52 protein-coding genes and 1 pseudogene (2 of these 53 cut by a window edge) are annotated in these 55,961 nt (G+C 61.4%); 26 read left to right on the top strand and 27 right to left on the bottom strand.

Annotated elements, in window-relative coordinates:
- From pstB to AB3G88_RS28090, 5 genes are all read right to left on the bottom strand, one after another.
- On the bottom strand, positions 1 to 536 hold the 5' portion of the coding sequence (gene pstB / locus AB3G88_RS28070; RefSeq protein ID WP_027608247.1) for a phosphate ABC transporter ATP-binding protein PstB. The gene continues 298 nt to the left of window position 1, outside the view; only the first 536 of its 834 coding nucleotides appear in the window; it begins with the start codon at positions 534 to 536; its stop codon lies off the left edge, out of view.
- Positions 537 to 654: 118 nt separating this feature from the next.
- Positions 655 to 2,325: a phosphate ABC transporter permease PstA gene (gene pstA / locus AB3G88_RS28075; protein WP_099586058.1), complete on the bottom strand. Its 1,671-nt coding sequence runs from the start codon at positions 2,323 to 2,325 to the stop codon at positions 655 to 657.
- Positions 2,326 to 2,340: 15 nt separating this feature from the next.
- Positions 2,341 to 4,374 carry an ABC transporter permease subunit gene (locus AB3G88_RS28080; protein ID WP_178075390.1) on the bottom strand — a complete coding sequence of 678 codons (2,034 nt, stop codon included), beginning with the start codon at positions 4,372 to 4,374 and terminating at the stop codon, positions 2,341 to 2,343.
- 384 nt (positions 4,375 to 4,758) lie between these two features.
- A complete protein-coding gene (locus AB3G88_RS28085) occupies positions 4,759 to 5,745 on the bottom strand; it encodes a phosphate ABC transporter substrate-binding protein PstS (RefSeq protein WP_099586060.1) in 987 nt (328 codons plus the stop codon).
- Positions 5,746 to 5,991: 246 nt separating this feature from the next.
- Positions 5,992 to 7,281 carry an MFS transporter gene (locus tag AB3G88_RS28090; RefSeq protein ID WP_112192785.1) on the bottom strand — a complete coding sequence of 430 codons (1,290 nt, stop codon included), beginning with the start codon at positions 7,279 to 7,281 and terminating at the stop codon, positions 5,992 to 5,994.
- A 241-nt stretch (positions 7,282 to 7,522) separates the two neighbouring features.
- On the opposite strand from AB3G88_RS28090, the gene AB3G88_RS28095 reads away from it, so the two are divergent.
- Together AB3G88_RS28095 and AB3G88_RS28100 are read left to right on the top strand one after the other, a co-directional pair.
- Positions 7,523 to 7,927, top strand: coding sequence for an acyl-CoA thioesterase (locus AB3G88_RS28095; RefSeq protein ID WP_003176975.1), 405 nt, complete (start codon positions 7,523 to 7,525; stop codon positions 7,925 to 7,927).
- A 57-nt stretch (positions 7,928 to 7,984) separates the two neighbouring features.
- The gene (locus AB3G88_RS28100) at positions 7,985 to 8,887 is read left to right on the top strand and encodes a D-hexose-6-phosphate mutarotase (RefSeq protein WP_480452597.1); all 903 of its coding nucleotides are present in this window, start codon (positions 7,985 to 7,987) and stop codon (positions 8,885 to 8,887) included.
- 55 nt (positions 8,888 to 8,942) lie between these two features.
- Here AB3G88_RS28100 and AB3G88_RS28105 read toward each other — a convergent pair whose 3' ends face one another.
- From AB3G88_RS28105 to AB3G88_RS28125, 5 genes are all read right to left on the bottom strand, one after another.
- The gene (locus AB3G88_RS28105) at positions 8,943 to 9,479 is read right to left on the bottom strand and encodes a DUF3299 domain-containing protein (RefSeq protein WP_099586063.1); all 537 of its coding nucleotides are present in this window, start codon (positions 9,477 to 9,479) and stop codon (positions 8,943 to 8,945) included.
- 77 nt (positions 9,480 to 9,556) lie between these two features.
- Complete coding sequence (locus tag AB3G88_RS28110; protein ID WP_099586064.1) at positions 9,557 to 9,802, bottom strand: GlsB/YeaQ/YmgE family stress response membrane protein; 246 nt, start codon at positions 9,800 to 9,802, stop codon at positions 9,557 to 9,559.
- Between the two features lie 104 nt (positions 9,803 to 9,906).
- Positions 9,907 to 10,992, bottom strand: coding sequence for a 5-(carboxyamino)imidazole ribonucleotide synthase (locus tag AB3G88_RS28115; protein WP_099586065.1), 1,086 nt, complete (start codon positions 10,990 to 10,992; stop codon positions 9,907 to 9,909).
- A gap of 11 nt (positions 10,993 to 11,003) precedes the next feature.
- Entirely contained in the window at positions 11,004 to 11,495 is a 492-nt protein-coding gene (gene purE / locus AB3G88_RS28120) for a 5-(carboxyamino)imidazole ribonucleotide mutase (RefSeq protein WP_003176980.1), read from the bottom strand.
- 273 nt (positions 11,496 to 11,768) lie between these two features.
- Entirely contained in the window at positions 11,769 to 12,677 is a 909-nt protein-coding gene (locus AB3G88_RS28125; RefSeq protein ID WP_053127569.1) for a LysR substrate-binding domain-containing protein, read from the bottom strand.
- 182 nt (positions 12,678 to 12,859) lie between these two features.
- Between AB3G88_RS28125 and aspA the strand changes: the two genes are divergently transcribed.
- From aspA to AB3G88_RS28140, 3 genes are all read left to right on the top strand, one after another.
- A complete protein-coding gene (gene aspA / locus AB3G88_RS28130; RefSeq protein ID WP_032884466.1) occupies positions 12,860 to 14,284 on the top strand; it encodes an aspartate ammonia-lyase in 1,425 nt (474 codons plus the stop codon).
- A gap of 390 nt (positions 14,285 to 14,674) precedes the next feature.
- Positions 14,675 to 16,120 (top strand): alanine/glycine:cation symporter family protein, encoded by a 1,446-nt coding sequence (locus tag AB3G88_RS28135; protein ID WP_480452601.1) that lies wholly within the window; start codon positions 14,675 to 14,677, stop codon positions 16,118 to 16,120.
- A gap of 77 nt (positions 16,121 to 16,197) precedes the next feature.
- Positions 16,198 to 17,184, top strand: a complete 987-nt coding sequence (locus AB3G88_RS28140; RefSeq protein ID WP_480452603.1) for an asparaginase — start codon at positions 16,198 to 16,200, stop codon at positions 17,182 to 17,184.
- Between the two features lie 40 nt (positions 17,185 to 17,224).
- On the opposite strand, the gene pdxR is transcribed toward AB3G88_RS28140, so the two are convergent.
- Positions 17,225 to 18,772 (bottom strand): MocR-like pyridoxine biosynthesis transcription factor PdxR, encoded by a 1,548-nt coding sequence (pdxR, locus tag AB3G88_RS28145; RefSeq protein WP_480452605.1) that lies wholly within the window; start codon positions 18,770 to 18,772, stop codon positions 17,225 to 17,227.
- Between the two features lie 90 nt (positions 18,773 to 18,862).
- Here pdxR and AB3G88_RS28150 point away from each other — a divergent pair, with 90 nt between their 5' ends.
- From AB3G88_RS28150 to AB3G88_RS28160, 3 genes are read left to right on the top strand one after another with little or no spacing between them, the layout of a single operon-like run.
- Entirely contained in the window at positions 18,863 to 19,501 is a 639-nt protein-coding gene (locus tag AB3G88_RS28150; protein ID WP_480452607.1) for an FMN-binding negative transcriptional regulator, read from the top strand.
- The gene (locus AB3G88_RS28155; protein ID WP_099586070.1) at positions 19,498 to 19,944 is read left to right on the top strand and encodes a GNAT family N-acetyltransferase; all 447 of its coding nucleotides are present in this window, start codon (positions 19,498 to 19,500) and stop codon (positions 19,942 to 19,944) included. Before AB3G88_RS28150 ends, AB3G88_RS28155 begins: the two co-directional genes overlap by 4 nt.
- Positions 19,945 to 19,954: 10 nt before the next feature.
- A complete protein-coding gene (locus tag AB3G88_RS28160) occupies positions 19,955 to 20,629 on the top strand; it encodes a GNAT family N-acetyltransferase (RefSeq protein ID WP_480452610.1) in 675 nt (224 codons plus the stop codon).
- A 3-nt stretch (positions 20,630 to 20,632) separates the two neighbouring features.
- Here AB3G88_RS28160 and AB3G88_RS28165 read toward each other — a convergent pair whose 3' ends face one another.
- Positions 20,633 to 21,529 carry a homocysteine S-methyltransferase family protein gene (locus AB3G88_RS28165; RefSeq protein ID WP_480452612.1) on the bottom strand — a complete coding sequence of 299 codons (897 nt, stop codon included), beginning with the start codon at positions 21,527 to 21,529 and terminating at the stop codon, positions 20,633 to 20,635.
- A 112-nt stretch (positions 21,530 to 21,641) separates the two neighbouring features.
- On the opposite strand from AB3G88_RS28165, the gene AB3G88_RS28170 reads away from it, so the two are divergent.
- The 3 genes from AB3G88_RS28170 to AB3G88_RS28180 all read left to right on the top strand — a co-directional run bounded on the left by AB3G88_RS28170 (position 21,642) and on the right by AB3G88_RS28180 (position 24,686).
- Positions 21,642 to 22,463, top strand: a complete 822-nt coding sequence (locus AB3G88_RS28170; RefSeq protein ID WP_480452614.1) for an ABC transporter substrate-binding protein — start codon at positions 21,642 to 21,644, stop codon at positions 22,461 to 22,463.
- Positions 22,460 to 23,230 (top strand): amino acid ABC transporter permease, encoded by a 771-nt coding sequence (locus AB3G88_RS28175; protein WP_099586074.1) that lies wholly within the window; start codon positions 22,460 to 22,462, stop codon positions 23,228 to 23,230. The genes AB3G88_RS28170 and AB3G88_RS28175 overlap by 4 nt, the downstream gene beginning before the upstream one ends.
- Positions 23,231 to 23,375: 145 nt before the next feature.
- Positions 23,376 to 24,686 (top strand): autotransporter outer membrane beta-barrel domain-containing protein, encoded by a 1,311-nt coding sequence (locus AB3G88_RS28180; protein WP_480452617.1) that lies wholly within the window; start codon positions 23,376 to 23,378, stop codon positions 24,684 to 24,686.
- 84 nt (positions 24,687 to 24,770) lie between these two features.
- Here AB3G88_RS28180 and oadA read toward each other — a convergent pair whose 3' ends face one another.
- Complete coding sequence (gene oadA, locus AB3G88_RS28185; protein WP_099586076.1) at positions 24,771 to 26,579, bottom strand: sodium-extruding oxaloacetate decarboxylase subunit alpha; 1,809 nt, start codon at positions 26,577 to 26,579, stop codon at positions 24,771 to 24,773.
- A gap of 11 nt (positions 26,580 to 26,590) precedes the next feature.
- Positions 26,591 to 28,006: an acetyl-CoA carboxylase biotin carboxylase subunit gene (locus tag AB3G88_RS28190; protein WP_003213442.1), complete on the bottom strand. Its 1,416-nt coding sequence runs from the start codon at positions 28,004 to 28,006 to the stop codon at positions 26,591 to 26,593.
- Positions 28,007 to 28,201: 195 nt separating this feature from the next.
- On the opposite strand from AB3G88_RS28190, the gene AB3G88_RS28195 reads away from it, so the two are divergent.
- Positions 28,202 to 29,176, top strand: coding sequence for a LysR family transcriptional regulator (locus tag AB3G88_RS28195; RefSeq protein ID WP_099586077.1), 975 nt, complete (start codon positions 28,202 to 28,204; stop codon positions 29,174 to 29,176).
- Here AB3G88_RS28195 and AB3G88_RS28200 read toward each other — a convergent pair.
- From AB3G88_RS28200 to AB3G88_RS28210, 3 genes are all read right to left on the bottom strand, one after another.
- A complete protein-coding gene (locus AB3G88_RS28200; RefSeq protein WP_099586078.1) occupies positions 29,106 to 29,303 on the bottom strand; it encodes a PA3496 family putative envelope integrity protein in 198 nt (65 codons plus the stop codon). The genes AB3G88_RS28195 and AB3G88_RS28200 overlap by 71 nt on opposite strands.
- Before the next feature lie 148 nt (positions 29,304 to 29,451).
- Positions 29,452 to 30,318, bottom strand: a complete 867-nt coding sequence (gene hexR, locus AB3G88_RS28205; RefSeq protein WP_003177007.1) for a transcriptional regulator HexR — start codon at positions 30,316 to 30,318, stop codon at positions 29,452 to 29,454.
- A gap of 161 nt (positions 30,319 to 30,479) precedes the next feature.
- Positions 30,480 to 33,353, bottom strand: a complete 2,874-nt coding sequence (locus tag AB3G88_RS28210; protein WP_099586079.1) for an EAL domain-containing protein — start codon at positions 33,351 to 33,353, stop codon at positions 30,480 to 30,482.
- Positions 33,354 to 33,631: 278 nt separating this feature from the next.
- Between AB3G88_RS28210 and uvrD the strand changes: the two genes are divergently transcribed.
- The 3 genes from uvrD to AB3G88_RS28225 all read left to right on the top strand — a co-directional run bounded on the left by uvrD (position 33,632) and on the right by AB3G88_RS28225 (position 37,423).
- Positions 33,632 to 35,815, top strand: a complete 2,184-nt coding sequence (gene uvrD, locus AB3G88_RS28215) for a DNA helicase II (RefSeq protein WP_099586080.1) — start codon at positions 33,632 to 33,634, stop codon at positions 35,813 to 35,815.
- A gap of 189 nt (positions 35,816 to 36,004) precedes the next feature.
- On the top strand, positions 36,005 to 36,874 hold the full coding sequence (locus tag AB3G88_RS28220; RefSeq protein WP_099586081.1) for a Tim44 domain-containing protein: 870 nt from the start codon (positions 36,005 to 36,007) through the stop codon (positions 36,872 to 36,874).
- Positions 36,875 to 37,015: 141 nt separating this feature from the next.
- A complete protein-coding gene (locus tag AB3G88_RS28225) occupies positions 37,016 to 37,423 on the top strand; it encodes an SMI1/KNR4 family protein (protein ID WP_400525709.1) in 408 nt (135 codons plus the stop codon).
- A 57-nt stretch (positions 37,424 to 37,480) separates the two neighbouring features.
- Here AB3G88_RS28225 and AB3G88_RS28230 read toward each other — a convergent pair whose 3' ends face one another.
- Positions 37,481 to 39,244, bottom strand: a complete 1,764-nt coding sequence (locus AB3G88_RS28230) for a cation:proton antiporter (RefSeq protein ID WP_191946669.1) — start codon at positions 39,242 to 39,244, stop codon at positions 37,481 to 37,483.
- Between the two features lie 291 nt (positions 39,245 to 39,535).
- On the opposite strand from AB3G88_RS28230, the gene AB3G88_RS28235 reads away from it, so the two are divergent.
- A complete protein-coding gene (locus AB3G88_RS28235; RefSeq protein WP_028618540.1) occupies positions 39,536 to 40,012 on the top strand; it encodes an acyl-CoA thioesterase in 477 nt (158 codons plus the stop codon).
- Between the two features lie 79 nt (positions 40,013 to 40,091).
- On the opposite strand, the gene pdxY is transcribed toward AB3G88_RS28235, so the two are convergent.
- Positions 40,092 to 40,964, bottom strand: a complete 873-nt coding sequence (pdxY, locus tag AB3G88_RS28240) for a pyridoxal kinase PdxY (protein ID WP_099586084.1) — start codon at positions 40,962 to 40,964, stop codon at positions 40,092 to 40,094.
- A gap of 117 nt (positions 40,965 to 41,081) precedes the next feature.
- On the opposite strand from pdxY, the gene AB3G88_RS28245 reads away from it, so the two are divergent.
- Positions 41,082 to 41,477 carry a DUF3301 domain-containing protein gene (locus AB3G88_RS28245; protein ID WP_099586085.1) on the top strand — a complete coding sequence of 132 codons (396 nt, stop codon included), beginning with the start codon at positions 41,082 to 41,084 and terminating at the stop codon, positions 41,475 to 41,477.
- On the opposite strand, the gene AB3G88_RS28250 is transcribed toward AB3G88_RS28245, so the two are convergent.
- From AB3G88_RS28250 to AB3G88_RS28265, 4 genes and pseudogenes are all read right to left on the bottom strand, one after another.
- Positions 41,471 to 42,433 carry a CobW family GTP-binding protein gene (locus AB3G88_RS28250; protein WP_099586243.1) on the bottom strand — a complete coding sequence of 321 codons (963 nt, stop codon included), beginning with the start codon at positions 42,431 to 42,433 and terminating at the stop codon, positions 41,471 to 41,473. The genes AB3G88_RS28245 and AB3G88_RS28250 overlap by 7 nt on opposite strands.
- 44 nt (positions 42,434 to 42,477) lie before the next feature.
- Entirely contained in the window at positions 42,478 to 43,122 is a 645-nt protein-coding gene (locus AB3G88_RS28255) for a DUF1826 domain-containing protein (RefSeq protein ID WP_150674537.1), read from the bottom strand.
- Entirely contained in the window at positions 43,122 to 44,327 is a 1,206-nt protein-coding gene (gene zigA / locus AB3G88_RS28260) for a zinc metallochaperone GTPase ZigA (protein WP_099586087.1), read from the bottom strand. The genes AB3G88_RS28255 and zigA overlap by 1 nt, the downstream gene beginning before the upstream one ends.
- 27 nt (positions 44,328 to 44,354) lie before the next feature.
- Positions 44,355 to 44,432 (bottom strand): annotated as a pseudogene (locus AB3G88_RS28265) (RNA polymerase-binding protein DksA); the annotation flags it as partial.
- Between the two features lie 172 nt (positions 44,433 to 44,604).
- Here AB3G88_RS28265 and AB3G88_RS28270 point away from each other — a divergent pair.
- Positions 44,605 to 44,973, top strand: a complete 369-nt coding sequence (locus AB3G88_RS28270; protein WP_191946666.1) for a glutamine synthetase — start codon at positions 44,605 to 44,607, stop codon at positions 44,971 to 44,973.
- Here AB3G88_RS28270 and AB3G88_RS28275 read toward each other — a convergent pair.
- A complete protein-coding gene (locus tag AB3G88_RS28275) occupies positions 44,970 to 46,181 on the bottom strand; it encodes an N-acetylmuramoyl-L-alanine amidase (protein WP_112192803.1) in 1,212 nt (403 codons plus the stop codon). The genes AB3G88_RS28270 and AB3G88_RS28275 overlap by 4 nt on opposite strands.
- A 128-nt stretch (positions 46,182 to 46,309) precedes the next feature.
- Here AB3G88_RS28275 and folE2 point away from each other — a divergent pair, with 128 nt between their 5' ends.
- Genes folE2 through AB3G88_RS28310 form a run of 7 tightly spaced genes read left to right on the top strand, consistent with a single transcriptional unit; the run spans position 46,310 to position 51,929 of the window.
- Positions 46,310 to 47,200, top strand: coding sequence for a GTP cyclohydrolase FolE2 (folE2, locus tag AB3G88_RS28280; RefSeq protein WP_158879266.1), 891 nt, complete (start codon positions 46,310 to 46,312; stop codon positions 47,198 to 47,200).
- On the top strand, positions 47,197 to 47,865 hold the full coding sequence (locus AB3G88_RS28285) for a metal ABC transporter ATP-binding protein (RefSeq protein WP_099586091.1): 669 nt from the start codon (positions 47,197 to 47,199) through the stop codon (positions 47,863 to 47,865). Before folE2 ends, AB3G88_RS28285 begins: the two co-directional genes overlap by 4 nt.
- A complete protein-coding gene (locus tag AB3G88_RS28290) occupies positions 47,865 to 48,731 on the top strand; it encodes a metal ABC transporter permease (protein ID WP_099586092.1) in 867 nt (288 codons plus the stop codon). Before AB3G88_RS28285 ends, AB3G88_RS28290 begins: the two co-directional genes overlap by 1 nt.
- Before the next feature lie 11 nt (positions 48,732 to 48,742).
- Entirely contained in the window at positions 48,743 to 49,621 is an 879-nt protein-coding gene (locus AB3G88_RS28295) for a metal ABC transporter substrate-binding protein (RefSeq protein WP_480452625.1), read from the top strand.
- Entirely contained in the window at positions 49,618 to 50,031 is a 414-nt protein-coding gene (gene hisI, locus AB3G88_RS28300) for a phosphoribosyl-AMP cyclohydrolase (protein WP_099586094.1), read from the top strand. Before AB3G88_RS28295 ends, hisI begins: the two co-directional genes overlap by 4 nt.
- Complete coding sequence (locus AB3G88_RS28305) at positions 50,028 to 50,588, top strand: gamma carbonic anhydrase family protein (protein WP_048721911.1); 561 nt, start codon at positions 50,028 to 50,030, stop codon at positions 50,586 to 50,588. The genes hisI and AB3G88_RS28305 overlap by 4 nt, the downstream gene beginning before the upstream one ends.
- Before the next feature lie 3 nt (positions 50,589 to 50,591).
- Complete coding sequence (locus tag AB3G88_RS28310; RefSeq protein ID WP_480452628.1) at positions 50,592 to 51,929, top strand: dihydroorotase; 1,338 nt, start codon at positions 50,592 to 50,594, stop codon at positions 51,927 to 51,929.
- Here AB3G88_RS28310 and AB3G88_RS28315 read toward each other — a convergent pair.
- The gene (locus AB3G88_RS28315; protein ID WP_112192808.1) at positions 51,926 to 52,447 is read right to left on the bottom strand and encodes a DUF3617 domain-containing protein; all 522 of its coding nucleotides are present in this window, start codon (positions 52,445 to 52,447) and stop codon (positions 51,926 to 51,928) included. The genes AB3G88_RS28310 and AB3G88_RS28315 overlap by 4 nt on opposite strands.
- 130 nt (positions 52,448 to 52,577) lie before the next feature.
- On the opposite strand from AB3G88_RS28315, the gene cls reads away from it, so the two are divergent.
- Positions 52,578 to 54,017, top strand: coding sequence for a cardiolipin synthase (gene cls / locus AB3G88_RS28320; RefSeq protein ID WP_112192809.1), 1,440 nt, complete (start codon positions 52,578 to 52,580; stop codon positions 54,015 to 54,017).
- Between the two features lie 47 nt (positions 54,018 to 54,064).
- Here cls and cfaB read toward each other — a convergent pair whose 3' ends face one another.
- Entirely contained in the window at positions 54,065 to 55,249 is a 1,185-nt protein-coding gene (cfaB, locus tag AB3G88_RS28325) for a C17 cyclopropane fatty acid synthase CfaB (RefSeq protein ID WP_480452631.1), read from the bottom strand.
- A gap of 86 nt (positions 55,250 to 55,335) precedes the next feature.
- On the bottom strand, positions 55,336 to 55,961 hold the 3' portion of the coding sequence (locus tag AB3G88_RS28330; protein ID WP_480452633.1) for an HvfC/BufC family peptide modification chaperone. The gene runs 163 nt beyond the window's last position; 626 of the gene's 789 nt are visible here — the last part of the coding sequence; its start codon lies off the right edge, out of view — the gene reads right to left on this strand; it ends in the stop codon at positions 55,336 to 55,338.

Raw genomic sequence — 55,961 nt, forward strand, 5'->3', positions numbered from 1 at the left:
TGCTGGCCGCCGGACAAGCCCAGTGCCGACTCGTGCAGGCGGTCCTTGACCTCATCCCACAGCGCCGCGCCTTTCAAGGCCCACTCCACGGCTTCGTCGAGGATGCGCTTCTTGTTGATGCCCTGGATACGCAGGCCGTAGACCACGTTTTCGTAGATGGTCTTGGGGAACGGGTTGGGCTTCTGGAACACCATGCCCACGCGGCGACGCAACTCGGCCACGTCTTCGCCTTTGCGGTAGATGTTGGTGCCGTAGAGGTTGATCGCACCGTCCACACGGCAACCGTCGACCAGGTCGTTCATGCGGTTGAAGGTGCGCAACAGCGTGGACTTGCCGCAGCCCGACGGGCCGATGAAGGCAGTCACGCGCTGCTTGGGGATGTTCATGCTGACGTCGAACAGCGCCTGCTTGTCACCGTAGTACAGGCTCAGGCCTGGCACTTCGATGGCCACGGTTTCCTGGGCCAGGCTCAGGCTCTGCTTGTCGCGACCCAGGGCAGACATGTTGATGCCGTGGGAATGGGTGTCGTGTTGCATGGGATGCTCCCTGTGCTACCAATTCAGTTCGTTGAACCGCCGGAGCGGTTTACTCAAATTCTGTGTATGGCGCGGTCCAGTGTGGGAGGGGGCTTGCCCCCTCCCACATTGGATCGTGTCAGCTGTCCAACGCTTTGTATTTCTCGCGCAGGTGGTTACGTATCCACACCGCCGACAAGTTGAGCGTGGCGATCACCAGTACCAGCAGCAAGGCGGTGGCGTACACCAGTGGCCGTGCGGCTTCGACGTTGGGGCTCTGGAAGCCGACGTCATAAATGTGGAAGCCCAAGTGCATGATCTTCTGGTCCAGGTGCAGGTATGGGTAGTTGCCGTCCAGCGGCAGCGACGGGGCCAGTTTCACCACGCCTACCAGCATCAGCGGTGCCACTTCGCCAGCGGCACGGGCCACGGCGAGGATCATGCCGGTCATCATGGCCGGGCTGGCCATCGGCAGCACGATCTTCCACAGCGTTTCCGCCTTGGTCGCGCCCAGCGCCAGGGAACCCTCACGCACGGTGCGGGGAATCCGCGCCAGGCCTTCTTCGGTGGCCACGATCACCACCGGCACCGCCAGCAGCGCCAGGGTCAGCGAGGCCCACAGCAGGCCAGGCGTACCGAAGGTCGGTGCCGGCAGGGCTTCGGCGAAGAACAGCCGGTCAACCGAGCCACCCAGTACATACACGAAGAAACCCAGGCCGAACACGCCGTAGACGATGGCCGGTACGCCGGCCAGGTTGTTCACAGCGATGCGGATGATGCGGGTCAGGGTGTTCTGCTTGGCGTATTCACGCAGGTACACCGCCGCCAGTACGCCGAACGGGGTCACGATCATCGCCATGATCAGGGTCATCATCACGGTGCCGAAGATGGCCGGGAAAATCCCGCCTTCGGTGTTGGCTTCCCGTGGGTCATCGCTCAAAAATTCCCAGACCTTGCTGAAGTAGAAACCGATCTTGGTCAGCGTGCCCATGGCGTTCGGCTGGTAGGCGTGCACCACTTTGCCGATGCCGATTTCGATTTCCTTGCCATTGCCATCGCGAGCAGTCAGCGCATCGCGGTTGAACTGGGCGTGCAGGTCGGCCAGACGCGCTTCGATGTCCTGGTAACGGGCATTCAGCTCGGCGCGGTCAGCATCCATATCAGCCTGGGCGGTGGCATCGAGCTTGCCTTCCAGCTCCAGTTTACGACCGTGCAGGCGGATGCGTTCGAGGCCGGCGTTGATCGCGCCGATATCGGTTTTTTCCAGGCTCTTGAGCTGGGCGGCCAGCTTGTTGACGCGGTCGACGCGGGCTTGCAGTTCCGGCCACGCGGCCTCGCCTTCAGCGATGACCTTGCCATCCTGCTTGACGTTGACCAGGGTGCCGTAGAAGTTGCCCCACTCACGCCGCTCGATCGCCATCAGGTTTTTCGGCGTGGTCTGGTCCTTCAGCCATTCGCCAACGATCCAGGTGAAGTCGTTGCCATTCAAGTCCCGGTTGCCGACCTTGATCAGCTCGCGGGTCATGAATTCCGGGCCTTCATCGGGCACCGGCAGGCCAGCACTTTTCAGGCGCTCGCGGGGCACTTCTTCTTTCTGCACCACTTCGCCGATGACGATATGGTTTTCCTGGCCCGGCACGCTGTAGTTGGCCTGGATCAGGTCAGCCGGCCAGAAGTGGCCCAAACCACGCACCGCAATCACGGCCAGCAACCCAATGGTCATGATGACCGCGATGGACACCGCGCCACCGCTGATCCAGACGCCGGGGGCGCCGCTCTTGAACCATCCATTCAGGGAGTTCTGTTTCACAGACTTCTACCTTTCTTAAAGCGACGAGTATTTCTTGCGCAGACGCTGACGGATCAGCTCGGCGAGGGTGTTCATGATGAAGGTGAACAGCAGCAGCACCAGCGCAGAGAGGAACAGCACGCGGTAGTGACTGCCGCCCACTTCCGACTCCGGCATTTCCACCGCGACGTTGGCCGCGAGCGTTCGCAGGCCTTCGAACAGGTTCATCTCCATCACCGGCGTGTTGCCGGTGGCCATCAGCACGATCATGGTCTCGCCGACTGCACGGCCCATGCCGATCATCAGGGCGGAGAAGATGCCCGGGCTGGCGGTCAGGATCACCACCCGCGTCATGGTCTGCCACGGCGTGGCACCCAGGGCCAGCGAGCCCAGGGTCAGGCCGCGCGGCACGCTGAACACGGCGTCTTCGGCGATGGAGTAGATGTTCGGGATCACCGCGAACCCCATGGCCAGACCGACCACCAGGGCGTTGCGCTGGTCGTAGGTGATTCCCAGGTCGTGGGAGATCCACATGCGCATGTCGCCGCCGAAGAACCAGGTTTCCAGGTACGGGCTCATGTACAGCGAGAGCCAGCCCACAAACAGGATCACCGGGATCAGGATCGCGCTTTCCCAGCCATCGGGAACGCGCAGGCGAATCGACTCCGGCAAGCGGCTGAACACAAAGCCCGCCACCAGGATGCCAATCGGCAGCAGCATCAGCAGGCTGAAAATCCCCGGTAGATGCCCTTCCACGTATGGCGCCAGGAACAGGCCGGCGAAGAAGCCGAGGATCACGGTCGGCATCGCCTCCATCAACTCGATCACCGGCTTGACCTTGCGGCGCAGGCTCGGGGCCATGAAATAGGCGGTGTAGATCGCAGCGGCGACGGCCAGCGGTGCGGCCAGCAGCATGGCGTAGAACGCGGCCTTCAAGGTACCGAAGGTCAGCGGGGCCAGGCTCATCTTGGGTTCGAAGTCGGTGTTGGCAGCGGTCGATTGCCAGACGTATTTAGGCTCGTCGTAGTTTTCGTACCAGACCTTGCTCCACAACGCGCTCCAGGACACTTCCGGGTGCGGGTTGTCGAGCAGCAACGGTTGCAGCTTGCCGCCGGCTTCCACGATTACGCGGTTGGCCCGTGGCGACAGGCCGAACACGCCCTGGCCGTCGACCACCGGGTCGACCAGCAAAGTGCGATGGGCGGTGCTGTGGAACACACCGAACTGGCCGGAAGCGTCGAGGGCGGTGAAGCCCTTGCGGCGTTCTTCGGCGGTGATTTCAACGATGGGCGCCGTGCCCATCTGGAAGGTACGGATCTGCTTGAAGCGCTGCTCGCCATCCGGATCGCGGGCCATGAACCACTGGGCCAGGCCGCCTTTGGAGTTACCGATGATCAGCGAGATACCGCCGACCAGTTGGGTGCTGGCGGTGATTTCGGCGTTGCCATCTTCCAACAGTTTGTAGCGGCCGTTGAGGCTCTTGTCGCGCAGGCTGAACACATCGGCCAGGGCACGGCCGTTGATCACATACAGCCACTGCTGGCGCGGGTCGATGAAGATCGCCTTCACCGGCTCGGTCATTTGCGGCAGCTCGACACGCTTCTGCTCGCTGGTGACTTCGCCAGTCATCATGTTCTCTTCGCGGCTCAGGGTCAGCACGCTCAGGTGCGAACCGGCCGAACCTGCCACCACCAGGGAGGTGTCAGTGGCGTTGAGGGCTACATGTTCCAACGGGCGACCGGCGTCATCCAGCACGATCGGCGTTTCACCGTAAGGGTATTCAATCGCTGGCGTGATGGTTTTCTTGCCGTCCGGGTAGGACACTTTGTAGGTGTGGCGGAACACCAACGATTGGCCATTGGACAAACCAAGGATCACCAGCGGGCTGCCTGGCTGGTCTTCACCGATGGACGCGACGCTGGTCCCCACGGGAAGCGCCAGGTCGACGCGTTTGAGCTCGGCGCCAGTCTCTACATTAAAGAACAGCGCCTGGCCCTTGTCGGAAACCCGCATGCCGACCTGGTTCTGCTCTTCGAGGGAGATCATCAGCGGCTTGCCGGCGTCCTGGATCCAGGCCGGGGTGAGCGCCTCTTCCTTGGTCAACGAGGCACCCTGGAACAACGGCGCGACGACGTAGGCGAGGAAGAAGAAGATCAGGGTGATAGCACCGAGGACGGCGAGGCCGCCCACCAGCACGTACCAACGGGTCAGGCGATCTTTGAGCGCGCGAATGCGGCGCTTGCGTTGCAGCTCAGGCGTATTGAAATCAATGCGCTTGGGAGGAGAAGTCGTCGTCATGGTGGAATTGGCCAGATCATTCATGCGCACACCCTAGCGATCCTGTATGACAGAAAGATGACAGTGCAGTGACGCAACAAATCCGCCGCGAAGCATAGCTGGCAGCGGACTAGAAAATTCGGATGCGGGGCCGGTATGCCGGCCCCGCGAAGGCAATCAGTTGCCTTCTTTCAGACCCAGGTCAGCCAGGGCCTTGGCGGCCACTTTGGCTGGCAGTGGGATGTAGCCGTCTTTCACTACAACTTCCTGGCCCTGTTTGGACAGAACCAGTTTCACGAACTCAGCTTCCAGCGGAGCCAGAGGCTTGTTCGGGGCTTTGTTGACATACACGTAGAGGAAACGCGACAGCGGGTACTTGCCGTTCAGGGCGTTTTCTTCGGTGTCTTCGATGTAGTCAGTGCTGCCTTTCTTGGCCAGAGGCACGGTTTTCACGCTGGCGGTCTTGTAACCGATGCCCGAGTAACCGATGCCGTTCAGCGAGGAGCTGATCGACTGCACGACCGAAGCCGAGCCTGGTTGTTCATTCACGTTAGGCTTGTAATCGCCTTTGCACAGGGCTTCTTCCTTGAAGTAGCCGTAGGTGCCGGACACCGAGTTACGACCGAAGAGCTGCACTGGCTTGTTGGCCAGGTCGCCGGTCACGCCCAGCTCGCCCCAGGTTTTCACGTCGGCTTTGCCGCCGCACAGACGCGTCGAGGAGAAGATCGCGTCCACTTGCTCCATGGTCAGGTGCTGGATCGGGTTGTCCTTGTGCACGAACACGGCCAGGGCATCCACGGCCACCGGGATAGCGGTTGGCTTGTAGCCGTACTTCTGCTCGAAGGCAGCCAGTTCGGTGTCCTTCATCTTGCGGCTCATCGGGCCCAGGTTGGAGGTGCCTTCAGTCAGCGCAGGTGGCGCAGTAGCGGAGCCGGCAGCTTGAATCTGGATGTTGACGTTCGGGTATTCCTTTTTGTAACCCTCGGCCCACAGGGTCATCAGGTTAGCCAGGGTATCGGAACCGACGCTGGACAAGTTGCCCGACACACCAGTGGTCTTAACGTACGCCGGGATTGCCGGATCAACACCAGCGGCCACCGCGTTGGCGGTCGCAACGCCAGCAGCGACAAAAGTCATTGCCGCCATCAAACGTTTCAGTTTCATGCCTTGCTCCTAGCAGATAGGGATAGTTGGATCGGGGCCAAGTATCGGTAGGCCGTGTGAACACTCTATGTCTGCAATGTGACAGTTAGATGAAAGGCCACTATTTAAGAATTTCCTGACAGGAAGGGAGAAGGCCAATGAATAAGGGACTTGCGAGGAGGTTGGAGCGCTTGAAGCGGGGGGTTCGCAAACCCCTATAGAGCCTGTGGCGAGCGAGCTTGCTCGCCACAGGGGAACCGGGTGATTTTAACGCCCGCGTTTCCACAGATACACGCCTACTCCCATCCCCATCACACACAGGGCAGCCACGTAGTAAGACGGGCCCATCGGGCTTTCTTTCATCAGCAGCGAGACAGCCAGTGGCGTCAGACCGCCGAACACGGCATAGGCCACGTTGTAGGAAAACGACAAGCCGCTGAAACGCACCACGGGTGGGAAGGCTTTGACCATCACGTACGGCACCACGCCGATTGTGCCGACAAACAGACCGGTCAAGGCGTACAGCGGGAACAGCCAGTCCGGGTGAGCCAACAGGCTGTGGTAGAGCGTCCAAGAAGTGGCCAGCAGCAGCGCGCAACCGCTAATGAGCACGCGGCCCGCACCGAAGCGGTCAGCCAAGGCGCCGGAGGCGATGCAGCCCAGGCTCAGGGTCACGATGGCCAGGCTGTTGGCTTGCAGCGCTACGGTCGGGCTGAAGTGGTAGATGGTTTGCAGCACGGTCGGGGTCATGAGGATAACCACCACCACGCCGGCCGACAGCAACCAGGTCAGCAGCATCGACAGCACGATGGCGCCACGGTGGTCGCGCAGTACCGCGCGCAATGGCAGCTCGGCGGCCAACGTCTTGCGTTGCTGCATTTCGGCGAAGATCGGCGTTTCGTGCAGCCAGCGACGCAGGTACACCGACAGCAGGCCGAACACGCCACCCAGCAGGAACGGAATACGCCAGGCGTAATCCGAGACCTGCTCAGGGGTATAAAGCGTGTTGATTGCGGTGGCCACCAGCGAACCCAGCAGGATACCGGCCGTAAGGCCGCTGGTCAGGGTACCGCAGGCGTAGCCGATATGGCGTGGAGGTACGTGTTCGGAGACGAACACCCACGCGCCCGGCACTTCGCCGCCAATCGCCGCGCCCTGGATGACGCGCATCAGCAGCAACAGGATCGGCGCCCACAGGCCGATCTGCGCGTAGGTCGGCAGCAGGCCCATGATCAGGGTCGGTACGGCCATCATGAAGATGCTCAGGGTGAACATTTTCTTGCGGCCCAGCAGGTCGCCGAAGTGCGCCATGATGATGCCGCCCAGTGGGCGGGCCAGGTAACCGGCGGCGAAGATGCCGAAGGTTTGCATCATGCGCAGCCATTCAGGCATGTCGGCAGGGAAGAACAGTTTTCCGACCACGGTGGCGAAAAACACGAAAATGATGAAATCGTAGAACTCCAGCGCCCCGCCCAAGGCAGACAGCGACAGGGTTTTGTAGTCGTTGCGGGTCAGCGGGCGCGAAGGCTGCGCACTGCTTGCGGGCACGGAGGACATGGCAAGGCTTCTCTTATTAGTCAGGACGGCAGATCCGGTGTGCTGGCTGAGCCAGGACGGGTTGGGCAAGATAGCAAATCGCTTGCAAAAGCACATCACAAGCACAGTTGCCGCAAAAAGCCACGATACAGCGGCCAATTGCCGACCAAATCAGCCACAGAAGGTCGTCGCGGCGCAAGGGTGTCGATATACTCGGCCCACGCACGCGCAAGAACCCGCAGTCTTGAGAGGCATCTCCGGCATGATCGAACTCGAACAAGAAGACCCTATCCCGCAAGGCGACCTCGCCCTGCAAATCACCGCGCTTCCGCGCGAGACCAACGGCTTTGGCGATATCTTCGGCGGCTGGCTGGTCGCGCAGATGGACCTGGCCGGCACGGCAATGGCCAGCAAGGTCGCGGGCGGTCGCGTGGCCACCGTGGCGATTGATCGCATGGCGTTTCTGGTGCCGGTGGCAGTGGGCGCGCAGTTGTCCTTCTATACCCAGGCCCTGGAAATCGGCCGCAGTTCGATCCAGATGATGGTCGAAGTGTGGAGCGACGACCCGCTGTCCAGCGAATGGCGCAAGGTCACCGAGGCAGTGTTTGTGTTCGTCGCCATCGACGGCAGTGGCCGCACGCGTTCGGTGCCGTCGCGCGCACGTTAAACCTCGCCGGGTTTTGACGGTCCATTGCCCCATTGCCTGCCATGAAGAGTGCTGTGTATGCCTACGCCCCACGTTGAAACCCTGAAAATCGACGAGCTGGACTGCTGGCGTATCCGCCACAACGGCGCGCAATTGATGGTCGCCCAGCAGGGCGCGCATATCTTCAGTTACGGGCGTGAGGGCGAGCAGCCGCTGATCTGGCCTAACCCGGCGGCGGTGTTCAAGCAAGGCAAAGGCATCCGAACCGGTGTACCGGTGTGCTGGCCATGGTTTGGCGTGTTCGACCGCAACCCGCAAAGCGTAATAAAGGCGATGCGCCAGAGTGACCAACCTGCCGGCGCCCACGGTTTTGCGCGTACGGCACGCTGGGAATTGGCGGGGAGCGAACTGGAAGGCGAAGCACTGCGCGTGGACCTGACACTGCCCGTACCGGCAGGCGGCTTCCCCGGCTGGCCCCATCAGGTTGACCTGACACTGAGCCTGCGGCTGGACGACCAACTGCACATCCGCCTGACCAGCCACAACCGGGGCACCGACACCGTCACCCTGAGCCAGGCGCTGCACACCTACTTCGCCGTCAGCGATGTGCGCAACGTGCAGGTCGACGGCCTGGACGGCTCGGCGTACATCGACACCGCCGATGGCTGGAGCGAGAAGAAGCAATCCGGCCTGCTGCATTTCAGTGCCGAGACCGACCGCATCTATCTCGACACGCCTGCAAAGCTCAACATCGTCGACAAGGATTGGCAGCGCCGTATCCAGCTCATCAGCGAAGGCTCGAAATCCACCGTGATCTGGAACCCCTGGACCGAACGCGCCAAGGCCTTCGACGACATGGCCGACGATGGCTGGACAGGCATGCTGTGCATCGAGACGGCGAATGTGCTGGAGGATGTGGTGGCGCTGGCGCCGGGTGAACATCACACGTTGGGCGTGAGCATCTGCGGTATAGCTCTGTAAACCCAATCAAATGTGGGAGGGGCTTGCCCCCTCCCACATGGTTATGTGTCGGGTTCTAGAGGTCTGACTCCTTCACCACCCGCACCTTCCCCGCATCCAGCGCATACGCCGCATCCGCCAAGTCATTGTTGACCTTCTCCACCTTCAACGTGCCCGTCACCCACAGCGGCGTGTAGATATCATCCAGCTTCAGCCCCTTGGGATAACGCACCAGCACCAATTGATTAGGCGGCGGTGGCGGCACGTGGATGCACGCGCCTGGGTACGGCACCAGGAAGAACAGCGTGCTACGGCCCTTGGCATCGGTTTCCAACGGCACCGGGTAGCCACCGATACGGATGTTCTTGCCGTTCATGGCCGCCACGGTCTTGGTCGAATACATCACCGCGGGCAAGCCTTTGCTCTGCTTCAAACCACCCTTGTCGGTAAAGGTGCCTTGAGCTTCCGGGGAGTTGTGGTCGATCTCGGGCATGGCTTCGAGGGCCTTTTGGTCCGACATCGGCATCAGGTCGAGCCAGTCGGTTTCCGGCAATTCACTGGCGTGCGCCAGGCCAGAGCCCAGCAGGAGGAGAGTCAACAGAAGACGGCGCATGGAGAGGCTCGGCAATTACAAGTGCCGAGCATTCTAGCCCTCTGCGCCTGCGCAGCGCAGAGGACTTTGTCGGCTGATTACTTCTTTTTGATCAGGCCGTAGATCACCAGCAGGATGATCGCCCCGACCAGCGCGCCCAGAAAGCCTGCGCCCTGACCCGCTTGGTAGATACCCAGTGCCTGACCACCGTAGGTCGCGGCCAGGGAGCCGGCAATACCCAGCAGGATGGTCATGATCCAGCCCATGCTGTCGTCGCCTGGCTTGAGGAAACGCGCGAGCAGGCCGACGATCAAGCCGATAAAGATGGTTCCGATGATACCCATGGCATTTCCCTCTGAATGAAGTGAGCTATGCCAAAGCCTAGTCAGGCTTTGGCATCCTGCAATCAGAGAGACGACGGTCACCAATGGTTCCCGTCGGGCTTGGCTTATTGCTCGGCGATCAGCGCTTCAACCTTGAGGATCTGCGCTTGCAGCGTCGCGCGGTCCTTGCAGCGCAGGTTGGCGTGGCCGACCTTGCGCCCGGCCTTGAAGGCTTTGCCGTAGTGATGCACGTGGCAATCGTCAATCGCCATCACACGCTCAACCGGCGGCACCACACCGATGAAGTTGAGCATGGCGCTCTCGCCGATCTTGGCCGTGGAGCCCAGGGGCAAGCCCGCTACCGCCCGCAGGTGGTTTTCGAACTGGCTGCACTCGGCGCCTTCAGTAGTCCAGTGCCCGGAGTTGTGCACGCGCGGGGCGATTTCGTTGGCCTTGAGGCCGCCGTCGACTTCAAAGAATTCGAACGCCATCACGCCGACATAATCCAGTTGCTTGAGCACACGGCTGGAATAGTCTTCGGCCAGCGCCTGCAACGGGTGCTCGGTACTGGCCACGGACAGCTTGAGAATGCCGCTGTCGTGGGTGTTGTGCACCAATGGGTAAAAGCGGGTCTCGCCATCACGGGCCCGCACGGCAATCAGCGAGACTTCACCGGTGAACGGCACGAAGCCTTCCAGCAGGCAGGCGACGCTGCCCAGTTCGGCGAAGGTGCCGACCACATCGGCAGCGGTGCGCAGGACCTTCTGGCCCTTGCCGTCGTAGCCCAGGGTACGGGTTTTCAACACGGCTGGCAGGCCGATGCTGGCGACAGCGGCGTCCAGGTCCGCCTGGGACTGGATGTCGGCGAAGGCGGGAGTCGGAATGCCCAGGTCCTTGAACATGCTCTTTTCGAACCAGCGGTCGCGAGCAATGCGCAGGGCTTCGGCGCTCGGGTACACCGGCACGAACTGCGACAGGAAGGCCACGGTTTCGGCCGGGACGCTTTCGAACTCGAAGGTCACCAGGTCGACCTCATCGGCCAGTTGGCGCAGGTGGTCCGGGTCGCTGTAGTCAGCACGCAGGTGTTCACCCAGGGCCGCAGCGCAGGCGTCCGGCGCCGGGTCCAGGAAAGCGAAGTTCATCCCCAGCGGGGTACCCGCCAAAGCCAGCATGCGGCCCAGTTGGCCGCCACCGATTACACCGATTTTCATCGTCAACAACCTCAGGCGATACGTGGGTCTGGATTGTCCAGCACGCTGTCTGTCTGCTCAGCACGGAATTTTTTCAGCACCGCGTGGAACTGCGGATGCTTGGCGCCCAAGATGCTGGCGGACAGCAGGGCAGCGTTGATCGCACCAGCCTTGCCGATCGCCAGGGTAGCCACCGGGATACCGGCCGGCATCTGCACGATGGACAACAGCGAATCCACGCCCGAGAGCATTGCCGACTGCACCGGTACGCCCAGCACTGGCAGGTGAGTCTTGGCTGCACACATGCCCGGCAGGTGCGCTGCGCCGCCGGCACCGGCGATGATTACCTCGATGCCACGGGATTCTGCTTCATCGGCATACTGGAACAGCAAATCCGGGGTGCGGTGGGCAGAGACCACTTTCACTTCATACGGAATGCCGAGTTTTTCCAGCATATCGGCGGTGTGGCTAAGGGTGGACCAATCGGACTTGGAGCCCATGATCACGCCAACCAATGCACTCATCGTCGTGCCTCTTCTCTCTGGGCGCCCGCAGGCGCGTCAAAAAACAACAAGCCACGCGGGAAATCCGGCGTGGCTTGGTGTACGAATTAAGGCCGGTTGGACCGGCCGAAGGCCGCGCAGTATACCGTAATAATCCAGATAAACAGCCCCTGGGATGACCATCTGTCTTACCGCCCAAACCGGCGGTTTTATTGACTCAAGAGTCAGTCAAAAACACTGCAAAACCCTGTGGGAGGGGGCAAGCCCCCCTCCCACATTTGATTCGTGTTTGGCTCAGGTACTTTGGGCAGCGCCACCTTCCAACTTGCGCCACAACAACCGCACATTCGCCTTGCGCACCAACGCACACCGATACAGGCGAATCTCCAGCGGCACATGCCATTGCGGCCCGCCGCACACCACCAGTTCGCCACGGGCCAATTCCGCCCGCACACTCAGTTGCGGCACCCAGGCGATGCCCAGGCCTTCCAGGGCCATGCTTTTGAGGCTGTCGGCCATGGCGGTTTCGTACACGGTGGTAAAACGCAGTGCGCGCTGGCGCAGCAGTAAATGCACCGAACGCCCGAGGAAGGCACCCGCGCTGTAGGCCAGCAACGGCACGCTGCCCTCGCCTTCCAGGTCAAACAGCGGTTTGCCGTCGGCATCGGCGGCGCACACCGGGAGCATTTCGGTGTTGCCCAAATGCAGCGACGGGAAGATTTCCGCGTCCATCTGCATCGCCGCGTCCGGGTCGTAGAACGCCAGCATCAGGTCGCAGCCACCTTCGCGCAGGGCGTGCACGGCATCGCCGACGTTGGTGGCGACCAGCCGCGTGGCGATGTTCAAACCCTCGTTGCGCAACTGCGCGATCCAGCGCGGGAAGAAACCCAGCGCCAGGGAGTGGGCGGCGGCCACTTGCATGACTTCGCCCTGCCCGCCTTCCAAATGATGCAAATGGCGCAGCACTTCACCAAGCTGCTCGACCACGGTGCGCGCGGTGACCAGAAACAGTTGCCCCGCCGCCGTCAGCTCCACCGGGGTGCGTGAGCGATTGACCAGGGTCAGCCCGAGCGCGGCCTCAAGGCTGCGGATACGTCGACTGAACGCCGGCTGGGTGACAAAGCGCCGCTCCGCCGCCTGGGAAAAGCTGCGCGTCGCCGCCAAGGCGCTGAAGTCTTCCAGCCATTTGCTCTCAAGGTTCATCACTGCCTCCCACGGGTACGCACCATTTTGGCACACACGCCCGCCATCATAGCCGGGTCACATCTGCATTATGCCGTTTATGCATAGGCCAGTGCTGAACAGCATTGGCCCAAATTTTCCTACAAGCCTAGCATTCGCGGTGTTCCGGCCTGTTCCGGGTCCCTATCGAGATGATTTCCGTCATGTCCTCCGCTGCATCATTCCGCACAGAAAAAGACCTGCTTGGCGTACTCGAAGTACCCGCCCAAGCGTATTACGGCATCCAGACCCTGCGAGCGGTGAATAACTTCCGCCTCTCGGGCGTTCCGATTTCGCATTACCCGAAATTGGTGGTCGGCCTGGCAATGGTCAAGCAAGCAGCCGCTGATGCCAACCGCGAGTTGGGCCAGCTCAGCGAAGCCAAGCACGCTGCCATCAGCGAAGCCTGTGCCCGTCTGATCCGCGGCGATTTCCACGAAGAGTTCGTGGTGGACATGATTCAAGGCGGCGCCGGCACTTCAACCAACATGAATGCCAACGAAGTCATCGCCAACATCGCGCTGGAGGCCATGGGTCACCAGAAGGGCGAATACCAATACCTGCACCCCAACAACGACGTGAACATGGCGCAGTCGACCAACGACGCCTACCCGACCGCGATCCGCCTGGGTCTGCTGCTGGGCCATGACGCACTGCTGGCCAGCCTCGACAGCCTGATCCAAGCCTTCGCCGCCAAAGGCGTCGAGTTCGGCCATGTGCTGAAAATGGGCCGCACCCAACTGCAAGACGCCGTGCCGATGACCCTCGGCCAGGAATTCCGCGCCTTCGCCACCACCCTCAGCGAAGACCTGGCCCGCCTGAAAACCCTGGCGCCAGAGTTGCTGACCGAAGTGAACCTGGGCGGCACCGCCATCGGCACCGGCATCAACGCCGACCCGCGTTACCAGGCCCTGGCCGTACAACGCCTGGCCACCATCAGCGGCCAGCCGCTGGTACCGGCTGCCGACTTGATCGAAGCCACCTCCGACATGGGCGCCTTCGTGCTGTTCTCCGGCATGCTCAAGCGTACCGCCGTGAAGCTGTCGAAGATCTGCAACGACCTGCGCCTGCTGTCCAGCGGCCCACGCACCGGGATCAACGAGATCAACCTGCCGGCGCGTCAGCCAGGCAGCTCGATCATGCCTGGCAAGGTCAACCCGGTGATCCCGGAAGCCGTGAACCAGGTTGCATTCCAAGTGATCGGCAACGACCTGGCCCTGACCATGGCGGCCGAAGGCGGCCAGTTGCAACTGAACGTGATGGAGCCGTTGATCGCTTTCAAGATCTTCGACTCGATCCGCCTGCTGCAACGCGCCATGGACATGCTGCGCGAACACTGCATCGTCGGCATCACCGCCAACGAAGCGCGCTGCCGCGAACTGGTGGAGCATTCCATCGGCCTGGTCACCGCGCTGAACCCGTACATTGGCTATGAAAACGCCACCCGCATCGCGCGTATCGCTCTCGAAAGCGGCCGCGGCGTGCTGGAACTGGTGCGCGAAGAAGGCTTGCTCGACGACGCCATGCTCGACGACATCCTGCGCCCCGAAAACATGATCGCTCCACGCTTGGTCCCGTTGAAGGCCTAAGCGTTTGTTGCACTGCTCACCAGGTTGAGGGACTAGACACCTCTCACCTTTTGAGGGCCCGAAGGCTCGTTCTTCAGGCCCTTTTTTTTGCCTCAAGGTTGTGAAATGACGCCCATAAAAAATCCAATATCGCCCTGCAAACCCACCTTGCCTGTAACAGCTTGGCTGAAACCTTTAATCAGCCCGAGCAGACGGATCACGTTCGCCTAGGTATAGTGCCGCCCCTCTCGCGTCTGCGGCCGTCGGTAACGAGGCCCGGTACAGCGCGAAACCGCATGAATAACAACCCGCAAAAGGATTGGGGTCGAACGGTCGTGCACTGCCTGGTGCTTAGCGATTGCGTCGAACCGTCCTGCGTTTGCCATTAGAAAAATCAGCGAGGAACACTCCATGCTCGAAGTCATCAACGACTTCCTCTCAGGGAAAGTACTGATCGTGCTCATTGTCGGGCTCGGCGGTTATTTCACGATCCGCTCGCGTTTCGTACAACTGCGTCACTTTTTCCATATGTTCTCGGTGTTCAAAGACAGCCTGAAGAGCAGCTCCGGCCAACTCAGCTCGTTCCAGGCGCTGATGCTCAGCCTGGCCGGCCGCGTAGGCGCCGGCAACATCGCCGGTGTCGGCATTGCCGTTACCCTTGGCGGCCCAGGTGCCGTGTTCTGGATGTGGGTCACCGCGTTGGTGGGCATGTCGTCGAGCTTTATCGAGTGCTCCCTCGGCCAGCTGTACAAGCGCACTGACGCAGAGGGCACCTACCGTGGCGGCCCGGCCTATTACATCCAGCACGGCCTGCAAAAACGCTGGCTGGGTATGGTGATGGCGTTCCTGCTGCTGGTGACCTTCGGCTTCGCGTTCAACGGCCTGCAAGCCCACGCCGTGACCCACTCGCTCAACAACGCCTTCGGCCTCGACACCACCTACACCGGCCTGGCCCTGGCGGCATTGCTGGGCCTGGTGTTCATCGGCGGGATCAAGCGCATCGCCTCGATCGCCGACCTGCTGGTGCCGGTCAAGACCCTGATCTATATCGCCGTGACCCTGTACGTGATCGTGCTGCAATTCGACCACGTACCGGCCATGCTCGCGACCATCGTCAAGAGCGCGTTCGGCCTCGACCAGGCCTTCGGTGGCCTGGTGGGCAGCGCAATCATCATGGGTGTGAAGCGCGGCGTGTTCGCCAACGAAGCCGGTTTGGGCAGTGCGCCTAACGTGGCAGCGGTGGCCTCCGTAGAACACCCGATCGCCCAGGGAGTGGTCCAGGCGTTCAGCGTGTTCCTCGACACCTTCGTGATCTGCACCTGCACCGCGCTGCTGATCCTGCTTTCCGGCTTCTATACCCCAGGTTTTGAAGGCGACGGCATTGCCCTGACCCAGAACTCCCTGGCGGCAGTGGTCGGTGACTGGGGCCGCATGTTCATCTCGGTGGCCCTGGCGTTGTTCGTGTTCACCTCGATCATGTACAACTACTACCTCGGCGAGAGCAACCTGCGCTTCCTGGTGGGCAATAACCGCAAGGTGCTGATGGGCTACCGCGCATTGGTACTGGCGCTGATTTTCTGGGGCTCCATCGAGAACCTGAGCACGGTGTTCGCGTTTGCCGACATCACCATGACCCTGCTGGCCTTCGTTAACCTGTTCGCCCTGGCGTTCCTGTTCAAGATCGCCATGCGCATCCTGAACGACTACGACAACCAGCGCGCCGCAGGCATCAAGACCCCGGTGTTCGACTCCAGCCAGTTCCCTGACCTGGACCTGGACCGCACGGCTTGGCCGGCAAACCCGGTGAAACCCGAAGCGGCCCCGGCGGCGGAACTGAGCGCTCAAGCGCAACGTTAATCGCAGCTAGATGACACGCCGCCCGGCCTTGGGCATGCTCTGGGCCCGGCGGCGTTTTTCGTTCAGGAGATTCTTCGATGCAACCAGCTTACAACGTGATGGTGCTCTACACCGGCGGCACCATCGGCATGCAGGCCAGCGCCAATGGCCTGGCCCCGGCATCCGGCTTTGAAGCGCGCATGCGCGAGCAGCTCGCCAACCAGCCAGTGCCCACGTGGCGCTTCCGGGAAATGGCGCCGCTGATCGACAGCGCCAACATGACGCCCGCTTATTGGCAGCGCCTGCACACCGCCGTGATCGACGCCGTGGACGCGGGTTGCGACGCGGTGTTGATCCTGCACGGCACCGACACCCTGGCCTACAGCGCAGCCGCCATGAGCTTCCAACTGCTGGGCCTGCCGGCGCCGGTGGTGTTTACCGGCTCGATGTTGCCGGCGGGCGTGCCGGACAGCGATGCCTGGGAAAACGTCAGCGGAGCACTGGCGGCGTTGGATCAAGGCCTGGCGCCCGGCGTGCATTTGTATTTCCACGGCGCGCTGATGGCCCCGACCCGTTGCGCGAAGATCCGCAGCTTTGGTCGCCATCCGTTTGCAGCACTGCAGCGCAGCAGCGGCGCGAGCAAGGCCGATACAACCCCGGCAGCCCTGGACTACCGTCAGCCCAAGGCGCTGGCCAACATCGGTGTGCTGCCGCTGGTGCCGGGCATGAGCGCCGTGCAATTGGATGCCATGATCGACAGCGGTATCCAGGCGTTGGTCCTGGAGTGTTATGGCAGCGGCACCGGCCCCAGCGACAACCCGACCTTCCTCGACAGCCTCAAACGGGCCCAGGAGCAGGGTGTGGTCGTGGTGGCAATCACGCAATGCCATGAAGGCGGTGTAGAACTGGATGTGTACGAAGCGGGCAGCCGCCTGCGTGGCGTAGGCGTGTTGTCGGGCGGTGGGATGACCCGTGAGGCGGCGTTCGGCAAGCTCAACGCGCTGATCGGCGCCGGCCTCGCCACCGCCGAGGTTCGCCGCCTGGTGGAGCTGGACCTGTGCGGTGAGCTGATCGCCTATACATAATCACCTCCGCCGCTGACCTGTCGGTCCCTTGCATGGACCCTCATGACCAGGCTTTACGCAAGCGCATAAGCGCCTGGGCAATTGCGACTTCGGGCACCGCTGCGAACCCCAGGACGAGGCCGGCACGTTGGTCGGGCGCGGTGACAGAGTTCGGCAGCCAATAAGTGCTCAGGCCATTGATCTCGACATCGGCGGAACGCGCCTGGGCCAGCAGCTCACGCTCCCGGGCGAGGCTGTCCACGCGTACGGTCAAGTGCAGGCCGGCGGCGACGCCGGGCAATTCGCCAACCCCCGGCAGTGCGTGCGGCCATCCTGCGAGCAAGGTGTTACGCCGACTCAACGCGGCGCGGCGCATGCGGCGAATGTGCCGCTGGAAATGCCCCGTCGCCATGAACTCGGCCATTACCGTCTGGGTGCTGATCTCCGAGTGCCGCACATCCACTGCCCGGCGCTGAGCGAATGCCTGCACCAAGCCTGGCGGCAGTACCAGATACCCGAGGCGCAGCGCCGGGAACGCAACCTTGCCAAAAGTGCCGACGTACAACACCCGTCCACTGCGATCCAGCGCCGCCAAAGGTGCCAGCGGCGCGCCGCTGTAGCGGTACTCGCCATCGTAGTCGTCCTCGATGATCCAACAGCCACGTCGTTCGGCCCAGGCCAACAGTTCCAGGCGCCGCGTCAGGCTCATCACCACGCCCAACGGGTACTGGTGGGATGGGGTGACGTACGCCAAATGACAGTCATCCAGCGCCGACAGCGCCCTGCAGTCGATGCCTTCCTGGTCTACGGCCACGCCATGCAAGGTTGCCCCGGCAACGGCGAAGGCATGGCCGGCGGCGCGGTAGCCTGGATTTTCAATGGCCACCCCCGTACCGGGCTCAACCAACAGCTGTGCACAAAGGCTGATTGCCTGCTGCGCGCCACTGGTGATCACTATTTGCTCAGCACTGCAATGCATACCCCGGGAACTGCGCAGATAAGCAGCGATCAAGCCACGCAAGCGGCCATCACCCGCCGGGTCGCCGTAACACAGCTGCTGAAAGTCCGGCTTGCGCCAGAATGCCGCGTTCAGCTTGGCCCACACGTCGAAAGGGAACAGATCAAAAGCCGGCACGCCCACGCGAAAAGCTCGTGGAGGACCCGTTGGCGGCAGCGGCAGATGGTTCTTTTCCATCCGCTCAATAGCCGGGCTGTGGATAACCTGCACCGGGAAATTTTCTGCTGATTCAGCGCAAATTGTGGATAAGGCTGGGGATAAGCCTGTTGAAAACCCTGTGGACAGTTTTGTGGATAATTTTTTTGTCGGACTCGGCGCAGGCGTCAATTGCGCCACATACGTGCCATCACCCACCCGCCCTTCGATAAACCCTTCGGCGTACAGCTGATCGTAGGCCCGCACCACGCTGTTGCGGGAGATCGCCAGCGCGGCCGCCAGATCGCGGCTGGCCGGCAAACGTGTGCCGCTGACCAATCGCCCGTCCAACACCCGTTGGCGCAACGCTTGATAAAGCTGACGGCTAAGGCCCTGGCGGCGATCCAGCTCAATACCGGCGGGGTTGAAGGACAGCGGAGGTTCGATGGCTGGCACGCAATTGGACCTATGAAATGAGCAGTAGATGGCTCTTACAACGAACCATTAGCCTGCCTAGGATGCAGGCATTCGCCAAGGAAAATATTTATGTACACACCTCGCGCCTTCGCCATCGACGACTTGCCTGAAATCCAGCAACTGATCCAGCACACACGCCTGGCGCAGGTGGTGACCTTTGGCGAGCAAGGCCTGCAGGCCAGTCACCTGCCGCTGTTGCTCAACCCCGATGAAGGCCCCAACGGCACGCTCTATGGACACCTGGCCAAGGCCAATCCGCAATGGCGCGACTTGCAAAATGGCAGCGACGCGCTAGTGATTTTCGCAGGCGCCGACGCCTACATCAGCCCGGCGTTCTACCCGGCCAAGGCCGAGCACGGCAAAGTGGTGCCGACCTGGAACTACATCGCCGTCCACGCTTACGGCAAAGCTGAAGTGTTCACCGACGCCGAGCGCCTGCTCGCGCTGGTCAGCGCCCTGACCGAACGCCACGAAACCGGCCGCGCCCAACCCTGGGCCGTCAGCGACGCTCCGGCCTACTACATTGACGGCATGCTCAAGGCCATCGTCGGCTTCGCCCTGCCGATCAAACGTGTGATCGGCAAACGCAAACTCGGCCAGAACCGCAGCGCGGCAGATATGGCCGGCATGCGCGAAGGCCTGGCCGCCAGCCCCGACGTGCGCGACCAGGCCCTCGCGCGCTTTATTCCCCAAGGAGTTTCAGAATGAGCCAGATCGACATCCGCCCCGTCACCGCCGCCGACCACGCCGCGTGGCTGCCGCTGTGGCAGGCCTATTTGACCTTCTACAACACCGAGCTGCCTGACGCAGTGAGCCAGAGCACCTGGCAACGCCTGATCAATCCCCAGGAACCGACCTACTCGGCCCTGGCCTGGCAGGACGGCAAAGCGGTGGGCATGGTTAACTTCATCTACCACCGCTCCAACTGGAGCATCGAGAACTCCTGCTACCTGCAGGACCTGTTTGTGGACCCGAGCCAGCGCGCTACCGGCGTGGGTCGCAAACTGATCGAATTCGTCTACACCACCGCCAAAGCGGACGGCTGCTGCAAGGTCCACTGGTTGACCCATGAGACCAACGCCACGGCGATTCAGCTGTACGAACGCATCGCCGAACGCCCTGGCTTTATCCAATTTCGCAAAGGCCTTTAAGGAGCGCAGCATGTCCATTTCCCCCGCCGACTGGAAAGGCGTCCAGGCACCCAGCACCCACCTGCTTGAAGGGCGCTTTATTCGCCTGGAAAAACTCGACCCGGCACGCCACGCCGATCAGCTGTGGCAAGCCCTTGATGGTCCGGGTGCCGATCCGAAGCTTTGGGATTACCTGCCTTACGGGCCGTTTACCGAGCGTGCCGCATTCGATGCCTGGCTGAACAACCACGCCGCCAACAGCGACCCGTATTTCTTCAGCGTGGTTGACCGCGCCAGCGGCGAAGTACAGGGCATCCTCAGCCTGATGTCCATCGTCCCGGCCCAGGGCCGCATCGAGATCGGCCACGTCACTTTTGGCGCACCGATGCAACGCTCGCCGAAAAGCACCGAAGCCGTTTACCTGCTGGCCAAGTACGCATTCGAACAGGGCTACCGCCGCCTGGAATGGAAGTGCAACAACGGCAATGCCCGCTCCAAATACGCGGCCGAGCGGTTGGGGTTCAGTTTCGAGGGAGTGTTCCGCCAGCACATGGTGGTCAAGGGGCAGAACCGCGATACCGCGTGGTATTCGATTCTGGATGGGGAGTGGCCGAAGGTAGGCGCAGGGTTTGAGGCGTGGTTGTCGGAGTCCAACCAGAGCGCTTCGGGTCAGTTGAAAGGCCTGGCGGAGTGCCGCCAGGCTTAAGCCTTACTTCAGCTTTTGGGCCAGCACCGCAATATGCTCCGGCCCGATCCCGCAGCAACCGCCCAAGTGGCTGGCACCGCGTTTCTGCCAGTCCGCGGCCCAATGCAGGTAGCCCGGCGGGTCGAGGTCGTCGCGCAATGGGTCCAGGCCATCATTGGCCGTGGCTTCCTTGGGTTGTGGCGGGAAGGCATTGGCGTAGGCGCCGATCTGGATCGCCACGCCAAGGCGCGCGAAGGTCTGATGCGCCGCGTCGATGGCCGCGCCAATCACTTCCGGCTGGCTGCAATTGAACAACAGCACCTGCACGCCCAACTGCGCCGCCGCTTCGGCGGCGCCTGTCACCGACTCGCCGGAGCGCAGGCGCGGCACGTCGTCGGTGTCTTCGTCTTTCAAGGTAAACGACAGCCAGAACGGCTTGCCATCCTGCGGCAGGCCGGCCTTGATCGCCTTCGCCTCAATGATCGAACTCTGGGTTTCCGCCAGCCACAGATCAACGTGGGGCGCCAGGCCCTGTACCAGAGGCGTCAGCAGTTCGGTCACCCGCTCAGCCTCGAACAGATCGGGGCGATACGAGCCAAACAGCGGCGGTAGCGAACCGGCCACCCGCACGTTTTTGCCCGAGGCCGTCACCGCACGACGCGCCAACTCACCCGCCAACGCCGCCAGGGCTTGGCCTTCAGCCGCAAACCGCGCTTCACCGATATGAAACGGCACCACCGCGTAGCTGTTGCTGGTGATCACGTTGGCACCGCTGTCGATATAGGCCGCGTGTACCGCCTCCACCGCCTGCGGCGCTTCGCTCAAGGCCAACGCCGACCACTCCGGCTGGCGGAACGGCGCGCCACGGCGTTGCAGTTCACGGCCCATGCCACCATCGAGGATTACTGTTTCTGCGCCCATATGCTTTTTACTCATAAGCTTATGAAAATAACTCACTATGAGAGTCGTTCTTATAACTATTTAATACGTTCAATCCGGTTCGTACCAACTCTTTTTTCTAAAGGTGTCCTTCGTGAAACTTAAACCCCTGCTGGCCCTGGGCCTGATGATACTGGCTGCCTCGACCCAAGCCTTCGGCGGGGCCACGCTGGAGCGGATTGAACAGAAAAAAGAGCTGGTGGGCGTGCTGATGGAAAGCTATCCACCGTTCTCGTTCCTCAATGACCAGAACCAACTCGACGGCTTCGACGTCGATGTGGCCAAGGCCGTGGCACAAAAGTTGGGCGTAAAGCTGCGCCTGGAAACGCCGTCCTGGGACGTTATCGCCGCCGGTCGCTGGAGCGGGCGCTACGATATCTGCGTCTGCTCGATGACCCCGAGCAAGGCCCGCGCCGAAGTGTTTGATTTCCCGGTGGAGTACTACGCTTCCCCGGCCGTGATCGTGGTCAATGCCAAGGATGACCGCATCCACGCTGCCAAGGATCTGAGCGGCAAGAAAGTCGGCCTCACCAGCGCCTCCAGCTATGAGAGCTACCTGAACAAGAACCTGGTGATCGAAGGCGCCGAAGACACGCAGTTGCAGTACCCATTCGAGAACGTGCAGATCGCCCCGTACGACACCGATAACGTCGCCTTCCAGGACCTCGGCCTGGGTGCCGGCGTGCGCCTGGATGCGATCCTCACCAACCTGGTCACCGCCCAACCGCGCCTGACCCAGGACAAGCGCTTCAAGCTGGCTGGCGAACCGCTGTACTCGGAGCCCAACTCTGTGGCCATCGAAAAAGGCGACGCCGCGTGGGACAGCAAAGTGCGTGAGGTGTTTGCCCAGCTCAAGCAGGACGGCACCTTGAGCAAGCTGTCGCAAAAATGGATCGGCGCTGATATCAGCCGATGAGTTTTCGCACGCGGCTTTACCTGACCTGGGCGGCGCTGTTCGCCCTGTTTGCCAGTTTCTTCCTGAGCTTTGACCTGAAGTTCTCGATCATTCTCGACAAGCTGCCGAACCTGGTCGGCCTGCATCTGGCGCCCAATGGCTTCCTGCAGGGCGCGGCGTTGACGCTGTTCCTGTGCCTGTGTTCGATTCTGGTGTCGTCGGCGCTGGGTTTCGTCACGGCGCTGGGGCGCCTGTCCCGCAGTGCGGTGGCGTTCGGCATCGCGACCTTCTACGCCTCATTTTTTCGCGGTACGCCGCTGCTGATCCAAATCCTGCTGATCTACCTGGGCCTGCCGCAACTGGGCTTGGTACCTGGGGCGATCACGGCCGGGATCATTGCGCTGTCGCTGAACTATGGCGCCTACCTGAGCGAAATCTTCCGCGCCGGCATCCTCGGCGTGCCCCACGGCCAACGCGAAGCCGCCCTCGCGCTGGGCATGCGCGACAACGCGATCTTTTGGCACGTCACCCTGCCCCAAGCCATGCGCACCATCGTTCCACCGGCCACCAACCAGTTCATCTCGATGCTCAAGGACTCGTCCCTGATCTCGGTGATGGGCGTGTGGGAGGTGATGTTCCTGGCGCAATCCTATGGCCGTTCGAGCTATCGCTACATCGAGATGCTCACCACCGCGGCGATCATCTATTGGGTGATGTCCCTAGGGCTGGAGCTGATCCAGGCGCGGATGGAGCGTCACTATGGCAAGGGTTACGTTCGGCGTCGGTAAACCGCCGCCATTCGCCCTATCGCCCAGCGTTTCAAATCGCAGCAGACGAGAGACATCTCCCGCAAACCAGTGGCTGCGAGCCTGACATTTATCCTCCCTGTACCTCGCTAAATTCCCCGCCTCATATATCAAGAGGTGGGTTTACATGCGGTTCTTACAGAAACAATTCGCGCTGGCCATGACCCTGGTGCTGGGGGCCGTCGGCGCTCAAAACGCACAGGCACGCGGCGACATGGAGCCCGACAGCGAATGGCTCGACCAGCTCGTGGCAGGCAACGAAAAAGCTTATCCAGAGCCTGCCATTCCAGCGCCCGAAGACGTCTACCTCGCCGACCACGCCACCAGTCGAAACGGCCTGAGTGTCGCCCGCATGCTGGACTCCGCAGTCCACGACCTGCTGGCGTCGGACGAACTGGGTTATTGGACGAAATACGAACTGGAGGATTACCTCCAGTACTTGGGCAGCCTGGAGCCGGGCCGGCTAGGTGCCGTGCTGGAACAAGTGGCCGGTAGCCAAAACGCCAACCTGGGCACCGCCACCCAAAACAGCATGAAACAGCTGAATGCCAGCCTGCATTCGGCAATACGCCAGTTGGATAACGACACTGGCGAGACGGGCCGCGTTTGGGTCCAAGGCCTGGGCAACAGCGGCAGGCTCGATGGGCAACACGGCAGCGCCGGTTTGAAACAACGCAACCAAGGTCTGTTGCTGGGGGCCGACTGGTCAATCGACCCGGCGTGGCGGATCGGCGTGGTGGGTGGCAAGTCTGGCAGTGAACTGAGCGCCAAGCGTTTCAAGGGCGAATTGGACAGCTGGCACATGGGCGCCTATGCGGTGCGCCAGGACGGGCCGCTGGCGTTGCGCCTGGGTGCGCTTTACAGCAGCCATGCCGGTCGAAACAAACGCGGTGTCGACTTTGACTTCATCGATTATAGCGAGCACCTCACGGGCAAGTACAAAGCCCAGAGCCAAAACGCGTTCGCCGAAATGGGCTACCAGTGGGACACGGGCGGCTTGCGCGTCGAGCCCTTTGCCGGTTTGGGTTTCCAGCGTTATCAGCGCGACCGGTTCCAGGAGAAAGGTGGCTACAGTGCCCTGAACGTCGGAACACAAACCCAGCAAAACCTCAGCAGCACCTTCGGCCTGCGCCTGGCCCGCGACTTCAGGCTGGACAACCAGATGACCCTCAAACCGCACCTGAGCACCCACTGGAAACACCTGTATGGCAACGTCGACAGCCGTGTGCGCCAGTCCTTCGCCGGAGAAAGACGCGAAGACTTCAGCAGCGACTTCACCATCGACGGCACCTCCCTGGACCGCAACAGCCTGGCGATGCGTACTGGCCTGGACATGGCGCTGTCAGCCGAACATAGCGTGGGCCTCACCTATTCCGCCGAGTTCGGCAGCAACAGCCGCAACCAGGGGCTGATGGGCCAATGGGCGATGACGTTCTAAGACGCACAATCGCCTGATCATCAGGCGAAAAAAAAGGGGGGCACATGCCCCCCCGAGGATTAAGCGGTAGTGTCGAAGGCTGTATCAGCCTTCGATTTCAATCAGGATTTCGCCAGGGTTCACCCGGTCGCCCTTGGCCACATGAACGGCGGTTACCTTGCCGGCAATCGATGCCTGCACTTCGGTTTCCATCTTCATGGCTTCGGTGATCAGCACAGCCTGACCGGCCTTGACCACGTCGCCTTCCTTGACCAGCACGTCGACGATATTGCCCGGCATCGCCGTGCTGACATGGCCCGGCTCGCTGGCCTGCTTGCGCTTGCTGCTGCCGCCGCCGACAAATTCGTTGAGCGGTTCGAACACCACTTCTTCCGGCATGCCGTCGATGGACAGGTAGAAGTGACGCTTGCCTTCGGCTTTCACGCCGACACCGGTAATGTCCACGCGGTAGCTTTCGCCGTGCACATCAATGACGAACTCGGTCGGCACACCTTCACCACCGGCACGGGCTACGCCGCCGGCTTCAGGGATCGGCAGCAGCACTTCGGGGGCCAAGGTGCCGGCATCGCGCTCTTCGAGGAACTTGCGCCCGATATCCGGGAACATCGCGTAGGTCAGCACGTCTTCTTCGGACTTGGCCAGTGCGCCGATTTCACCGCGCAGCTTGGTCATTTCCGGCTTGAGCAGGTCGGCCGGGCGCACGTCGATCACTTCTTCGCTGCCGATGGCCTGGCGACGCAGCTTCTCGTTAACGGTGCCCGGCGCTTTGCCGTAGCCGCCTTGCAGGTAGAGCTTCACTTCGTTGGTGATGGTCTTGTAGCGCTCACCGGCCAGCACGTTGAAGAACGCCTGGGTGCCGACGATCTGCGACGTTGGCGTCACCAGCGGCGGGAACCCGAGGTCTTCACGCACACGCGGGATTTCGGCCAGCACTTCGCTCATACGGTTGAGGGCGCCCTGCTCTTTCAACTGGTTGGCCAGGTTGGAGATCATCCCGCCCGGTACCTGGTTGACTTGAACACGGGTGTCGACCGCGGTGAATTCACTTTCGAACTGGTGGTACTTTTTGCGCACGGCATAGAAGTACAGGCCGATCTCTTGCAGCAGCTCCAGGTCGAGGCCGGTGTCGAATTCGCTGCCTTTAAGGGCGGCGACCATCGACTCGGTACCCGGGTGGCTGGTGCCCCAGGCGAAGCTGGAGATGGCGGTGTCGATATGGTCGGCACCGTTTTCGATGGCCTTGAGTTGGCACATCGCAGCCAGGCCGGCGGTGTCGTGGGAGTGGATGAAGATCGGCAGGTTCTGCTCGGCCTTCAGCGCCTTGACCAGTTCGCCGGTGGCGTACGGCGTCAGCAGGCCGGCCATGTCCTTGATCGCGATCGAGTCGCACCCCATGGATTCCAACTGCTTGGCCTGGGCCACAAACGCATCGATGGTGTGCACCGGGCTGGTGGTGTAGGCGATGGTGCCCTGGGCATGTTTGCCGGCGGCTTTCACCGCTTCGATGGCCACGCGCAGGTTCCGCACGTCGTTCATCGCATCGAAGATGCGGAACACGTCGATGCCATTCACGGCGGCTTTGGCGACGAAGGCCTTGACCACATCGTCGCTGTAGTGGCGGTAGCCCAGCAGGTTCTGGCCACGCAGCAGCATTTGCAGGCGGGTGTTAGGCAACGCGGCGCGCAGTTGGCGCAGGCGCTCCCACGGGTCTTCTTTCAAAAAGCGTACGCAGGCGTCGAAGGTCGCGCCGCCCCAGACTTCCAGGGACCAGTAGCCGACTTTGTCGAGCTTGTCGCAGATCGGCAGCATGTCGTCAGTGCGCATGCGGGTCGCCAGCAACGATTGGTGGGCGTCGCGCAGGATGGTGTCGGTGACAAAGATTTTCTTGGACATTGTTGTATTCCTCACAGGCCTGCGTGGGCGGCGATGGCGGCGGCGATGGCCAGGGCCAGCTCTTCGGGTTTGCGCTTGATCGAGTAGTTGGTCAGCTCAGGGTGGCTTTCCACAAAGCTGGTGTTGAACTGGCCGCTGCGGAATTCCGGATTGCGCAGGATTTCCTGGTAGTAGGCGGCGGTGGTCTTCACGCCTTGCAGGCGCATGTCGTCCAGGGCACGCAGGCCGCGGTCCATGGCTTCTTCCCAAGTCAACGCCCACACCACCAATTTGAGGCACATGGAATCGTAGAACGGCGGGATGGTGTAGCCGGTGTAGATCGCCGTGTCGGTGCGCACGCCGGGGCCGCCGGGCGCGTAATAACGGGTGATCTTGCCGAAGCTGGGGAGGAAGTTGTTCTTCGGGTCTTCGGCGTTGATACGGAACTGCAACGCAAAGCCACGGTGCTGGATGTCTTCCTGTTTCACCGACAGCGGCAGGCCCGAGGCAATGCGGATCTGCTCACGAACGATGTCGATCCCAGTGATTTCCTCGGTGATGGTGTGTTCCACCTGCACCCGGGTGTTCATCTCCATGAAGTACACCTCGCCCTCGGCGAGCAGGAACTCCACGGTACCGGCGTTCTCGTAGCCCACGGCCTTGGCGGCACGCACCGACAGGTCGCCGATGTAGGCGCGCTGTTCAGGGGTCAACTGTGGGCTTGGGGCAATTTCGATAAGCTTCTGGTTGCGGCGCTGGATCGAGCAATCACGCTCGAACAGGTGCACCACGTTGCCAAAGCTGTCACCGAGGATCTGCGCCTCGATGTGCTTGGGATTGACGATGCATTTTTCCAGGAACACTTCCGCCGAACCAAAGGCCTTGGTGGCTTCGGAGATAACGCGGGGGAAGGCTTGTTCAAGTTCTTCGCGACTGTTGCAACGCCGAATCCCGCGACCGCCACCACCGGAAGTGGCCTTGAGCATCACCGGGTAACCAATGCGGTCGCCTTCGGTGAGGGCTTCGGCGATGTCGGCGACGTTGCCTTCGGTACCCGGAGTCACCGGTACACCGGCCTTGATCATGCTGCGGCGCGCTTCGGTCTTGTCGCCCATGCGGCGGATCACTTCCGCGGACGGGCCGATGAATTTGATCCCACGTTCGGCGCAGATGTCTGCCAGTTCGGCGTTTTCCGACAGGAAGCCGTAGCCGGGGTGCAGCGCATCACAACCGGTTTCCACGGCCAGGTTCACCAGCTTGCGCGGGTTCAGGTAACCGGCTAGAGGCTCGGCACCGATGCTGTGGGCTTCGTCGGCACGTTTAACGTGCAACGCGTGGCGGTCGGCGTCGGAATAGACCGCAACCGAGCGAATGCCCATCTCGGCGCAGGCACGCACGATGCGTACGGCAATTTCACCACGGTTGGCGATCAGGATCTTTTTTATCACTTGGAAATTCCCTTGAGCCGATTGCTGCGTTCTTCGACCCGCTGGAGCCGGGTCGGCGCGTGACTAAATGTTTCATGACAGTCGCGAGACACACACTAAGCCCCAACAGGGATTAACAAAAATCAATAATTATTGGGTTGTGTATAAGTAAAGACTTATAGTCAGCGCATCATGGCCGGGATGGGTATTTGAATTATGCGTAAGTCATTGATGCGTATGACATTGCGTCAATTGCAGGTTTTCAATGAAGTGTGCGATTTGCGTTCATACAGCCGCGCCGCCGAGGAAATGTCCCTCACGCAACCGGCCGTGAGCCTGCAAATTCGGCAGCTGGAGGAACTGATCGGCCAGCCGTTGTTCGATTATGTCGGCAAAAAACTCTACATGACCGAGGCTGCTGAAGCGCTGCAACGGGCCAGCCGCGACATTTTCGGGCGCCTGGAAAACCTCGATATGCAGCTGTCGGACATGCAAGGTTCACTGCAAGGCCAACTGAAGCTCGCGATTGAGTCCAGCGCCAAGTACTTCGTGCCGCATCTGTTTGCCGCGTTCAAGCGCCAGCATCCAGAAGTACAACTGCACCTGACGGTGGTCAACCGCGCCCAGGTGATCCGGCGGCTTTCCGACAACCGCGACGACCTGGTGATCATGTCCATGGTGCCCCAGGACATGGGCCTGGAATTCCTGCCGTTTCTCAACAACCCGATTGTCGCGGTGGCACTGCCGGATCATCCCTTGAGCCTGCAAGGACCGCTGCGTCTGCAAGACCTGGAACCCTACACCCTGCTCATCCGTGAACCGGGCTCCGGCACGCGAATGGCCTGCGAGGAATACTTCAAGGAGAAACGTGTGCACTTCACCCAGACGGTGGAAGTGGCCTCGGCCGAGGCTCAGCGCGAATGCGTCTGCGCAGGCCTGGGTGTGGCCTTGCTGACGCGGCATGCGGTGAATATGGAACTGGCCACCGGCGGGCTCAAGGAGCTGCCGGTGGAGGAGCTGCCGCTGTACCGCAGCTGGTGCCTGGTGCAGGCCAAGGCCAAGCGCCTGTCACCGGTGGCCCATGCGTTCCTGGGCTTTATCCGCAGCGAGCGGGTGCAGATCAGCGCGCTGGCTGAACGCTTCGCTGGGCAGCCGCGGGTGCCTGCCAGTGGAGTTCCGGGTAATCACTGATGCTCTGGAGCAGTTGGCGCTCCTGGCAACGGTCTTCAATTGCGCGACGGAACGCCATGCGGCGCTGGTCTTCCTGCTGACGACGGGTTTTTACGGCGCTGTTGCTGTCTTCGTAGGGACGGGCCATTTGGAATCTCCCAATGCGAGTACGGGAGTTCAGAATGGCGTTGGCGGATGACGTGGCGATGACAACCTGATGAAGATTCTGGATACACAGGAGATGCCAATGTGGGAGGGGGCAAACCCCCTCCCACATTTGGATCTGTGTACAGTTTTTAGTCGTCGAGGGCTTTGACGGACTTGGGCGACAACCGCAGGCTGCGCAAGCTGCGCTTCACACTCTTGAGGTGGTTGACCAGGCTCGGCCCGCGCGCCATGGCCACGCCCATCGCCAGCACGTCGATCACTACCAGGTGGGCAATGCGCGAGGTCAGCGGGGTGTAGATTTCGGTGTCTTCATGCACGTCAATCGCCAGGTTGACCGTGGACAGTTCGGCCAATGGTGTCTGGCTCGGACACAAGGTGATCAACGACGCGCCGCTTTCACGCACCAGGTTGGCGGTGATCAGCAGGTCTTTGGAACGGCCGGACTGGGAAATACAGATCGCTACGTCGGTCGGCTTCAAGGTCACCGCCGACATCGCCTGCATGTGCGGGTCGCTGTAGGCCGCCGCCGTCAGCAGCAAGCGAAAGAATTTGTGCTGGGCATCTGCCGCCACCGCGCCGGACGCACCAAAACCGTAGAACTCCACACGCTGGGCCTGGGACATGGCCGTCACGGCCTTTTGCAGCTCCACCGGGTCGAGTTTTTCACGCACTTCCATGAGGGTGTGCAAGGTGGTATCGAAGATCTTGAGGCTGTAGTCGGCGACGGAGTCGTCTTCGTGAATCGCAAACTGCCCGAAGCTGGCACCGGCGGCCAGGCTCTGGGCCAGCTTGAGTTTCAAGTCCTGGAACCCGGAGCAACCGATGGCTCGGCAGAAGCGCACGATGGTCGGTTCGCTGATACCCACGCTGTGGGCCAGGTCGGCCATGGAACTGTGCATCACAGCCGCAGGGTCAAGCAGCACGTGATCGGCAACCTTGAGTTCCGATTTGCGTAACAGGTGGCGCGACTGGGCGATATGTTGCAACAGGTTCAAAGGACGGACTCTTGTTATTGGCAGGGCCAGGGGATGTAGCAAGCTTGTAGTTATACTACAAGAATTGTCGTTTTGCCCGTCCGACGCATCACTAAATTGCCCTGACCCCCTGATATTCAAAGGCCAGGAGCTTTGTAGCCACTCGGGCGCCCTTGGCGTCGCTAAGGAAAATCTGCATTTTTCCGTAACAAATCCGCCAGCCCGTCAGCCTGCATGGGGCGGCTGATCAAATAGCCCTGCACTTCGTCACAACGCTCCGCCCGCAGGAAATCCAACTGCTGCTGATCTTCCACGCCTTCGGCCACGACCTTGAGTGCCAAGCCGTGGGCCATGGCGATGATGGCTCGGGTGATGGCTGCATCCTCGCGCCCTTGCCCCAGCCCACGAATAAAGGTCTGGTCGATCTTTACGTAGTCCACAGGGATGCGCTTGAGGTAGCTGAGGGACGAATAACCCGTGCCAAAGTCGTCGATGGCCAGCTTCACCCCCAGGTCCCGCAACTGCTGGAAGGTAGCGATGATGTGTTCGACGCTGTCGAGCAATTGGCTCTCGGTCAGTTCCAGCTCCAGGTATTGCGGGTCCAGGCCGGTTTCTTCCAGCACCTGACGCACCAGGCTGACCAGCTTGCCCTGGCGTAACTGGTGCACCGACAGGTTCACCGACACCCGAATCGGCGCCAACCCCTGGCGCTGCCATTCACAGGCTTGCCAACAAGCCTGGCGCAACACGAATTCGCCCAGCGGCACGATCAGGCCCGTTTCTTCGGCCAGGCCGATAAAGTCGCAGGGCGGCACCATCCCCCACTGCGGGTGCTCCCAACGAACCAACGCCTCGGCAGCGTTCAGCCTGCCCGTGACCAGGCACAGCTTCGGTTGGTAGAACACCGAGAGCTGGCGCTCATCAATGGCTTTACGCAGATGGTTTTCCAACTGCAGACGCTCTAGGGTGCTGGCTTGCAGGCTGTCGGTGTAGAACTGGAAGTTGTTGCCGCCCAAGTGCTTGGCGTGTTGCATGGCCATGTTTGATTGGCTGACCAGCTCGGAAATTTCCCGCGCATTGTCGGGCAGCAGGCTGACGCCCATTGAGGCACTGACCACCAGCTCATGCCCCTCCACCGTCACGGGTACCCGCAGCTTGGCCAGCAGCCGCGTGGCTACCCGCGCCAGGCTCGACAGGCTGCCGTAGGCGTCGAACAACACGGCAAATTCATCGCCGGACAGGCGTGCAATGGTGTCGGCTTCGGGCAAGGCATTGATCAGCCGGCGCGCCATTTTTTGCAGCAACTGGTCCGCCACTTCATGGCCCAGGCTGTCATTGAGCAGCTTGAAGCGATCCAGATTGATATGCAGCAACGCCAGGCTGCGCCCGCCCTGGCGCACGCGCTGGTGGGCTTCGCGCAAGCGTTCGCGGAACAGCGAGCGGTTCGCCAACCCGGTCAACTCGTCGTAATGGGTGAGGTAGCGCATGCGCTCCTCGGACTCGCGCCGCGCCGACAGATCAGCGAAGAAGCCCACGATATGACTGACGTTTCCGCGAACATCGCGCACCACATTCAGTTGCAGCCACTGCGGATAAAGCTCGCCGTTCTTGCGTGTTTCCACCAGTTCGCCCTGCCAGGTGCCGTGGCTGAGCAAGGCTTGGCGGATCACCGGGAAGTGACGCCGCGCATCGCGGCTGCTGGGTAGCTCTACCACGTTGCGACCGAGCATGTCGTCGATGTCAAAGCCGGTGACGCGACTGAAAGCCTGGTTGACCGCGATCAGCGCGTAATTCGGATCGAGGATCACGATGCCTTCGCTGGCGGCTTCAAATACGGTCGAGGCCAGCCGTTGTTGTTCTTCAAGGGCCTTGCCGGCGCTGATGTCACGCCGCGTGCCGAGCATTCGAATCACGCGCCCACTGGGCGCACGCTCCACCGCGCGGCCACGGTCTTCGATCCACACCCAGTGCCCATCGCCATGGCGCACGCGGTATTCCACCTGGTAATCCTCGGTGCGCCCCTTGAGGTGTTCCACCAGCGCACGCTTGAGCAGCGGCAAGTCATCCGGGTGCAGGCGCGGCTTGAGGTGGCCGAGCATGGCCGTGACGTACTCCGGCTCCAGGCCGAACAACTCTTTAAGCTGGGTGTGGTGGACTTCGTCGGTTTGCAGGTTCCAGTCCCACAGGCCGAGTTCGCTGGCTTGCAGGGCCATAGCCAGGCGCGCTTCGCTCTTATTCAGCGCAAGGCTGGCGACGTCCAGTTCCTGGCTGCGTTGCGCCACGCGGTCCTGCAGGCCGATCTGAGCTTCACGAAGCTCCTGCTCGACCTGACGACGCTGCTCGACTTCACGCACCAAGTCCTGATTCAACTGCTCGCTGCGCTGCTGCGCCTGCTGGAGATGCTCGATCAAGGCCTGGTTCTGGAAACGCCGCAGGAGTTCACGCTGGATCAGGCGGTTGACCTGCCAGGCCACCAGGTTCAGCGACACCAACAGGATCAGGCCGAGTACACCCCAACCTTGTTGCTGCGGGCTGCCATCCCATAACAAGTAGACAATGGACGGCACCAGGCAGGGCACGGCGAAGGATAGAAACGCCGGCAGGCTCACGGCGTAGGCCACGCTGGCCGACAACGTCGCAGCGCCGATCAGGCCGAACACCCAGGCTTGCTGCATGAAGCTGTTCACCGGTGCCAGGGCGATGGCGGCAGTTGCCAGCGTCAGGCCACTGACCGCCGAGCCGAGCATGAACATGCGCCGCCAGATTGGCTGGGCCTGACGGCTGGGCATGGCTGAATCAAAGGCCGCCACCTGGATAACGCGCATGGCCACCAGGGCCAGCAGCCAGACCAACCAGATGCTGTCCAACAGGTATTGCTTGGGATTCCACAGCAGCCAGGCGCAGACCAGGCCGTTCACCAACATTAATAGGGTCGGCAACAGCGAGCCCTGATACAGCAGGCGCGTGCGCTCAACCGCCATCTCAGTGGCGTAATGTTTGCGGATAACCTGCGCGGGCGCCATCGAGGGGCCAAGCAGGTCGGTGCTGAGGGTCATAGGCAATGTTCTTATAATGGTGAGCCCGAAACGTCGACGGAGCATACACAAGCAAGCGCCCGGGCCAAACTGCTCCATGTCATAAAACTGCGCGGTCACACGGCGCAAAGCTCGGCGCCAGACAGCTTCAGCGAGACCCTGCGCGGGCTGTGGCCATTGACCGACCGGTCATCACCCTGGGCAGAATGTTGAGCCGCCCTAGACTGCGCCGGATATTTTCCATCGACCACCCGGCATTGGGATTTGCCCGACTCCCCCCAGCACCCTAGAATGCGCCGATGCGCGATGATCTCTCTCTTTTGCTTAACTCCCTCAACGATGCCCAACGCCAGGCCGTAGCGGCCCCCGTTGGCCGTCAGTTGGTCCTGGCCGGTGCTGGCTCCGGTAAAACCCGAGTGCTGGTGCACCGTATCGCCTGGTTGATCCAGGTCGAAAACGCGTCCCCGCATTCCATCCTGTCGGTGACGTTCACCAACAAGGCCGCTGCCGAGATGCGTCACCGCATCGAACAGCTGATGGGCATCAGCCCGGCCGGCATGTGGGTGGGCACCTTCCACGGCCTGGCGCACCGCCTGCTGCGGGCCCATTGGCAGGAGGCAGGCCTCGCCCAGACCTTCCAGATCCTCGACAGCGATGACCAGCAACGCCTGGTCAAGCGCGTGATCCGCGAGCTGGGCCTCGACGAACAGCGTTGGCCCGTGCGCCAGGCGCAGTGGTTTATCAACGGGCAGAAAGACGAAGGCCTGCGCCCGCAGCATATCCAGGCCAGCGGCGACTTGTTCCTGGCGACCATGCGCAGCATCTATGAAGCCTACGAGGCTGCCTGCGCACGCGCTGGCGTGATCGACTTCTCCGAGCTGCTGCTGCGCGCCCTCGACCTGTGGCGCGACAACCCCGGTTTGCTGGCCCATTACCAGAAACGCTTCCGCCACATTCTGGTGGATGAGTTCCAGGACACCAACGCCGTGCAGTACGCCTGGTTGCGCCTGCTGGCCAAGGGCGGCGACAGCCTGATGGTGGTGGGTGACGACGACCAGTCGATCTATGGCTGGCGCGGCGCGAAAATCGAGAACATCTATCAGTATTCCGACGACTTCCCGGACGCGATCACCATCCGCCTGGAGCAGAACTACCGCTCTACCGCCGGTATCCTCAAGGCCGCCAACGCCTTGATCGCCAACAACACCGGGCGCATGGGTAAAGAACTGTGGACCGACGGCGGCGAAGGCGAAGCGATCAACCTGTACGCCGCCTTCAACGAGCATGATGAAGCGCGCTACGTGGTGGAAACCATCGAAAGCGCGTTGAAAACTGGCCTCTCACGCAGCGACATCGCCATCCTGTATCGCTCCAACGCCCAATCGCGGGTATTGGAAGAAGCCTTGTTGCGCGAACGTATCCCGTACCGCATCTATGGCGGCCAGCGCTTCTTCGAGCGCGCCGAAATCAAGAACGCCATGGCCTACCTGCGCTTGCTGGAAGGTCGCGGCAACGATGCGGCGCTGGAGCGGGTGATCAATATCCCGGCCCGTGGCATCGGCGAAAAAACCGTCGAAGCGATCCGCGACCATGCGCGCCACGCCGATGTGTCGATGTGGGAAGCGATGCGCTTGCTGATCGCCAACAAAGGCCTGACCGGCCGTGCCGCCGGTGCGCTGGGCGTATTTGTCGAGCTGATCGAGAACCTGGCCGCCAAGTGCATGGAAATGCCACTGCACTTGATGACTCAGACCGTGATCGAGCAGTCCGGGCTGATCGCCTATCACGAAGCGGAAAAAGGCGAAAAAGGCCAGGCTCGGGTAGAAAACCTTGAGGAACTGGTCAGCGCCGCCCGTGCGTTCGAAAACACCGAGGAAGACGAAGAGCTGACACCGCTCGCCGCTTTCCTCGGCCATGCCTCCCTGGAAGCCGGCGACACCCAGGCCGATGAGCATGAAGACAGCATCCAGCTGATGACCTTGCACAGCGCCAAGGGCCTGGAGTTCCCGTATGTATTCCTGGTGGGCATGGAAGAAGGCCTGTTCCCGCACAAGATGAGCCTGGAAGAGCCCGGCCGCCTTGAAGAAGAACGGCGCCTGGCCTACGTGGGCATCACCCGGGCGATGCAGAACCTGGTAATGACCTACGCCGAGACCCGACGCCTGTACGGCAGCGAGACCTACAACAAGGTGTCGCGCTTCGTACGTGAAGTGCCGAAGGGCCTGATCCAGGAAGTGCGCCTGTCCAACAGCGTCAGCCGCCCGTTCGGCGGTGGCCAGCAGCAGAACTCCAGCAGCATGTTTGCCGGTTCCGAAATTCCGGAAACCCAGTTCAGCCTTGGCCAGCAGGTCCGGCATTCCGTGTTCGGCGAAGGCGTCATCCTCAACTTCGAGGGTGCCGGCGCCCAGGCACGGGTGCAGGTGAACTTCGCCGAAGGCAGCAAGTGGCTGATGATGGGTTACGCGAAGCTCGAAGCCGTCTGAAACATTTGCCTACATGAAGCTTATTGGCCCGCCCTTGTTTTTAACGAGCGCGGGCCAATATCTTCCATTAGTCCTACAGACCTTTCGGAATCGGTCTTACGCAAAAGCCCGAAACATTATGCCGCTAGCCACTGTCACTACACCTGTGCAACATGGCGCGCGTGCAATCCACAAATGGGAATTCCCTTTATGAAACGTTTTCTTAGCATCGCCATGGCGTTGTGCATCGGCCTGACGATGAGCCTCGACGCCAACGCCAAACGCTTCGGTGGCGGCAAAAGCTCGGGCGCGGCGCCGACTCACCAGACCAGCCAAATGGCTCCATCCGCCGGTGCAGGCGGTGCTGCCGCTACTGCAGGCGCAGCCGGTGCTGCAGGCGCCGCGGCCAAGGCCGGCGGTGCGTCGCGCTGGTTGGGCCCTCTGGCCGGCATCGCGGCCGGTGGCCTGCTCGCTTCCATGTTCATGGGCGGCGGCTTCCAGGGCATGCAGATCTTCGACATCCTGATCATGGCCGTCATCGCCTTCCTGGTCTTCCGTTTTATCGCCGCCCGTCGTCGCAAGCAGCAGGAGCACATGGCTCCAGCCGGCGCGCCGATGCAGCGTGAAGTGTTCGAGCAGAAGCCAGCCATGGGTTCGATCTTCGGTGGTTCGGCAGCACCTGCTGCGGCCCGTCCGGTGATCAACGCACCGGCCTGGTTCAACGAAGAGCGTTTCGTCGAAGCGGCCCGTAGCCACTTCCAGTCCCTGCAGCAACACTGGGACGCCAACGAAATGGACAAGATCGCCGAGTTCGTGACCCCGCAACTGCTGGAGTTCCTCAAGCGCGAACGCGCCGAGATCGGCGACGCGTTCCAGTCGACCTACATCGACGACCTGCGCGTACAGCTGGACGGTGTGGATGATCGCGCCGACAAGACCATCGCCACCCTGACCTTCAGTGGTGTGTCGAAGACCTCGCGCTTCGACCAGGGCGAAGTGTTCAGCGAAAGCTGGAACATGGAACGCCCTCAAGGCGAAAACCAGCCTTGGCTGGTCGCCGGTATCCGCCAGAACGGCTGATACCCCCGCGCTTGCAAGCCGTAACAAAAAACCCCGGACATGTCTCATGTCCGGGGTTTTCTATTTCACGGTTGCACTTATAGCGAGCTACTGTATAAAACGCCCCTATAAACCGCGCCATCTAGCAAGAGGATCCCGGCCGTGGAAGAAATCATCGAACAATTGCGTGAAGCCAACGAACCGGTCCCGGTTCCTCTGGAACTGCCTGACGAAGATCAACTGGTGGAAATCGAAGAACAACTGTTCATCGACATCCCGTTTGTCTTCCGTGAATTCCTGCTGGCCGTCAGCGATGTTGTATACGGCAGCCTGGAGCCGGTGACCGTCACCGACCCGCAATCCCACACCTACCTGCCGGACGTGGCCGCTAACGCCTGGGATGCGGGCGTTGACCGCAGCCTGATCCCGATCTGCCAGGACGGCGACGACTACTACTGCGTCGAAGAAGACGGCACCGTGGTGCTGTGGTCCAGCGAAGAAGAGCTCGTCCAGGAAGAAACCTGGGAATCGGTCTGGCACTGGGCGCGGGACGTCTGGCTCGAAAGCTGAGACCTGATCCCTGTGGTGAGCGGGCTTGTCCCGCGCCAGGCCGCAGAGCGGCCCACATCAGTGCTCCGGCGTATCCTTGTGGTTATCCAGCGTCTCCAGCAAGGCCACCTGCATCCGCGTATGCACGCGGATGAACCAGCGCCAGAGCACAGCCGCCACCGCTGCCGTGACTACGGCAATCAGCACCAGCAACTTGTTGGTCGGCAGAATACTGGCCGACAAGGCTGCCAGTAGCAGGAAGATCACCAGCAGCGACAGAATCGGGATCAGCTCGGCAATCACCCGCCGCACCCGCTGGGTATGCCGCCCAGCCATTTCCGGCTTGACGCTCATCTCCGCCAGCAACATCGACAGCGCCTTGAGCTTGCGGTAAGCCGCAATCAAAAACGGCAGCGACAACAGCAACGCCCCGCCCCAGATCAATGCCTTCTGCCAGCTCGGATCATTGATCCAACCTTCCAGATACCCACCAATGCGCGCCGCAAAAAAACTGCCGGCGAAGAAAATCGCGATTACCAGCGCCAGGTTCACGCCGACTTGCAGGATGATTCTGCGGATCATCGACGCCAGCATCGCGCCCTCGCCCTGAGGCTGAATGCTGCGCAGCCACTCGCCGTACATACCGAATACCCGGCTCATGCGCTTGGGCATCACCGCCGCGATCTTCAGCGACAGCGGATCAGCACCGCGAATCAGGTAAGGCGTCAGCAGCGTGGTGATCGCCGAAACGGCGACCGCCACCGGATACAGGAAGTCACTGGTCACCTGCAAGGTCATGCCCAGCGCGGCGATGATGAAGGAAAACTCGCCAATCTGTGACAGCCCCATGCCTACGCGCAGTGAGGTGCGGCCGTCATTACCGGCGATAAATGCGCCGAGGCCGCAGGACAACATCTTGCCGAGCACCACTGCCACGGTGATCACCGCGATGGGCCAGGCGTATTGCAACAGGATCTGCGGGTCGATCATCAGGCCAATCGCAACAAAGAAGATCGCGCTGAACATGTCGCGAACCGGCTCGATCAGGCGCTCAATCTTAATCAATTGCTTGGACTCGGCCATGATCGCGCCAATCAAAAACGCGCCCAATACCATGCTGTATTCCAGCTTGACCACCAGCAGGCAGAAACCAAAGCATAGGCCCAGCACGGTGATCAGCAGCATCTCGTTGCTTTCGAACTTGGCCACATAAGCCAACAGACGCGGCACCAGCAAGATGCCGATCACCAAGGCAACGATCATGAACAGCGAGAGCTTGCCGACCGTGGAGAACACCTCGCCGGAGCTGACCGTACCGCTGACGGCGATGCTCGACAGCAAGGCAATGATGCCAATGCCAAGAATGTCCTCGACGATCAGCACACCGAAAATCAGCTGCGCGAAACGCTGGTTCTTCATCTTCAAATCATTGAGGGCTTTGACGATGATGGTGGTCGAAGAAATCGCCAGGATCGCGCCGAGGAACAGCGAGTCCATGGTGTTCCAGTCAAACCAGCGGCCGATCTCGTAGCCGATCCAGATCATCAGGATGATTTCCAGGAAGGCCGCGATAAACGCCGTGGCACCTACCTTGAACAACTTGCGCAGGCTGAACTCCAGGCCCAGGCAGAACATCAGGAAGATCACCCCGAGCTCGGCGAGGGTCTTGATGGTGTCTTCGTCGTGGATCAGGCCGAACGGTGGGGTGTGGGGGCCGATGATGAAGCCGGCAACGATGTAACCCAGCACTACCGGCTGCTTGAGGCGATGAAACAGGACAGTGACTACCCCTGCCACCAGCATGATCACGGCCAAGTCCTGGATAAAGCTGATGGCGTGCATGGCGAGGGGCTCCTTGAGGGTACCGGCGCTTTTCCCACTTCCGCCCGCGCACATGAAACGTCGCAAAGTGCGGAAGGAAAAGTCTGCCTTTATCGTAAGAAATGCCCTGGGATGGGCTTTTGAAGGTTAACACCGCGACTTCCAGCAGAAAGCCGGTGCAATATATGGAAACAGATCGGTGCAGGCGTGACGGCAAGCCGACCACCGGCGTCCCGTAAAGGATAGCGCTGCAAAGATTCCAGCACCCGCAGAGGTGCGCCCCCAACCAATGCCTACAACCGTGAGTGTGCTATGGAACCCGGAAACGCCCAGCTGTCGATGACGGTATTGATGACCCCTGACATGGCCAACTTCTCAGGCAATGTCCATGGCGGCACCCTGCTCAAGTACCTCGACGAAGTGGCCTACGCCTGCGCAAGCCGTTATGCCGGTCGCTATGTGGTGACGCTGTCGGTGGATCAGGTGATTTTTCGCGAGCCGATCCATGTCGGCGAACTGGTGACGTTCCTTGCGTCGGTCAACTACACCGGCAATACGTCGATGGAAGTGGGCATCAAAGTGGTGACCGAGAACATCCGTGAACGCTCTGTGCGCCACACCAACAGCTGCTTCTTCACCATGGTAGCCGTCGACGACCAACGCAAACCGGCCGCCGTGCCGCCGCTGCAACCGCAGAACAGCGAAGACAAGCGCCGGTTTGTACAGGCCCAACAGCGTCGGCAGATTCGTCAGGAGCTGGAAAAGCGCTACCAGGAAATCAAAGGCTGAGACACGGCAAAGCCCGACCTGTAAACCCAATCAAAATGTGGGAGCTGGCTTGCCTGCTCCCACATTGGGTTTTGTGTGTTTATAGATCTATCGGCGTGGCTTCAAAACGTACGCGTGGGTGGGCAATACGATCCTGGGCCCGCACCAGTTCCAACTCGTAACTGGCGCAGGCCTGGGTTTCCAGCAGCACTTCGTGCACAGCCGCCGCGGTGAACTCAAAGGCGGCCAACAGGCTGTCGCCCAACAACACTCGCGCCAGGAACAACCCCGACGTCAGGTCGCCCACGCCCACCGGTTGGCGCGGGAAGGCCAGCAGCGGCCGACGCAGGTGCCAACTGCCGTCGGCGGTCACCAACAACATCTCGAAACCGTCCGGCAACTTGCCCGGGTAATCCAAATGTTTGACCAGCACGGCCTTTGGCCCGCGTGCCAGCAACGCCTTGGCCATCGCCAGGCAATCGAACAGCGACTGCGGCTTGCGCCCGGCAAAGCTGTCCAGTTCCAGTTGGTTGGGGCACAGGAAGTCGGCCATGGCAACGGCTTCGTCGAGCAGGAAATCGCTGACGTCCTGGGGCACGATGCAGCCTTTTTCCGGATGGCCCATGACCGGGTCGCACAGGTACAGGGCCTTGGGATTGATGGCCTTGATCCGCGCCACGCCGGTGAGAATCGCCCGGCCCTGGTCCGCGCTGCCCAGGTAGCCGGACAGCACTGCATCGCAATTGCCCAGCTCACCGATGGCGGCAATGCCTTCCACCAACGCAGGAATTTGCTGCGGTGCCAACACTTCGCCCGCCCACTGTCCATACTGGGTGTGGTTGGAGAACTGCACCGTGTTCAGCGGCCAGACATTCACCCCGACCCGCTGCATGGGGAACACGGCGGCGCTGTTTCCGGCGTGGCCAAAGACCACATGAGACTGGATCGCAAGCAGATGAGGTGTGCGTTTCATGCAGGGGATTTCCGTAAAGCCATTGAAATTCTGGCCGCGCAGTATGCGACTAAACGCAGCCTGTACGACAGACCGGCGACACAGTTAAGCTGCTCTCACTTTGTTGGAGTTTTTCGCATGCTGACCCTGGGAAACATGTTTGTGTTGATGCTGCTGGCGACCGGCGCCGCCTGGGTGTGGCACAACCACGGCCTGCGCGAGCGGGCGCTGGCGCGGGTCAAGCAGCATTGCGCCAAGCTCGATATCGAATTGCTCGACGGTGCCGTCGCGTTGAAGCGCATCGGTTTTGTGAAAGACGCCAATGGCCGGCGGCGTCTGGCGCGTATCTACAATTTCGAGTTCACCGTCACGGGCGAGACCCGTCACAGCGGGACTATCACCCAATTCGGCGCCCACAGCGCGCAGATCGAACTGGCGCCCTACCCGTTCGAGGCCAAGGAGGCGCTGCCCAGCGCTGAAGTCATTGAGCTGAGCCAATGGCGGCAGGATCACGCGGCCAAGAACCGTCAGTAACGGCAGGCTGCGAGCGCGGCCTGTAATGCGACCACGTCCTGTGGGGCGCTGAAGATCAGTTCGACACGAGAGTCGCGGCGCCATTCACTGGGCTGCCAGGTGAACGAGCTGTTATCCACAGCATTAACGGAAATCCAGCGATCACGGCTGTGGATAACCAGTTTGGCGCGGCGCCATTCAAGACTTTTTAGCCACAGCGCCAGACGCTCAGGATCAAATAGCTGGCTTGGATGCCAGCGCCAACCAATGCTCCAGCCGCCCTCCTGGGCCTGGCTCAAACAAATGGGCTGCGCGGGATCGCTCCAGATCGCCGGCAGTTGGGCCAGCCCCTTGGGCACTGCGAAGTTATCCACAGCCGCGCCTGCAATTGCGTTCAAGCCAGGTAGCTGGGCCAGCGGCAACTGCGCCTGGCGTGTCCAGTAAATCGCACAATCCGGTAACTGCCGTTGGATCGCATGGCGCTGGGTGGCATCCAGCGCCTCATCCTTGTTCAACACCAACAGCCCGGCACTGGCCAGCGCCTCCTGCTGCGCCACCGGCAAAGGCTTGCCCGCCGCCAGTGCTTGGGCATCAAGCACCAGCACACAGGGCTGGACCGCCAGCACCGCTTGCCACGGCGCTTCGCGCAACTGCTTGAGCAACTGCGCAGGATGGCCCAGGCCCGAGGGTTCGATAAACAAACGATCCGGCTTGGCCTTACGCAGCAAGCGGCCCAGGCCTACCTGGAACGGTGCACCATTCACACAGCACAGGCAGCCACCGGCAACTTCGCCGAGGGCAATGCCGTCGTCGTCCCGGGTCAGCAGCGCAGCATCCAGGCCGATCTGCCCGAACTCGTTGATCAACACCGCCCAGCGCTCGTTGGCCGGGCGTTGGGCGAGCAGATGCTTGATCAAGCTGGTCTTGCCGGCGCCCAAGGGGCCGGCGATCACGTGGGTGGGAATGTTCTGCAGCATCAGGGGCATCGTTCAGACCGTGTAGAGCGTTTGATCCTACGCGGTTACGCGAGCCAATCCAGCGTCAGAATCAATCGGCGCTCATCCGCTTTCAGGCCGGGTGAGCGATGGATCAGGCCGTGGCCTTCGTTGCCATGCCATTTGGTGCCCTTGAGCAGGGCGACTTCACCGCACTGAATCTGCTCGATGCGCTCGCTGGGTTCGGCGTCCGGCTGGCTGAGCTTGCGCCGGTCCATCACGCCTTCACGCAACCACTGGCTGCCGACACCCGCATAGGTGGTGATCAACCGTACCGGCACATGATCGACGTGAAAACGTGGGCACATGGCTTTATCCAGCAGCCGCAGGCGCACGCCGATGCGCTTGGCGCCGAGCAGGCAGGCGAAGGCACTGACCAGCCATGACACATCGGCGACAAAGCCTTCATAACCCTCAAGATCACGGCAACTGGACGCCAATCCCTGCAAGTTCGGCTCGGCGTCTTCGCTGTTGAGCTCAATCACCATCGAATCAGCCAACGGCTCGTTAAGTGCCACCAGCAAGGCGCCGAACTCGGCAATATGCAGCGGCAACTGACGCTGCCACAGCGCCAGGTTCACGCCGTCCTCAAGGATGTCGGACAGCGCCAGCGGGGTTTCACCACGGGTCTGGCGAATCACGGGGCGCAAGGGGATAACCGGTGCCAGCATCAGGCTGCCTCTTCATACCAGGGACCAAACGGATCAGCCAGCAGGCGCCAACCTTCGACGCCCAGGGCCATTTCTTCATCGTTGAGCAGGCACGCATCCAACTCGGCGCGCATGTGGGCGAAGTCGATGTTCTGCCCGATAAACACCAGTTCCTGACGGCAGTCGCCGGTGCTGAGTTGCCAGTTGCCCATGATTGCCGCGACGCTTTCTTCATCCTGGGGCCATTGGCTTTTCGGCACGAAACGCCACCAGCGCCCGGCAAACCCGTGACGCATCAGGCCGCCGGCCTGGGACCAGCTGCCGGCGTCCTGATGTTTGCTGGCCAGCCAGAAAAAGCCTTTGGAGCGCAGCAATTTGCCGTTCACCCAAGGCCGGTCGATAAAGTCGAAGAAGCGTTGCGGATGGAACGGGCGGCGTGCGCGATAGGCGGTGGATGCGATGCCATATTCTTCGGTTTCCGGCACATGCTCACCGCGCAACTCTTGTAGCCAGCCTGGCGCTTGGGCGGCGCGTTCAAAGTCAAAGCGGCCGGTGTTGAGGATCTTGTGCAGCGGCACCTCGCCCATGACCATCGGGATGATTTGTGCCTGGGCGTTGAGGCGCTCAAGGATGGCAATCAACTCTTCGCGTTCGCTGCTACTGATCAGGTCGATCTTGCTGATCAAGATCACATCGGCGAATTCGATCTGCTCGATCAACAGGTCGGTGATCGAGCGCTCGTCCTCTTCGCCAAGGGTTTCGCCCCGTGAGGCCAGGCTTTCGGCGGCCTGGTAGTCGAGCAGGAAGTTCATGCCGTCGACGACCGTGACCATGGTGTCCAGGCGTGCGACATCGGCCAGGCTCTGGTCGTTTTCATCGCGAAAGGTGAAGGTTTCGGCCACGGGCAACGGTTCCGAGATACCGGTGGATTCAATCAACAGGTAATCGAACCGACCTTCCTTGGCGAGCTTTCCGACCTCTTCCAGCAAGTCTTCACGCAGGGTGCAGCAGATACAGCCGTTGCTCATCTCCACCAGTTTTTCTTCGGAGCGATTAAGCGTGACGTCGCGCTGCACCTCACTGCCGTCGATGTTGATTTCACTCATATCGTTGACGATCACTGCCACACGCAGATTTTCGCGGTTACGCAGCACATAGTTGAGCAATGTGCTTTTACCGGCGCCGAGAAAGCCGGACAACACGGTAACGGGGAGACGATTGGGCATCAGGTATTCCTCATCAGGGTCGGCCGGTCAAATCGCCCGTTTATGGCGTTCGCGCAGCTCTTCACGTTCTTTGGCTTCGATACACAGGGTGGTTCGCGGAAGAAGCCCTGCTGGGCTTCATTCATGTAGTCAGCAGGTCTTGTTCGGTCATGGGGAGCGGGTCACGGGTCAGGCTGTGCTTTTATGTTATAGTATAACAATACAAATAAGCCAATCCCCCTTGCTCGCTGCGACGAAGGGCGCAATGCTTGAACACCTCCCAGCCCCGAGAAACCTTATGAAATACCTGGTGTGCGCCCTGTTATTGGCAGCGGCAGGGCCTGCTTGTGCACAAGCGCCGAGTCCGCTGGCCACCTGCACGCGCAGCGCCAACGTGCTGGCCTGTGTCGACCCGCTGGGCAACGCCTACAGTGTGGCGACGGTGGGCAACACCACGTATTTGCGCGGCTTCGAAGTAGCCGGCAAACGCTATTGGGCACAGACCAACAGCCGGTATGGGCAACTGACGTTTTTCACTGGCCTGGCCTCGGATGGGGAGGCGTGGGTCGGCTACACACGCCGCGTGGGCTGGACCACGATCAATCGGTTCTCCAGCTCCGGAGGGGCCAGCGCCAAGTTCACCTGTAGCCGGATTACCGGCTGCTAGGCCCGAGGATTCTTCTGTTCCTGAACCCACGCCATGTAGCTGTTCATTGGCGGGTTCTTCTGGAAGTAGTTTTTCAGGCCATCGAACAAACCATCCGCCACCGCCTGTTGATGGCGCGCCGTCACCAGGCGCTGGGCGTCCCGGGTGTTGGAGATAAAGCCCGTCTCCACCAGGATCGATGGCACATCCGGTGACTTGAGCACCGCGAACCCGGCCTGTTCCACGCGCTTCTGATGCAGGCTGGTGATGCTTTGCAGACTGCCCAACACCGAGCTGCCCAGTTGCAGGCTGGAGGCAATGGTGGCGTTCATCGACATGTCGAGAATCACCCCGGCCAGCATCGGGTCCTTGTCCTTGAGATTGAGCAACGTGGTGGCGCCCAGCAGGTCCGCGCCGTTTTCACGCTGGGCCATAAAACGCGCCGTGGCCGAAGTGGCGCCGCCCTCCGACAGCGCATACACCGAGGCCCCCGATGCCGTAAGCCGTGGCGCGGCATCGGCGTGCACCGAGATAAACATATCGGCCTTGTGCTGGCGGGCGATGTCCACGCGCTTGCGCAGCGGTACGAAGAAGTCGTCGTTGCGCACCAGTTTCACGTCAAAGCCCTTCTCGCGTTTCAGGCGCTTGGCGAGCAGTTGGGCGATGGACAACACCACGTCTTTTTCGCGCTGGCCCTTGGAGCCGATGGCGCCCGGGTCTTTGCCGCCGTGGCCGGGGTCGACCACCACCATGATGTCGCGCTTGGGATGCGCCTTGTCCACCGGCGCCGCCAAGGGCGCAGGTTCAGCGGCGATTTGACGGGGCGCCTGAGTGGCACTGGTGAGATCGAGTACCAAGCGATGCCCCTGACCTTCCTGCGGCGGCAATATAAAGCTGTTGAGCTGCATCGGTGCGGCCAGGTCGAGCACGATGCGCGTATCCGCCTTGCCGAAATGCCCCGAACGAATCGAGGTTATCCCACTGTTCTTCAACTCAAGTTGAGAAAAATCACCACTGAGCCCCGCACCGCTGAGGTCGATGATCAGGCGCTCCGGCGCGGTCAGGGAGAAGGTCTTGTACTGCACCGGACCGCTGAGGTCGAACACCAGCCGCAGCTTGTCGTTTGAGCGCCATAAACGCGCATTACGAATCTGCGTGGCGTGCGCCGTAAACGGCAACACAAAAAAGGGGCTGGCCAGGAGCAGATTGAGAAGCTGACGTCTGTGCATGACAAATACCGCAAATAAAGGAGCGTCCGTACTCGACATGACTGAAAAAAGGCTAGGACAGAAAATTCATCGTCGACTCTATTGTTATACTATAACATGTCGAATTATTTCCAACGATGGACCTGCTCATGAACGCGCTGACTCTGCCGGATATCGCCGCGCAGGCTTCACGCCAAGCCTTGCCACTCGACTGGGTGGGCATGTGCGGCATCGCCCTGCCAATCCTCATCGACGGTCAGCGTCTGACCGCCACCGCCGATGCCGGTGTGAGCCTGGACGACGGCACCGCCCGTGGCATTCATATGTCACGCTTGTACCTGGCGCTGGAAATGCTCGACCAGCAGCCCCTTACGCCTGCACTTCTGCGCAATGTACTGCAGCGCTTTCTCGACAGTCATGAAGATTTATCTAAGAACGCCTACCTGCGTATCCATACGAATTTGCTGCTGAAACGCCCGGCGCTGGTGAGCCCTTTGGCCGGTTGGAAGAGCTATCCGGTCAGCATCGAAGCCCGCCTTGAAAATCAGATGTTCCACGTGGAACAAAAAATTGACGTGACTTACTCCTCGACTTGCCCCTGTTCCGCAGCCCTTGCCAGGCAGTTGATTCAGCAGCAGTTTCTCGAAGATTTCGCCGACAAGCCGTTGCAGCATGAAGCTGTGCTGACTTGGCTCGGCAGCGCCAATGGGATCATCGCCACGCCCCACAGCCAGCGCAGCAGCGCCCAGCTTCACGTACACCTGCAAGGCGATCATCTGGCGCTGACTGATCTGATCAACGACGCCGAAGCTGCCCTCGGCACCGCCGTACAAACCGCCGTGAAACGTGCGGACGAACAAGCCTTCGCCCTGGCCAACGGGCAGAACCTGATGTTCTGCGAAGACGCCGCCCGCCGCCTGAACCTCGCCTTGAAACGCTCGGATGCCGTCAAAGCCTTCCACCTGAAAGTGATCCACGCCGAAAGCCTGCACGCGCACGATGCCGTGGCTGAAAGCCGCTGGACGAGACAGCCTGAATGATCACCTGCACCACGTTACGCTGGGGCGCCCCCGGCCAACCGCTCACACCCGCCGTGGATTTCACCTTGGAAAAAGGCAGCCTCACGGGCGTTATCGGTCCCAACGGCTGCGGTAAAAGCAGCTTGCTGAAAGTGATCGCCGGGCTGCAAAAGCCGCTGGCCGGCAAGGTGATCGTGGATGTTCCACGCCGTGGCGGCCTGGCGTTCCTGCCTCAGCAGCAACACCTCGACCGTCAGTTCCCCATCAGCCTGCAAGAGTTAGTCGCCGCAGGTTTCTGGGGCACCCAACTCACCTCGCAGCAACGCAGCCAGCGCCTGCACACGGTGCTGGAAGACTGGTGCCTCAGTGGCCTGGAACAGCGCCCATTGATGGCGTTGTCCGGCGGCCAATTGCAACGCGCGCTGCTGGCCCGTATGAGCCTGGCCGAGTCGCCGGTGTTGTTGCTGGATGAACCCCACGCGGCCCTCGATGAAGAGGGCCAGGCGCTGTGCTGGAAACATATCCACGCCTGGCATGCCGAAGGCCGCACGCTGGTCATCGTTTGCCACGACTTGACGTCCGTACGCCACCACACCGAGCACGTGCTGCATATCAAAAGCACCGGCTGTGTGTTCGGCAATAGCAAAGAGCTGATCCGCCCGCAGCCCCAGATGCAGGTGGCCTGATGCACTTCGCCGCCCACCTGTGGATGCCCTTCGTCGATTTCGTGTTTATGCGCCGCGCCCTGATCGGCGGGCTGGTGCTCGCATGCAGCACCGCGCCGCTGGGCGTTTTCCTGATCCTGCGCCGCATGAGCCTGATCGGTGACGCCGTGGCCCACGGCATACTGCCCGGCGCTGCGCTGGGCTTCTGGTTCGCCGGGCTCAGCCTGCCGGCGCTGACCATCGGCGGCCTCGGTGCCGGCTTGAGCATGGCCGGCCTGTCCGCTTGGATCACCCGGCGCACCGGCCTGCGCGAAGACGCCAGCCTCGCCGCCATCTACCCGATTTCACTCGCCGCCGGCGTACTGATCCTCGGCATCGCCGGCAAGCGCCTGGACCTCTTGCACCTGTTGTTCGGCTCCGCCCTGGCCGTCGACGCCACCACCCTCACCGGCATGCTCTGGGTGTCCGGGTTCAGCCTGCTCGCCATGGGGCTGATCTACAAACCGCTGCTGCTCGATACCCTCGACCCGCTGTTCCTGCAAACCGTCAGCCGTCTCGGCCCGCTGGCCCATGGGCTGTTTTTGACCCTGGTGGTACTGAACCTGGTGATCGGCTTCCAGGCCATCGGCGCGTTGATGGTGGTGGGTTTGATGATGTTGCCGGCCATCGCTTCACGTTTCTGGAGCCGGCGCCTGCCGGTGTTGATTGCGGTATCGGCGGTGCTGGGATGCCTGTCGGTGTGGCTTGGCTTGTTGTTGTCGTTCTACTACTCACTGCCCAGCGGCCCGGCGATTGTGCTGGTGGCTGGCGCGGGGTACCTGCTGTCCGTGGTCTTCGGTCCGGTGCACGGTTTGCTGCGCCGCCCGCCCCTGCTTACATCCCAATGAGGTGTTTCCCGATGCGCGCTCTACTCGTGCTGTTCAGTCTGCTGCTGCCGCTGTCGATGGCCCAGGCCGCCGACAAACTCCAGGTGGTCACCAGCTTCAGTATTCTCGATGACATCACTCACCAGATCGGTGGCGATCACATCCAGATCAGCAACATGGTCGGCCCGGATGCCGACGCCCACACCTACGAGCCCACGCCGGACGACGCCAAGGCGCTGCTCAAGGCCAAGCTGATCATCAAGAATGGTCTCGGTTTCGAACCTTGGCTGGACCGCCTGGTCACCAGCACCGAAACCAAAGCCACAGTAGTCACCGCCAGTAAGGGCGTGATCTCCCACACCATGGAAGAAGACGGCGAAACCATCCCCGACCCGCACGCCTGGCACAACCTGGCCAACGCTGAAATCTACGTGAACAACATCACCAAGGCTCTGGTGGCCGCCGACCCAGCCAATACCGCCGATTACCAGCGCAACAGCCAAAGCTACCTGAAGGAAATCTATCGCCTGCTGGCCGAAGCCAAGACCAAGTTCGGTGCCCTGCCACCCGGCAACCGCCGCATTGTCACCTCTCATGACGCCTTCGGTTACCTGGGACAGGCCTATGGCATTCAGTTCTTGGCGCCGCAAGGCTTGTCCACCGAACGTGAGCCTTCCGCAGCCGAAGTCGCTGCGCTGATCACCCAGATCCGCAAAGACAAGGTCAAGGCCGTGTTCATGGAAAACATCAAGGACTCGCGTCTGCTCAAGCAGATCGCTGACGAAAGCGGCGCGCAGATCGGCGGCACGCTGTACTCCGACGCCCTCGCCGCCGAAGGCCCCGCCAGCACGTTTACCGGACTGTTCGAATACAACCTCAACACCTTGTGCGCTGCCCTGAGCAAGCCATGAACCTGAGCATGCTCGAACTGGAAGGGGCGGCCATCGGCAGTCGCTTTCCACTCAAACCGGTGCTCGACGCGCTGGCGTGGAACAGCGATGGCTTGATCGCCGCCATCGCCCAGCAACACGGCAGCGGCGCGGTGTTGATGCTGGCCTGGATGAACCGCCAGGCCCTCAACGAAACCCTCGCTACCGGGCAAGTCTGCTATTGGTCGCGCTCGCGCCAGCAACTGTGGCGCAAAGGCGAAAGCTCCGGTCACTGGCAACAGTTGGTAGAAGCGCGCCTGGATTGCGACGGCGACGCGGTGCTGCTGATCGTCAACCAACTCGGCCCTGCCTGCCATACCGGCCGGCCCACCTGTTTCTACAACGCCATCGATGGCGACCACGTCCACATCATCACGGAGCCCAGCGCATGATCCGCAAGAACCCTTCCGGCGATCTGCCAGTGATTGCCGAATCGGCCTACGTCGACAAAACAGCCATCATCTGCGGCAAGGTCATCATCGGCGAGAACGTCTTCGTTGGCCCATACGCGGTGATCCGCGCCGACGAAGTCGACGCCAGCGGCGCCATGGACCCGATCACCATCGGCGCCAATTCCAATATCCAGGACGGCGTGGTGATTCACTCCAAATCCGGCGCGGCAGTCACCATCGGCGAATTCACCTCCATTGCCCACCGCTCCATCGTCCACGGCCCGTGCTCGGTGGGCGATCGCGTGTTCATCGGCTTCAACAGCGTGCTGTTCAATTGCGCCGTGGGCGACGGTTGCGTGGTGCGCCACAACTCGGTGGTCGATGGCCGCGACTTGCCGGCCGCGTTCTACGTGCCCTCCACCACCCGCATCGGGCCCAACACCGACCTGTCGCAATTTCCGCCGGTGAGCGTCAGTGCCTCGGAGTTTTCCGAAGACGTGGCACGCACCAACGTTGATTTGGTGCGCGGCTACAAAGCCCTGCAAAACGAGTTCTGAACCATGAGCCGCCTGCTGATCCGCAACGCCCGCCTGGTCAATGAAGGCCAGATTTTCGACGCCGATGTGCTGGTCGCCAACGGCCGTATCGAGAAGATCGCCAGCAGCATCACCGGCTGCAATGCGCCGCTGGCCATCGACGCCAAGGGCCAATGGCTGCTGCCGGGCATGATCGACGACCAGGTGCACTTTCGCGACCCCGGCGCGCCGGACAAAGGCAGCTTTTACAGCGAGTCCCGTGCGGCGGTGGCTGGCGGCATCACCAGCGTGATGGACATGCCCAACACCAACCCGGCCACCCTTAACCTGGAAGCCCTGGCCGATAAAAAGCGTCGTGCGGCCCTGCACTCGGTGGCCAACTACAGCTTTCACTTTGGGGTGAGTAACGACAATCTCGACACCGTCGCGGCCCTCGACCCCTGTGAGGTGGCCGGAGTCAAAGTGTTCATGGGCGCTTCCACCGGCAATATGTTGGTGGACGATCCACGGATTCTGGAGCGCCTGTTTGCCGAAGTGCCGACCATCCTGCTGGCCCACTGCGAACACACGCCAAGTATCCAGGCCAACGAACTGCGCTTGCGCGAGCGTTTCGGCGACGACATCCCCGCCGTCGCCCACCCGCTGATCCGCGATGCCGAGGCCTGCTATCGCTCGTCGTCTTTCGCGGTGGAGTTAGCAAAGCGCCACGACACACGCTTGCATGTGCTGCACCTCACCAGCGCCCGGGAACTGGCACTGTTCGACGACAAGCCCCTGGCACAAAAACGCATCACCGCTGAAGTCTGCATCCATCACTTGCTGTTCGATGACCGCGACTATCACCGCCTCGGCCATCAGATCAAATGCAACCCGGCGATCAAGACCCGCGCCGACCGCGACGCGCTGCGCCAGGCGTTATTGAGTGATCGTCTGGATGTGATTGGCACTGACCATGCGCCGCATACCTGGGCGCAAAAACAGCTGGCGTATCGTGAAGCGCCGTCAGGGTTACCGCTGGTGCAACATGCGCTGCCGGCGTTACTGGAGTTGGTGGCAGACGGCCTGCTGCCGCTGACTACGCTGGTCGCCAAGACCAGCCACCGGGTCGCCGACCTGTTTGCTATCCCGGACCGCGGTTATCTACGCGAAGGGTATTGGGCCGACCTGGTGCTCATCAAACCCGAGCCCGAAGGCAAGCCGGTGAGCGAAGAACCGATCCTCGCCCGCTGCGGCTGGACGCCTTTTGCAGAACGCAGCTTTCGCCACAGCGTCAGCACCACCCTGGTCTCCGGCCACCTGGCCTGGCACAACGGCCAGGTGGTCGACAGCTGCCAGGGTTTGCCGCTGCATTTCTTGCGTTAGGCGCGGGGTTTGACCGTGCCGCAGTCGTTGCCCAACCACTGCGCGTGGGTGTCCAGGCTGCCCTTCTGCTGAATGCCGGTGGCATTGAAGGTACCGTTGACGGTGGTGGTGAATTCTTTCTGGCTCTGGAAAGTGGCGACACCGGTGCCCTGGGCTTTCGGGCAACTGAAGCGGAATTTCCACTGGTTGCCGGTCTTGTCGGTCACCTCCTGTTTGCAGCCCGATTGCGGGTCGGTCAGGGGGATCGAGTCAGACGCGACCTGCGCCGGCGTCAGGCACACCTGCACGCCTTTGCCGGCCATGGTGATGCCCTGCTTTTCGAGCATGGCACGTTGTTCAGGGGTCATTTGTTGCTTGAGCTGACCGAGGATCAGGGACAAGTCCGGCAGGTCCTGGTTATCGACTTTCATATTGCTGGTGGTCAATTCCCACAAGCCCGGCGCCAGCATCTGCGCCTGCGCTGCCACCGGCAGCGACAAACCAACAACCAAGGACAAGCAGAGCAGACGAGCATTCATCGGGTAACTCCTGAGCAATTGTGGGCGTTAGACGCTGCAAAGGCGCCAGTGTTGCACGCCAAATAAAATAGCGACATTCACAGCCGAACATGGTCTGTTAGGCATTGGATTGCCTGGAGTACCGACGTCCATGGATTTCTTCGGCCCGCACCTGCTCGCCTACGTCATCGCCACACTGCACTTTCTCGGGACTCTCGCCGCGATCCACGCGGTGTTGACCGTCAGGACCGCCCAAGGCTCGATCGCCTGGGCCTTGTCGCTGATGTTCATGCCCTACCTCACGCTGATTCCCTACCTGATCTTCGGCCGCAGCACCTTCGACGCCTACATCCAGGCCCGTCGCCAGGCCAACCAGGAAATGCACACCGCCATCACCGAGCTGAACTGGCGCCCCTGGGTCGAAGAAGCCCTGGCCGCGCGTAACTCCAGTGCCTATGCTTCTTTGCGCGCCATGCCCAAGCTGGGCCGTATGCCGTGCCTGGCCAACAATGAAGTACGCCTGCTGGTGAATGGCGACGCCACCTTCAGCGCGATCTTCGACGCGATCCGTACCGCCAGGACGGCCGTGCTGTTCCAATTTTTCATCATTCATGACGACCAACTTGGCCGGCAACTTCACGCGCTGCTGAAGGAAAAAGCCGCCCAAGGCGTGAGCATCTACGTGCTCTACGACCGCATCGGCAGCCACGCCCTGCCCCATCGCTACGTGCAATCGCTGCGCGACGCCGGGGTGCAGGTCAAGGCTTTCGCGACCCGCAGTGGCTGGCTCAACCGCTTCCAGGTCAACTTCCGCAACCATCGCAAAATCGTGGTGGTGGATGGCATCACCGGGTTTGTCGGCGGCCATAACGTGGGGGATGAATACCTGGGCAAAAAACCGCCGTTGGCGCCGTGGCGCGATACCCATGTGCAGGTGAAGGGCCCGGTGGTGGCGTGCCTGCAGGAGTCGTTTGCCGAAGACTGGTTCTGGGCGGCGCGGGAACTGCCGCCGCTGATTCTGCCGGACGCCTACCCCGAAGACGGTGTGCTCTGCCAATTGCTCGCCAGCGGCCCGGCCGATCCGTATGAAACCTGCTCGCTGTTTTTCGTCGAGGCCATTCACGCAGCGACCGAACGGGTGTGGATCACCAGCCCGTATTTCATCCCCGACGAAGCCGTGTTTGCCGCCCTGCGCCTGGCGGTGCTACGCGGTGTGGACGTACGCCTGCTGCTGCCGTCGCGGCCGGATCACCGCATTGTGTATGCCGCCTCCAGCCTCTACGCCATCGAAGCCGTGCGCGCCGGGGTGCGAGTGTTCCGCTACACGCCGGGGTTTCTGCATCAGAAGGTGGTTTTGGTGGACAGCGAAATCAGCGCCATCGGCAGTGCGAATATGGACAACCGCTCGTTCCGGCTGAATTTTGAAGTGATGTTGCTGACCGTCGATGAAGCCTTTGCCAAAGAGGTGGAACAGATGCTGCTGGATGACTTCGCACAGGCCCATGAAGTCAGCCAGGAAGAAAGCCGCGAAACCCGGCGCCTGCAACAACTGGGGATGCGAGTGGCGCGCTTGATCTCACCCATCCTTTAACCAGATAACACAAAACAAAATGTGGGAAGGGGCAAGCCCCCTCCCACTCAGCGGTACAGATCCTCCCGCGTCCACGGCAGTTCATGGCTGCCATCGGCATAGGGCTTGACCGCCAGGATCTGGTGCAGGTTGATCCAACCCCGTGCAAACGCATAGGCGCAACCGGCCAAGTACAAGCGCCAGATACGCAACGCCTGCTCCGGCACCATCTTCGCCGCTGCCTCCAGGTTGTCTTCCAGCCGCTCGCTCCAATGGTCCAGGGTGCGGGCGTAATGCAGGCGCAGGCTTTCGACGTCGACCACTTCCAGCCCGACTTCGCTGATTTCGGCGGTCATCATCGCCAAGTGTGGCAGCTCACCGTTGGGGAACACGTAGCGCTCGATAAACTCACCTGCGCCACGGCCCACCGGGCGGCCGTCGGTGTGCTTGGCGGTGATGCCATGGTTCATCACCAGGCCGCCTTCACGCACGGTGCCGAACAGGGTCTGGCAGTACTGTGCCAGGTTGGCGTGGCCGACGTGTTCGAACATGCCCACGCTTACCACTTTGTCGAAACGGCCATCCTGGGGCAGATCGCGGTAGTCCAGCAGTTGCAGGTCGATCTGGTCGTCCAGGCCCTCGGCGCTCACCCGCTCCCGAGCCAATGCCAACTGCTCCTTGCTCAAGGTGATACCAAACACCTTCACCCCGAATTCCCGCGCCGCAAAACGCGCCAGCCCGCCCCAGCCGCACCCGACGTCGAGCAAATACTCGCCCGGCTGCAAGCGCAGCTTGCGGCACAGGTGGCGGAATTTGTCTTGTTGGGCCTGGTCGATGGATTCGCTGCCGGTTTCGAAATAACCGCAGGAGTACGCCATGTCCTGGTCCAGCCACAGCTGGTAGAACGCGTTGGACAGGTCGTAATGGTAGGAAATGGCCGCGGCGTCGGTGGCCTTGTCGTGGATCGAGCGCACCGGATGACTGCCACCGTCGTCCTCGACTAGAGCATGACTGAGCTCATCACACACCCGGATCACTTCGCTGATAGAGCCTTCCAGTTCCAGTTTGCCCTCGACGAAGGCTTCGCCCAATGAGTCGAGCGTGGGATGGGTCAGTTGCGAGACGACCGTGGGGTCCTTCACCACGATGGTCACACTGGGCTCGGGGCCCAAGTTGAATTCATGGCCATCCCAGAGTCGCAGACGCAGCGGTAGCTGAAGATTCTGTAAGGCCGGTGGAAGTTGCGCGAGCATGAGTAGTCCCCCCTTGTTTCAGACGTCTGAAATGAGGGTAGACCATCCCAATAAAAGTAGGAGGCTATCGATTTGATAGCCCGCTTCTATGGAGCTCGGCGCTGGAGCAAACCGTCCTGGACCCACTGTTTCAGCCATGTAACAGCCTGCAGCGGCGCACCCTCTGCATAAGTGACTGCCAGTTGCTCGCACAGTTCTGCGAAGGTCCAACCGGTCGTCACCATGCCGGACAATGCAAAGGCCTCTGCGGGTTCCAGGCTGCGGTAATGGCACACATGCAAATGGCGCCATACCAGGCAAATCTGTGCGAGGTCCAAGCTGTGGCTGTCGGGGAAGTCCGTGCCATCCTTGCTGGCACGCCAGATGGCGACGCTGTTGAAGTGGCACAGTCGCTGTTGCACGGACGGCATCAGGGTGACTTGCAAACCGGGCCAATCCTCAGGCGGCAGCAGCGCCATGTCATTCAGGGTCAGCGGTTGGCCTTCCAGCGCATCGAACGCCAGGGTGAAGGCCCACTCCAACTGGGCCAGCTCCGCCAACGGTGCACTTTGCTCGGCCACCAGATGCTCGTGGATAAACGCCGGCAAGCGCTCGCCGAGCCAACGCAGGCTGTAATGGGCCGACGGATAACGGCGTACATACGCATGGGTCAGCGCGGCAAACTCATCATCCCCCAGCCAATACAGGATGGCGCTGAAGTCATGCCGCAACA

The sequence above is a fragment of the Pseudomonas arvensis genome (genome assembly GCF_056688935.1).

Excerpts from the sequence above, each read along its gene's own strand:
- AB3G88_RS28235 (WP_028618540.1), top strand. The coding sequence starts at position 39,536 with ATGGAACCCGGAAACGCCCAGCTGTCGATGACGGTATTGATGACCCCT.
- cls (WP_112192809.1), top strand. The coding sequence starts at position 52,578 with ATGGATTTCTTCGGCCCGCACCTGCTCGCCTACGTCATCGCCACACTG.
- AB3G88_RS28180 (WP_480452617.1), top strand. The coding sequence starts at position 23,376 with ATGCGGTTCTTACAGAAACAATTCGCGCTGGCCATGACCCTGGTGCTG.
- AB3G88_RS28290 (WP_099586092.1), top strand. The coding sequence starts at position 47,865 with ATGCACTTCGCCGCCCACCTGTGGATGCCCTTCGTCGATTTCGTGTTT.
- AB3G88_RS28220 (WP_099586081.1), top strand. The coding sequence starts at position 36,005 with ATGAAACGTTTTCTTAGCATCGCCATGGCGTTGTGCATCGGCCTGACG.
- AB3G88_RS28175 (WP_099586074.1), top strand. The coding sequence starts at position 22,460 with ATGAGTTTTCGCACGCGGCTTTACCTGACCTGGGCGGCGCTGTTCGCC.
- AB3G88_RS28090 (WP_112192785.1), bottom strand. The coding sequence starts at position 7,281 with ATGTCCTCCGTGCCCGCAAGCAGTGCGCAGCCTTCGCGCCCGCTGACC.
- AB3G88_RS28310 (WP_480452628.1), top strand. The coding sequence starts at position 50,592 with ATGAGCCGCCTGCTGATCCGCAACGCCCGCCTGGTCAATGAAGGCCAG.
- AB3G88_RS28210 (WP_099586079.1), bottom strand. The coding sequence starts at position 33,353 with ATGACCCTCAGCACCGACCTGCTTGGCCCCTCGATGGCGCCCGCGCAG.
- AB3G88_RS28315 (WP_112192808.1), bottom strand. The coding sequence starts at position 52,447 with ATGAATGCTCGTCTGCTCTGCTTGTCCTTGGTTGTTGGTTTGTCGCTG.
- AB3G88_RS28195 (WP_099586077.1), top strand. The coding sequence starts at position 28,202 with ATGCGTAAGTCATTGATGCGTATGACATTGCGTCAATTGCAGGTTTTC.
- hisI (WP_099586094.1), top strand. The coding sequence starts at position 49,618 with ATGAACCTGAGCATGCTCGAACTGGAAGGGGCGGCCATCGGCAGTCGC.
- aspA (WP_032884466.1), top strand. The coding sequence starts at position 12,860 with ATGTCCTCCGCTGCATCATTCCGCACAGAAAAAGACCTGCTTGGCGTA.
- AB3G88_RS28115 (WP_099586065.1), bottom strand. The coding sequence starts at position 10,992 with ATGAAAATCGGTGTAATCGGTGGCGGCCAACTGGGCCGCATGCTGGCT.
- AB3G88_RS28100 (WP_480452597.1), top strand. The coding sequence starts at position 7,985 with ATGCCTACGCCCCACGTTGAAACCCTGAAAATCGACGAGCTGGACTGC.
- pdxY (WP_099586084.1), bottom strand. The coding sequence starts at position 40,964 with ATGAAACGCACACCTCATCTGCTTGCGATCCAGTCTCATGTGGTCTTT.
- uvrD (WP_099586080.1), top strand. The coding sequence starts at position 33,632 with ATGCGCGATGATCTCTCTCTTTTGCTTAACTCCCTCAACGATGCCCAA.
- purE (WP_003176980.1), bottom strand. The coding sequence starts at position 11,495 with ATGAGTGCATTGGTTGGCGTGATCATGGGCTCCAAGTCCGATTGGTCC.
- AB3G88_RS28155 (WP_099586070.1), top strand. The coding sequence starts at position 19,498 with ATGAGCCAGATCGACATCCGCCCCGTCACCGCCGCCGACCACGCCGCG.
- AB3G88_RS28230 (WP_191946669.1), bottom strand. The coding sequence starts at position 39,244 with ATGCACGCCATCAGCTTTATCCAGGACTTGGCCGTGATCATGCTGGTG.
- cfaB (WP_480452631.1), bottom strand. The coding sequence starts at position 55,249 with ATGCTCGCGCAACTTCCACCGGCCTTACAGAATCTTCAGCTACCGCTG.
- AB3G88_RS28285 (WP_099586091.1), top strand. The coding sequence starts at position 47,197 with ATGATCACCTGCACCACGTTACGCTGGGGCGCCCCCGGCCAACCGCTC.
- AB3G88_RS28110 (WP_099586064.1), bottom strand. The coding sequence starts at position 9,802 with ATGGGTATCATCGGAACCATCTTTATCGGCTTGATCGTCGGCCTGCTC.
- AB3G88_RS28140 (WP_480452603.1), top strand. The coding sequence starts at position 16,198 with ATGCAACCAGCTTACAACGTGATGGTGCTCTACACCGGCGGCACCATC.
- AB3G88_RS28095 (WP_003176975.1), top strand. The coding sequence starts at position 7,523 with ATGATCGAACTCGAACAAGAAGACCCTATCCCGCAAGGCGACCTCGCC.
- oadA (WP_099586076.1), bottom strand. The coding sequence starts at position 26,579 with ATGTCCAAGAAAATCTTTGTCACCGACACCATCCTGCGCGACGCCCAC.
- AB3G88_RS28135 (WP_480452601.1), top strand. The coding sequence starts at position 14,675 with ATGCTCGAAGTCATCAACGACTTCCTCTCAGGGAAAGTACTGATCGTG.
- AB3G88_RS28275 (WP_112192803.1), bottom strand. The coding sequence starts at position 46,181 with ATGCACAGACGTCAGCTTCTCAATCTGCTCCTGGCCAGCCCCTTTTTT.
- AB3G88_RS28245 (WP_099586085.1), top strand. The coding sequence starts at position 41,082 with ATGCTGACCCTGGGAAACATGTTTGTGTTGATGCTGCTGGCGACCGGC.
- AB3G88_RS28125 (WP_053127569.1), bottom strand. The coding sequence starts at position 12,677 with ATGAACCTTGAGAGCAAATGGCTGGAAGACTTCAGCGCCTTGGCGGCG.
- AB3G88_RS28255 (WP_150674537.1), bottom strand. The coding sequence starts at position 43,122 with ATGCTGGCACCGGTTATCCCCTTGCGCCCCGTGATTCGCCAGACCCGT.
- AB3G88_RS28270 (WP_191946666.1), top strand. The coding sequence starts at position 44,605 with ATGAAATACCTGGTGTGCGCCCTGTTATTGGCAGCGGCAGGGCCTGCT.
- AB3G88_RS28085 (WP_099586060.1), bottom strand. The coding sequence starts at position 5,745 with ATGAAACTGAAACGTTTGATGGCGGCAATGACTTTTGTCGCTGCTGGC.
- AB3G88_RS28250 (WP_099586243.1), bottom strand. The coding sequence starts at position 42,433 with ATGCTGCAGAACATTCCCACCCACGTGATCGCCGGCCCCTTGGGCGCC.
- AB3G88_RS28160 (WP_480452610.1), top strand. The coding sequence starts at position 19,955 with ATGTCCATTTCCCCCGCCGACTGGAAAGGCGTCCAGGCACCCAGCACC.
- zigA (WP_099586087.1), bottom strand. The coding sequence starts at position 44,327 with ATGCCCAATCGTCTCCCCGTTACCGTGTTGTCCGGCTTTCTCGGCGCC.
- AB3G88_RS28165 (WP_480452612.1), bottom strand. The coding sequence starts at position 21,529 with ATGGGCGCAGAAACAGTAATCCTCGATGGTGGCATGGGCCGTGAACTG.
- AB3G88_RS28105 (WP_099586063.1), bottom strand. The coding sequence starts at position 9,479 with ATGCGCCGTCTTCTGTTGACTCTCCTCCTGCTGGGCTCTGGCCTGGCG.
- AB3G88_RS28200 (WP_099586078.1), bottom strand. The coding sequence starts at position 29,303 with ATGGCCCGTCCCTACGAAGACAGCAACAGCGCCGTAAAAACCCGTCGT.
- AB3G88_RS28150 (WP_480452607.1), top strand. The coding sequence starts at position 18,863 with ATGTACACACCTCGCGCCTTCGCCATCGACGACTTGCCTGAAATCCAG.
- AB3G88_RS28305 (WP_048721911.1), top strand. The coding sequence starts at position 50,028 with ATGATCCGCAAGAACCCTTCCGGCGATCTGCCAGTGATTGCCGAATCG.
- folE2 (WP_158879266.1), top strand. The coding sequence starts at position 46,310 with ATGAACGCGCTGACTCTGCCGGATATCGCCGCGCAGGCTTCACGCCAA.
- AB3G88_RS28295 (WP_480452625.1), top strand. The coding sequence starts at position 48,743 with ATGCGCGCTCTACTCGTGCTGTTCAGTCTGCTGCTGCCGCTGTCGATG.